Consider the following 56,115-nt stretch of genomic DNA (forward strand, 5'->3'; position numbering starts at 1 on the left):
ACTCCTGTGATTCTGTGACCATGGACTCCTGGACTCCTGGACTCCTGTGATTCTGGGACCATGGACTCCTGGACTCCTGGACTCCTGGACTCCTGGACTCCTGGACTCCTGGACTCCTGGACTCCTGTGATTCTGTGACCATGCACTCCTGTAATCCTGCACTCCTGCACTCCTGCACTCCTGTAATCCTGTAATCCTGTCACCATGCACCCATGCACCCATGCACCCATGCACTCCTGTGGGAGTGGACTTGTCCACGAAGGCTGATCATCAAACACCGAATGATTCATTGAAATTACATGCTGTAAAGCATTACTCAGCTGCTCCACGTGCCACACACTAAAGTTCACCGGTGAAGTGATTTTAGGAGCAAGGGAATGCACGTGTACTCTGCGTCAAAACGTTTACGTACAGGCCGATATTCCGCAATAGGCCAGATATATATGGTGACTTCAGTTACACGAGGACGCGAACCGGTATTCGCCGATGTTCGTCTCGGACGCTTGCTGGTTCGAGAGCTGAGACGATGCGAAGAGCAGGAACTGGTCAAGTCGCTTGCCTGGGTCGTAATGCCTGACCACTTTCACTGGCTTTTTGAGCTCAAAAAGAATGATCTGCCCATGTTGATTCAACAACTTAAAGCACGCAGTTCAATAGCCATCGGAAAAATCAGAGCACATCCCGACACCTTATGGCAGTCCGGGTATCACGACCAGGCTGTGCGCAACGAACAGGACATGGTCGGTCTGGCTCGCTATATCGTCGCAAACCCGCTACGCGCAGGACTGGTCAAGAAGATAGGAGACTATCCACTGTGGGATGCGGTATGGGTTTGAACCACACATCCACGCAGTGAAATTTCTTTACGCCGTTTCAATGGCGCAACAGTTTGCGCAGTGGCACGCCGTCTTTCATGACCGGGGATTTGATGACGATGTAGCTGAAGTACTTGGAGATGCCGATGTTCTTGTCCAGCAGCTCTTCGATCACTTCCTGATAGTGCTGAATGCTGCGGGTCATGAAGCGCACCAGGTAGTCGTAGCCGCCGCTGATCAGGTGGCACTCCAGGACTTCGTCAACGTGGCGGATGTTGGCTTCGAATTTGGCGAAGTCTTCACGCTTGTGGTCGCTGAGGGAGATTTCCGTGAATACGGTTACCGATTCGGTGATTTTTGCCAGATTAAGGTGCGCCTTGTAACTGGAAATGTAACCTGCCGACTCAAGACGTTTGACGCGCTGCAGGCAAGGGCTTGCGGAAAGCCCGACGGCGTCGGCCAGGCTGACGTTGGTCATGCGCCCGTCTTTCTGGAGTTCTACCAGGATATTGATATCAATCCGATCCAGTTTGACCAAGCCTTCCATTACCTACCTCTTGTATTGCCATTCACGGTGCCTACCTTCTAGCAAAATCAGCGCCGTAAAGACAGCTGATGCTGAGCGACCAGATCGGCCATGCTGTTGATGCACAGGTCGGCGGTGCATGGCTGACGGTGTTGCTCACGGCTGCGGCGGACCAGGCACAGCCCACCGGTGCCAAGCGCCGAGGCGGGCGGGCGAGACACAAGAAGCGTTTCACGCGGTTCCAGATCCATCCCGGCGAGCCAGTCCGGATTGTCCAGCGGGTGAGTGGTCAGGGACAGCAGGCTGTCAGGTTCAAGCCCCAGCCGTTCGCACAGGATGCCGCGATCCTGCAGGTCCCGGTCGGCGTACACCAGCAGCCGATAGAATTTGCGCAGGTAGAGCATCGCGCCGGGTGCATCCTCGAACAGCGTCCAGTTCGGTACGGAACGGGCAAAGGTCATGCCTTCTTCCCAACTGGCCTTGATGCCAAGGCGCTCGGCCAGTTGCCGGTGCGCGAAGCACAGCAGGCCGCTGAAACCCAGTTCGTCGAAGCGCGGATAGAGCGTGCGCACAACATCATCGAATTCGGTCAGGACCGAGTCTTTATCCGGTGTGTTCAGACCGTTTTCCAGCAACGGCTGCAACGCCGCCCAGACACCCGAATCACGGTCCACCAGAACCTCATCACAATCGATCAGCAGTGCGCGGTAATCAATAAGCCCCATGGCAGGCAACGTCTCCATTCAACAATGATCCCCAGCGCTGGTGGTCGCAGCGTCTCGCGACAACCGCGACCACGTCTACGCTCAGCTGGACTTCAATACTCGTGCCAAGGCGGCATCGAGAATGGTCAGTGCTTCATCGATCTGCTGCTCTGTGGTGACCAGCGGTGCGAGGAAACGCAACACGTTGCGGTACACACCACACTTGATCACCAACAGGCCGCCAATGCGTGCCTGATCAATGATCTTCTGATTGAGATCAGCGTCCGGGCTACGTGCGGCGTCGTTCTTGACCAGTTCCATGGCGAGCATGAAGCCGGTGCCGCGCACGTCGCCGATGCAGGTGTAACGGTCCTTGAGCTTGAGCAGACCGGCACGCAAATGTTGGCCCAGCTGCTCGCCACGCGCGAGCAGATTGTCCTGCTCGTATGTGTCGATCACCGCCAGTGCGGCGGCGCAGGACAGCGCATTACCACCATAAGTGCCACCCAGACCGCCCGGAAGCGGTGCATCCATGATCTCGGCACGACCGACCACGCCTGACAGCGGCATGCCGCCCGCGAGGCTCTTGGCAACCGTCACCAGATCAGGCTGGATACCCGAATGCTCGAAACCGAACCATTTGCCGGTACGCCCGAAACCGGACTGGATTTCGTCGACAATCAGCACGATGCCATGTTGCTCGGTCAGCGCACGCAAGGCCTTCATGAACTCCACCGGCGCAGTCAGGAAGCCGCCATCGCCCTGCATCGGCTCGATCAGAATCGCCGCCACACGCTCCGGTGCGACCTGGGTGGCCAACAGCTCGTGCAACGCCGCCAGCGCGACTTCGCTGGTCACGCCGCGATACTCGTTCGGGTACGGCGTGTGGAACACTTCGGGGGCCATCGGGCCGAAATTCTGTTTGTACGGCTGGCTCATGCCGGTCAGCGTAGTGCCAAGCAGCGTACGGCCATGAAAACCGCCGCGGAACGAGATAACTGCCGGGCGATTGGTGTGAGCGCGGGCGATTTTCACCGCGTTTTCGACCGCTTCGGCGCCAGATGTGAAAAGCACGGCCTTGTGATCGATGCCGCTCTGGCCCGCGATGAGATGGCTCAGGCGTTTGGCCAGATCCAGATAGGGCTGATAGGACGCCACCTGGAAGCAGGCGTGGGTGACCTTGGTCAGTTGCGCCTGAATCGCCGCGACCACGTTGGGGTGGTTGTGGCCGATGTTCAACACGCCGATACCGCCGACGAAATCCAGATAGCGCTTGCCATCGACGTCCCACAGTTCAGAACCCTGCGCGCGGTCGATGACCAGCGGGTGGGCCGTGACAATGCCTCGCGGCACGAACTGATCGCGCTGGCGGAGCAGATGAGGTGTTTCGTCGACTTTGCTGTTCATGGTTTTACCTGTCGTGGGCCTGGCAGCCGACGGGGTGGCTGCGATGCTGTTCAGGTTAAGCGTTCAGCGAAATGATCTACGCCGAACTTGCCCTCTCAGATGTCCAGATCAACTGTTTTTCGCCTCGCAAACGGCAGATTCCTTCATGCCTTGCGAGCACCACGCAATCTGCCGGGCAACGCTGCTTTTCAGTCATGCCGGTGCTCTGCAAAAGGCTGTTTCGACAGATCCTGCTTCCGACTTGCGGCATCATGGGGCTCCACTTTCACACTCAGGAAAAGCCCATGCCCGCCCTGCTCTACAAAGCTGACCCCGCACGCGCCGAACGCTGGCGTGTCCTGTTTGCCGAGCATGCGCCGGACATTGAATGGCGTGTGTGGCCGGATATCGGTGACCCGGCCGATATCCACTATTTGGGGGCCTGGCTGGCACCTGACGATCTACAGGAGCTGCTGCCCAACCTGAAGGTGCTGTTCGCCTTGTCTGCGGGCGTCGATCAACTGGACCTGAGCCGTATTCCCGAGTCCTTGCCGGTGGTTCGTCTGCTGGACCCCGGCATCAGTCACGGGATGTGTCAGTACGCGTCTTTGGCGGTACTGAGCCTGCACCGGGAAATGCTGCGTTATCGGCAGCAGCAGGTCGAGGGCGTCTGGAAAGCTCATCCGCTGGTACCGGCGCACAAGCGTCGCGTGGGTGTGATGGGGCTGGGCTTGCAGGCGCAGCATATTCTGTCGACCCTAAAACCATTCGGTTTCGAGCTGTCGGGCTGGGCGCGTAGCGAGCATCAGGTAGAAGGCGTGACGTGTTATGCGGGTGAAGGACAGCTGAGTGCGTTTCTTGGTCAGTGCGACATTCTGCTGTGTGTGTTGCCGCTGACCGGGCAAACCGAAGGCATCCTCAATCGCCAGCTTTTCGAGCGCCTGCCCCAAGGTGCCGCACTGATCAACATGGGCCGTGGCGGGCATCTGGTGGAAGCGGACCTGCTTGAAGCACTGGACAGCGGCCAATTGAGCGCTGCGGTGCTGGATGTACTGCAACAGGAACCGGCACCGGCTGATCATCCGTTCTGGCAACACCCGAAGATCATGCTGACACCGCATGTCGCGGCCATGACCCAACCGGAAAGCGCCTTTCCTGGCCTGCTCGATAACATTCGCCGCTTTGAGCGTGGTGAAGCGATGCAGGGGCAGGTGGATCGGGGCCAGGGTTACTGATGCGTTGGATTATCGTTCCCCACGCTCCGCGTGGGAATGCAGTTCTGGACGCTCCGCGTCCGATCTTGAGCGTGCTGTGCTCTGTGGATTTGTGACGCGGAGCGTCACGACCTGCATTCCCACGCTGGAGCGTGAGGAACGATAATCTCAACTATCGTGCCGACGCTCCGCGTCCGATCTTGAGCCAGCAGCGCGGCGCAGATCTGTGACGCGGAGCGTCCTCGCACTGCGCTGTTACAACCCCCCCACATGAAACGCCTTCACTTCCAGGTATTCATCCAGGCCGTAGCTGGAGCCCTCGCGGCCAAGGCCGGATTGTTTGACGCCACCGAACGGGGCGACTTCCATGGAGATGATGCCGGTATTGAGGCCGACCATGCCGAACTCCAGCGCCTCGCCGAAACGCCATGAGCGACGCAGGTCCTGGGTGAAGTAGTACGCGCCAAGGCCATAAGGCGTGGCGTTGGCGAGTGCCAGCGCTTCGGCTTCGTCGGTGAAGCGCATCAGTGGCGCAACAGGCCCGAAGGTTTCTTCGTTGGCCAGCAGCATGCCCGCATGGGTTTCGCCCAATACCGTTGGCTGGACGAATTGACTGGTGCCATCGGGACGGCCGCCATGCAGCAACTTCGCGCCCTGGCTCAGCGCATCATCAATGTGCCGGGTAACCTTGCTGACTGCCGCCGGGTTGATCAGCGGGCCAATGGTCACGCCCTCTTCCAGGCCGTTGCCGACCTTGAGTTTGCTCACTTCCTCTACCAGCCGTGCAGCAAAACGGTCGTAGATGCCGTCTTGCACCAGAATCCGGTTGGCGCACACGCAGGTCTGCCCGGCGTTGCGGAATTTGCTGAGCATGATGCCCGTCACCGCCTGTTCCAGGTCCGCGTCGTCAAACACGATGAAGGGCGCGTTGCCGCCCAGTTCGAGGCTCAGACGCTTGATGTGTTCGGCGCTCTGGCGCATCAGCAAGCGGCCGACCGGGGTCGAGCCGGTAAAGGAAATCTTGCGCACCACCGGGTTGCCGGTCAGTTCTTCGCCAATGCCTGTGGGCATGCCGGTAATGACGTTGAACACACCGGCAGGAATACCCACGCGTTCGGCCAATACCGCCAGCGCCAGCGCCGACAAAGGCGTGAGGTCCGATGGCTTGACGATGATCGGGCACCCGGCAGCCAAGGCTGGCGCGCACTTGCGGGTGATCATTGCGTTGGGAAAATTCCACGGGGTGATTGCGGCGCACACACCCACCGGCTGCTTGAGAGTCATCAAACGGCGGTCTGTGCTGGGCGCGGGAATGGTTTCACCGTAGGAGCGGCGCGCCTCTTCAGCGAACCATTTGACGAAGCTGGCACCATAGCGGATCTCGCCGCGTGATTCGTTCAGCGGCTTGCCCTGCTCAAGGGTCATGATCAGCGCCAGGTCTTCGACGTTGTCGAGCATCGCCTGATGCCAGCGCTCCAGCAGGGCCGCGCGCTCGGCAGCGGGACGTGCACGCCAGGCGGGCCAGGCACGATCCGCAGCTTCGATGGCGCGACGGGTTTCAGGGCCATTCAGGGCCGGAACCTGCGCGATCGTTTCGCCGGTCGCCGGGTCGCTGATGGTCAGCGTTGCACCATCGTCAGCGCTGATCCATTGCCCATCGACGTAGGCGCGGTCTACCAGCAAGCTGGAGTCTTTCAACTGATTCTTGAGCATGGTCGAGTCCTGTTTCGGGATACCTGCCAGTCTAGGCAGGCGCCGCAGTCCAGGATGCTGAAAGCAGGATAACGGCAGCGTCCGATGCTGAAATTTGCTCTCGGACGGCAGCCTCTACTGCTTCAACGAGCCCAGCAGGGTTCGCAGAAACCGCTCGCCCGCGTCCATCTGGCTCTCGTCGATAAACTCGTCCGGCTTGTGTGCCTGCTCGATAGAGCCTGGCCCGCACACCACCACCGGCACGTTGAGCCGCCCGGCGAACAGACCGCCTTCAGTGCCATAGGAGACCTTGATGTGCTGAGTGCCCGGTTCGGCAAATGCGTGCAGCATGCGCACTGCTTCCACACTCGGATGAGTCTCCAGCGCCGGGTACTCGTTCATCACTTCGATTTCGATAGCGGCCACGCCCGACAATTGTTTCGCCTCGCGTACCAGCACTTCGGCGCGCTCGCGCAGTTGCTCCAGCAGCACGTCGGGATTGTCGCCCGGCAGGTTGCGGTATTCGAATTCCATGGTGCACAGGTTGGGCACAATGTTCAGCGCCTTGCCGCCATCGATACGGCCGATGTGCACGGTGCTGTAAGGAATGTCGTAACCCTCGTCACGCGCGCCCTGCTGTTCGATCTGCTTCTGGCTCTTGCGCAGCTCGGCGATGAAATCGCTGGCCAGGTGAATCGCGTTGACCGCTCTTGGGGCCAGCGAGGAATGTGCCTCCTGGCCTCGACAGAAGGTGCGATAGGACGCCTTGCCCTTGTGGCCGACAGCGAACTGCATCAGGGTCGGCTCGCCAACCACGCACAGGAACGGGCGTACCGGTGCCAGATGCAACACATCCAGCAGCCGCCGCACGCCGACACAGCCGATCTCTTCATCGTGGGACAGCGCCAGTTGCAGCGGACGGATCAGGGTCATGTCCGCGGCATCGAGCATCGCGTCGATGGCCAGGGCAATGAAACCCTTCATGTCGCAGGTGCCACGGCCGTAGATGCGCCCGTCGCGCAGGGTCGCCTGAAATGGCGGCATCGTCCACGCCTGGCCAGCAGCAGGAACCACGTCGGTGTGCCCGGAAAGCAGCACACCCGGCACATCACGCGGGCCGGTGCTGGCGAACAGGTTGGCCTTCTTGCCGGTCTCGTCCTTGACGATCAACGACTCGATGCCCTTGCTGGCCAGCAGTTCACGGACGTATTCGATCAGTGCCATGTTCGGCTCCGACGACACGGTGTCGAAGGCGATCAGGCGTTTGAGAATTTCCAGGGCGCGGGGGCTCATGAGGCTTTACTCGCTTGTTCGGTAACGATTTCAAAACGGCGAATGTCGAACGGGCTGATCGAGGTGCTGGTGGTGCCGGTGCTGATCAGTTCAGCCATCACGTCGCCCACGCCCGGACCGAGCTGGAAGCCGTGACCGCAGAAGGCAAATGCATAGAACAGGCCATCGACCTTACCGCTGCGGCCCATCACTGGCAGCGAGTCCGGCGTGTAGCCTTCAATGCCGCTCCACACGCGGATGATGTTCAGGTTGCCGACACCGGGCAACAGCCGACGCATCTGCTGCACCTGATTGATGATGCTGCGCGGCTCGACGTAGGCGCGGCGGTTGACCATGTCCGGCTTGCTGCGAAAACCACCGCCGATGACGATGTTGCCACGTGCGATCTGCCGAAAGTAGATCACTTCGTGAGGGATTTTGGTGAACACGCCGATGACGGTCGGCAGCGCATAAGGCACCGGTTCGGTCACAGCCATCTGCGGGCCATTGGTTTCCAGCGGTACGGGCTCGCCAAACTGCGCGGAGAGTTTTTGCCCCCAGGCACCTGCGGTGATCAATAATTGATCGGCAGTGAAAATGCGCCCGTCAGTGGTAGTGACTTCAAATTCGTTACCGACCTTTTCCACATGGGCCACTTCGGTACGCTCTTCGATGCGCGCCCCGGCACGAATCGCTGCGCGCGCAAAAGCCGGTGCAGCCAGACGTGGGTTGGCGTGGCCATCGTGAGGCGCGTAGGAGCCGCCCTTTACGTCCGGCCCGAGAAACCCGAAACGCTCGTGCAGTGCCTTGCCGCTGTAGATTTTCAGGTCCAGCTCACGGGCCTCCGGGGCCGCTGCATAAGCTTCCAGCTCAGCGATTTCATCCTCGCGATAGCAGACGCGCATGTGCCCGCTGGGCAGAAACTCCAGGTCTTCGCCGATCAGCTCAGGCAACCGCTGCCACAGTGCTCTGGAGCGGTTGGCCAGTTCCAGCTGACCGAGGTGCCGGCCTTGGCGCCGCACGTTGCCGAAGTTGACGCCGCTGGCGTACTGGCCGATCACGTCGCGCTCCAGCAGCGTCACCGACTTGCCGCGCTGACGCATAAAGAACGCCGACGCCGAGCCCATGAAGCCGCCACCGACAATCAGCACATCCACTTTCGGTTGTTTCATGAGGCCACCTCGTCCACCAGCATCGACAGCGGTTTCACGGGTGCCTGCCCGCGCTGACGACCGACCTGCTCGACCGGCACACCGGCCTGGGCAGCGATTACTTCGGCACCGGCCTGCGAGCAATAACGGCCTTGGCAACGGCCCATGCCAACGCGACTGAAAGCCTTGGCGCGGTTGACTTCGCATGCGCCTTTTTCACGCACCACGCCGCGCAATTCACCGGCGCTGATCATCTCGCAGCGGCAGACAATCGCTTCATCGGGCAACGCAGCTGCCTGGGCAGCAGGCCAGGGAAACGCTTCGGTCAGCCCGACACGGAAGCGGTCCATGACCTGCAGATTCTTGCGCACCTCTTCGCGGCGCGAGTTATCCACAGGCCGGCCAAGATCGTCCAGCAACGCCATCGCCGCCAATCGCCCTGCCTGTTCGGCAGCATCGGCACCACGGATTTTTGCGCCGTCGCCCGCTGCATAAACGCCGTTCACCGAGGTGCGACCGTCTTCGTCGACCGCCAGCACCCATTGCCCGGACGCGTCGTCGAAACGCAGTTGGCATCCGGCCAGGTCAGCCAGTTGAGTTTCCGGGCGCAGGTGATAACCCAGCGCCAATGCATCGCAATCGACGGTCAGCGAGTTACCGTTGGCGAGCTTCACGCGCACGCCGGTCACACCGTCCTGCTCGCTGCCGATAATTTCTTCGGGCTGCACGCCCAAGTGCACCGGCACTTTAGCGCTGTACAACTGGGCCAGCAGTTTCATGCCGTTGAACAGCAAGCCAGGGCGCGCGAGCAATTTGGGCATCGCGCCGATGCGCTTGCTGAACGGCGAGGTGTCGAGCACAGCGGCCACATCGGCACCGGCTTTGACGTACTGGCTGGCGACCAGATAAAGCAACGGTCCGCTGCCCATGAACACCACGCGACTGCCGATGGACACCGATTGCGACTTGAGCGCGATCTGTGAGCCGCCCAGGCTGTAGGTGCCTGCCAGTTGCCAGCCCTTGATCGGCATAAGCCGGTCGGTGGCCCCGGCACACAGGATCAGTGCGTCGTATTCCACCACGGTATGCACGCCCTGGCTGGCACAGCACAGCTCGCCGTGCGTGAGGTTCCAGGCCAGTGTGTCGGGGCGATAGTCGATTTGCGCGCGCAGGCGATCAAAGCTTTCATGCAGGTCACGCGCCTTGGCTGCTTCGGTGCCATACAACGCTGAATAATCGCGCTTGAAGCCTTCTGGCTGACGGCGATAGATCTGCCCGCCGTCGCGCCGGTTTTCGTCGATCAGAATCGGTTTGATGCCCGCCGCCAGCAAGGTTTCGGCGCAACGGGTGCCCGCTGGGCCAGCGCCAATGATGACGACTCTCGGGCTGGCAGGGTTCTGAACGTCTAACCGTGAAGAAGTGGCCATTTCGCCTCCGGTTGGGTGGTGACGATATCGAGTCCGTCGCGGACTTCGTTGGAGCAGGCGCGCAGGCGCTCGCCGTTGCGGGTCCAGACCCAGCAATCCTGACAGGCGCCCATCAGGCAAAACCCGGCACGACGTCCGGAGTCGAACTCGGACTGGCGCAGCGTGGCTTTGCGGGTCAGCAACGCCACCATCAAGGTGTCGCCCTGCAATGCTTCTATGGGCGCGCCATCGACCATCAGGCTCACAACCGGGCGATCACGTTCGCCCAGTCTCACAAAACGGCCACTCATGCGTAGGCTCCCACGGTCACAGGATTAAGGTTTTCTTGTACGGCCTGCAGCTCGTCGCTGTCGCGATGGCAGAGGATTTCGCTGCCGCCTGCGATCATGCGACGGCTCGGGGCAGTCTTGTTGCACAGGCCTTCGACACGGGCCGGGCAACGGTTGAGAAAGGTGCACAGCTCGGGGTTGTTGGCCGGGGCGCTGATGGGTGGCAGCTTGCCGCTGGTCACACCACAGGTTTCCAGCCAGCCCTGACGCAGTTCTGGCACTGAGTGCACCAGCAGGTCGGTGTACGGATGGAATGGCACACGGCTGAACGCTTCGCGGCTGCCCTCTTCGACCTTGTGGCCGCTGTACATCACCACAATGTCGTCGCACAACGCGCGGACGGTGGAAATGTCATGGCTGATGAACAGGTAGGAAACACCCAGCTTGCGGCGCAGTTCGCCGAGCAGTTCAAGGATGCACGCGCCCACCACGGTATCCAGCGCCGAGGTCACTTCATCACAGAGGATCAGGTCCGGCTTGGCCGCCAACGCGCGGGCCAGGTTGACGCGTTGTTTCTGCCCGCCCGACAGTTCGTTGGGGCGCCGCTCTGCCAGTTCACGGGGCAGGCGCACCAGGTCCATCAGTTCGTCGATGCGATCGCGCAGGGCTTTGCCCTTCAGGCCGAAATACATCTTCAGCGGGCGCGCCAGAATTGCGCTGATGCTGTGCATCGGGTTGAGCGCGGTGTCGGCGTTCTGGAACACCATCTGGATGCGCCGAAATTGCTCTTCGGTGCGTCCCGCCAAGGTGCCGGACAAGTCGGCACCGTCGAATGTCAGGCTGCCGTGCGCCGGGTCCAGAAGACCGGCGACCACACGGGCCAGGGTCGACTTGCCCGAGCCGGACTCACCGATCACGCCAATGGCCTGGCCACGGCGAATGGTCAGGTCGATGTCTTCCAGCACGCGAATCATCGGCATGCCTTGCAGGTTCTTTTTGCCATAGCCCGCCGTCAGGCCCTTGATGGTCAACAGCGTGCTGTCCTTGACCACTTCGCTGGCCGGTTTCAGTACTTTGTCGGGCCGCGCCGCTGCCAGCAGGCTGCGGGTGTAGGCGTCTTCCGGGCCTTTGAGCAGCGCTGCAGTGCTGCTCTGCTCGATAATCCGCCCGCCATTGAGCACTACGATCTGATCAGCCATCTGCGCCACGACGGCAAGGTCGTGGGAGACATAGACCGCCGTCGCACCGCGCTCGCGCACCACCCGCTTGAAGGCGCGCAGCACGTCGATCTGCGTGGTGACGTCCAGCGCCGTGGTCGGCTCGTCGAGGATCACCAGCAAAGGGTCGCTGATCAGCGCCATGGCTGCCATCACGCGCTGCAACTGACCGCCCGAAACCTGATGCGGGTAACGCTGGCCGATGCTTTCCGGGTTGGGCAAGGCCAGGTCGCGGAACAGTTCTACGGCCTTGGCTTGCAGGTCTGCACGACTGCCCAGACCATGAATCAGCGCGCCTTCGATAACCTGATCAATAAGTTTTTTTGCCGGGTTGAAAGCCGCCGCGGCACTTTGCGCAATGTAGGAAACACGGTTGCCGCGCAGGCCCTGCAACTGGCTTTCGGGCAGGCTGAGCATGTCGTGCTCGCCCACCTGAACCACACCGCCGGCCAGTTTGCAGCCGCGTCTGGCATACCCCAACAGGGCCAGCGCAATAGTCGTCTTGCCCGAGCCGGACTCGCCAATCAACGCCAGCACTTCGCCTTTTTCCAGCGCGAAGCTGACGCCTTTGACGATCTCCAGCTCGCCCTGATCGCCATCGGCAACCACGCGCAGGTCTTGCACACGAATCAACTGGCTCATTTTCAATGCCCTCCCGAGCGGCGACCGCGCCGTGAGGCGAGCCGGTCGATGAACAGGTTGACACCGATGGTCAGCGTGCCGATGGCCAGCGCAGGTATCACGATGGCCGGCGCGCCTTGACTCAGTCCGCCGATGTTCTCGCGTACCAGCGAGCCAAGGTCGGCATCGGGCGGCTGCACACCAAGCCCCAGAAAGCTCATGCCGCTGAGCAGTAACACGATGAAGCCAAAACGCAGCCCCAGGTCGGTCATGACCGGGTTGAGCATGTTCGGCAGAATTTCCCGGCAGGCAATGTAGATACGACCCTCGCCGCGTGTGCGCGCCACTTGCACGTATTCCAGCGCTTCGATATTCACCGCCAGGCTGCGCGCGATACGAAACGCTCCCGGCGTGTAGCTCAATACCGCCGTACAGATCAGCAGCACCTCGGACGAGCCGAACGCCGAGACCATGATCAGCGCCAGCATTTTGCTGGGGATCGAGATGAACGCGTCCATCAGGCGACTGATGATTTCGTCCAGCCATTTTGGCGCGACCACTGACAACAGCGCGCAAAGCGTGCCGATGCCGCTGGCCAGCACCGCCGAAATCAGCGCCAGGCCCACCGTGAAGCGCGCGCCGATCAGCACCCGGCTGAGCATGTCGCGGCCCAGGTAATCAGTGCCGAACGGATAAAGCGCGCTCATGTTTTCAAACATGTTGTCGGAAACTACTTCGCCGACAGCATGCGGCGCAAGCCAAGGACCGAACAGCGCGACCATCAGCCAGATGAAGCAGACCGTTGCGCCCAGCAGGCCAAGCCATGAGGTGGGGCGGGACGCTTTTTTGCGCAGCACCGGTGCCGGCGCTTCAGGCGTCGATTTCGCAATGAATTGAGTCATTGGGTTCTCAGCCTCGGATTGGAAAGAATTGCACACAGGTCGGCCATCAGCACCAGACCCAGGTAAGCGGAGCAGAACAGCATGGTGCAGCCTTGAACCAACGCCATGTCACGGTTGGTTACAGCGTCGACCATCAGGCTGGCGATGCCGGGATAGTTGAAGATGGTTTCAACGATAACCACCCCACCCAGCAGGTAGGAAAGGCTCAGCGCCACCGCGTTGACGATGGGCCCGATAGCGTTGGGCAAGGCGTGGCGCAGCACGATACGCACCGGGCTGACGCCCTTGAGGCGGGCCATTTCCACATACGGGCTGTCCAGTTGGTCGATGACCGCAGCGCGGGTCATACGCGCCATTTGCGCCACGATCACGCAGCACAGCGTCATCACCGGCAACGCGTAAGTGCGCATGAATTGCCACGGCGAGCTGACGTCACCGCCATACGACAACGCCGATAGCCAGCCCAGGTTAACGGCGAAAATCAGCACCGCCAGGGTTGCCACCAGAAATTCGGGCACCGCCACCAGGGTCAGCGTGATGAAACTCAGCGCCCCATCAAGGCGGCTGCCGCGGTACATCGCTGCGCCAATGCCCAGTGCCAGCGCTAGCGGTACCGAGACCAGCGCGGTGGTTGCCGACAGCATCAGGGTTTTCGGAAAGCGCCCGGCAATCAGCTCGGACACCGGCATCGCGTTGGACACTGACTCACCGAAGTTGCCGCCGAGCAGGTTGGTCAACCAATGCAGATAACGCACCACACCTGGCTGATCCAGGCCCAGTTTTGTACGCAATGCGGCGACCTGTTCAGGCGTCGCGAATTGCCCAAGGGCCTGTTGTGCCGCGTCTCCAGGCAACACCGCCGTAATGGCGAAGACCACGATGGAAACGATCAACAACGTCACGATCGCCGCGCCGAAGCGCTGCACGATCAACCAGAGTGTGTTGCTATTCATCTGCATCCTCCTGCTCGGTTCAGCGTTGCATTTACGCGTCCAGCCAAACCTGCTCGCTGAACATGTAGCCCATGAAGCCGCCCAGCGGGTTGCTGGAATAGCCCTGAACGCGCTTGTCCACGCCGTCGATGTTGCTGATGAACACGGGGATGCCGATGCCGCAGTTCTGGCTTACCAGGGTCTGCATGTCGCCGTACATTTTGGCGCGCTTGGCGTCGTCGGTTTCCCCGCGGGCCAGCAGCAGCAACTGGTCGAACTGATCGTTTTTCCAGCCGGATTCGTTCCACGGTGCCGAGGACTGGAAGAACTGCGAGAAGATCACGTCGGCGTTCGGTCGCGGGTTGATGTTGCCGAAGCTCAGCGGGTGCTTCATCCAGTGGTTGGACCAGTAACCATCGCTCGGCAGGCGGTTGACGTTGAGCGTCAGCCCGGCCTGTTTGGCCGACTGTTGCAGCAGCACGGCGATGTCCACCGAACCGGTCGCAGCAGGCGATGCCGCTACGGCCATGGTGATTTTTTCCATGCCGGCTTTCTTGAGCAGGAATTTGGCCTTTTCCGGGTCATAGGCGCGTTGCGGCAGGTCAGCGTTGAAGTAGCGCGAGCCGGGCGCAATCGGGTGGTCGTTACCGACGCGGGCATAGCCACGGAACACAGCCGATTTGACCTGTTCACGGTCCAGCAGGTACTTCATGGCCTCGGTGAATTCCGGGCTCTTGCCGGGCATCTGGTCCTGGCGAATGATCAGGTCGGTGTAGTTGCCGGACGGCGCATCCACAACGCGGTGCTTGGCGCTGGCCGCGATGCGTGTGGTCGAACGCGGGTTGACCTCGTTGATCATGTGCACGTCGCCGGACAGCAGCGCGTTGACCCGCGACGGCTCGTCGGCAATGGCAATGAATTCGATCTCGTCCAGGTACGGCAGGCCTGGCTTCCAGTAGTTAGGGTTGCGCGCACTGACCGAGCGCACGCCAGGGTTGAATTCCTTGACGGTGAACGGGCCGGTACCGATGCCCTTGCTGAAATCAGTGGTGCCTTCGGGCACGATCAGCAGGTGCGAAACCGCGAGGATCGATGGCAATTCGGCGTTTGGCGAGCTGAGGGTGATCTGTACTTCCAGCGGGCCGGTGGCCTTGATCTCGGAAAACTGCGCCATCAGCGGCAGGACTTTAGAACCGGTGGCCGGGTCCTTGTGGCGCGACAGGGAGAACACCACGTCGCCAGCGGTCAATGCCTTGCCGTTGTGGAAGGTCACGCCCTGGCGCAGGGTTACGGTCCAGACCGTGGCGTTGTCGCTTTCGATCTTTTCGGCCAGCTCCATGTGCGGAACCAGATGGCTGTCGAAACGGGTCAGACCGTTGTAGAACATGAAATGGCGAACGTAGTCGGTAGACAGCGCGCCTTTGGCCGGATCAAGTGTGTCAGCGGTGGAGCTGGACATGCCCGCTACACGAATGCGCCCGCCTGGCTTGCCTTTGACAGGCGCATCGGCGTCATCGGCAAAAACCTTGCCCGCTGCACCGAACAGGCTGGTGGAGCCCGCCGCAACCACACCTGCAACACCCAGCATACGCAGCGCATCGCGCCGCGACAGACCACGATTGAGACCTTCGAAAACACGCAGGCTGTCTTGGCCTGTGATCAGCTGGGAGTCGGTTTTTTTGTCAGCCATATCAGTTCTACCTGTCGAAAAGGGGAAATTCCGAGTTGCTCACGGTTGGCCGGAGCGTCCTTCAAGCACACACGACGGTTAAACAAAAACTCAGTGGCGGCTGTCCTGATAGCGGTAATACGCGCCTACCAGCGGCAGAAACCACGGCTTGCCGAAGTGGCCGGGAATGGCTGGCCAGTTCAGGTCTTTCCAGGGATTGGCCAACGCCTTGCCTTCCATGACCTCAGCCATCACCCGCCCCATGTGCACCGACATCTGCACACCATGGCCGCTGTAGCCCATCGAGTAGAAGACGCCGTTGTGTTCGCCTGCACGCGGCAGACGGTCGGACGTCATGTCCACCAGTCCGCCCCAGCAGTAGTCGACCTTGACGTGCGCCAGTTGCGGAAACATCTGCACCATCGCCGCTTGCAGCACCTTGCCGCTCTTGGCATCGGAACTGCTATTGGACATGGCGAAGCGTGCCCGCCCGCCGAACAGCAGGCGGTTGTCCGGGGTCAGACGGAAATAGTTGCCGATCAAACGGCTGGTCACGTAAGCGCGCTGGTTGGGAAACAGCTGGTCAATCAGCGCCTGCGGCAACACTTCGGTAACGATGACGAAACTGCCGACCGGCACGATGCGTCGGCGATACCAGCCCAACCCGCCGTGCTGGCAGGCACCGGTCGCCAGTAACACCTGCCCGGCCTGAATGGAGCCTTTCGAGGTGTTGACTACGAAGCCGCCACGGTTGGCTTTCCAGTCCTTCACCGTGGCACCCTGATACACCTTTGCGCCGTGGCGCACAGCCGCATCGGCCAGGCCCAGGCCGAAACGGCCAACGTGCATCTGCACACCGTTGCGCTGCAAAAGGCCGCCGTGGAATTCGTTTGAATCGATTTCGCCGCGCACGTCCTCTGCGGACAGCAACTCTACGTCGGCATCCACCTCACGACGAATCAGCTCGCAGGTACGCGCCAGTCCTTCGTAATGTCCTGGCTTGGCCGCCAGCTTGAGCTTGCCGTTAAGCTTGATGTCGCAGGCGATGTTTTCCTGCTCGATCACCGTGACCACGCTCTGCACCGCACTTTCATAAGCCTTGTAATACTCGCGGGCCTGATCGGCCCCCAGGGTCGCGCTCAACGATGCGTAGTCCTGAGCCACACCGGTATTGCACTGTCCGCCGTTGCGGCCCGACGCTTCGCCGATCACCCGGCCAGCTTCCAGAACCACTACGCTGGCACCTTTCAAGGCCAATGCACGCGCCGCCGCAAGACCGGTGAAACCGCCACCGACCACCACAACGTCAGCCTGCCCCTCCACTGCGCCGTCCTGCGCGCCGGTAAAGTCTGGAGCCGTATCGAGCCAGTAAGACTCACTGCGCATTCTGTTCCCCTTGTCACTCATAGAAGAGCACCTTGAAAAAATGCCGGTGTTGCGCGAGTTGTCCGGTTTAGAGGCCGACCAGCCCGGCCAGCCCGCCAATGTCCGGGATCTGGTGGTATTCGTAGAAGCTGTTGGCTGGCTGTTCATGACCGCGAGCCACGAATGCCTTGTTCTTGATTTTCATGTCGTGTGCGGAAAACAGGTCGTAACGGAAGCTTGAAGACACATGCAAGATGTCTTCCGGGCCGCAACCCAGGTTGTCGAGCATGAACTCGAACGCAGCCAGACGTGGCTTGTAGACCTTGGCCTGGTCAGCGGTGAACACCTTGTGGAACGGCGCGCCGAGCTTTTCGACGTTGGACATGATCTGGCTGTCGCTGGCGTTGGAGAAAATCACCAACGGGATCTTGTCGGCGATTTTCGACAGACCGGCGGGCACATCGGCGTGTGGGCCCCAGGTCGGCACGGCGTCGTAATACAGCTGGCCTTCTTCGCGGTATTCAACGTTCCAGCGCTTGCAGGTGCGAGCCAGTGCAACCTTGAGAATTTCGTCGTACGGCATCCAGTCACCCATGACCTGATCCAGACGATACGCCGAAAAATCCTTGACGAACTGATCCATCTGTTCGGCCGGTACGCGGTCGGCGAAGAGCTCGCGCGTCATGGTGCCCATGTGGAAATTGGTCAACGTGCCGTAGCAGTCGAACGTAATGAATTTTGGTCGAAGAAAGCTCATTGTGTGCGGTCCTGAAAGTTCGTTGAGGTCATGGCATGACGAGCAATCCGGCCTCATTTCCAAGGGCGGTGATGCACGCTGCAGCACAACCTCATTACAACACCGTGAAATCAGCATATGGCGTTAAAAGTGATGGCTGCTTGATAGAAACCACCGTTTTGAGGTGCGCGCTCAGCAGACTTTGCGGGGCGCTCCAGCCTTGGGCAGCCCCCGGTTTTTGGCGCTTTTTTGACCCTTTTCAGGGCGCTCGGGCTCAAACACGCGGGTTTGCACCGCAGAAACTGCGCCGCGCCAGTGATCTGCGAGCAGCAAATTCCGGCGGCTATATAAAGAGCCTGAAACCGAAGAAAAACCACAAGCATTTGCTGCCGGGTGCCCACCCGATTTAAGCAGTAACTGTGGTCTGGCGAACGGCGGTTTGTGGAATCTGCCGAATGCTTGCAGACCTCTTGTCAGCGCCCGCAGCAGGTGGGATACAGCAAGCCTGCCGCAGCCTTTTTATTTACCGGTGCATCCTTCTGGACGGAGACACGTCATGCTCGCTCAGCAACGCCTCGACTTTGAATTTCGCCCCATGACCGCAGCCGATGTCGGTAACGCTCATGAGTTATCCATTGCCCTGAAGTGGCCGCATCGACTGGAAGACTGGACCATGCTGCAACGGGTCGCCCAAGGCTTTGTTGCAGTGCACAACGGCCGCTTGATCGGCAGTGCCTTCGCCTGCCATCAGGGCGAGTTTTCCACGATTGGTCTGGTGATTGTCAGCGACGACTATCAAGGCAAGGGCATTGGCCGCAAATTGATGGAGCTTGCTGTCGGCTGCGTGCCGCCACGCACCGCCATCCTCAATGCAACACTTGCCGGCGCCCCGCTGTACGAAAAAATGGGCTTCGTCAGTTTTGGTGAGGTCCAGCAGCGTCAGGGGCAGGCACAACTGCCTGACACAACCGCATTGAAAGCACAGGAAAGCAGTCGTGCGCTGAGCGAGGCTGATCATGCTCGCGTGCTGGAACTGGCCAATGCCGGTTCGGGTATGGACCGTTCGGTAACGCTGGGCGATGTGCTGAATAACCTTGAGCACGCAGTCGGCATCGAACGCGATGGCCAGTTGCAGGCTTTTGCCCTGCTGCGTCCGTTCGGCCGTGGCCTGTGCATCGGCCCTGTCGTCGCCCAGACGGTGGAACAGGCCAGGCACATGATCGAGCAACTGCTGGCCAAAGTGCCTTACGCCTTTGTACGCATCGACATCCCGACCGACTGCGGCCTGGCCGACTGGCTGGACGAAGCCGGCCTCAAGCGTGTCGATAGCGTGACCTGCATGAGCATGGGCGCAGTTCCGCAAGCCAGCCAGGGCGTGCGCCAGTTTGCGCTGATTACCCAGGCGATCGGCTGATCGCCCGGAAAAACATCATCGTGCCAATGCTCTGCGCTCAGCGTTACACAAAAGTGCGGATGAGCTCTAAAAGCGGGGCTGAAACCGCAGTGGCAGGCTGGGCAGAAACCTACAGTGGGAGCGAACTTGTTCGCGAAGACGGTAATTCAGGCGATATATTTTCGAAGAATATACCGGCCCTTTCGCGAACGAGCGAAGCGTCGCCCGGTCCGCTCCCACAAGAGTTGGGTATAACGCCAAGCGCACCGCGTTGGAACGATCATCGATGAATCATAAATTCTCATCCAGGAGCCCAACCCAATGCCCCACCCCACAGTCCTGCTATTGGCCCGCGCTGACCTCAGCCCGGTAGATACCGAATTCACCACCGGCCCCATTGATGCGCATGACCCGTTCGACAGTGGCCGCCGCACGGCATTTGTCGATGAACAGGGTATTGCGGCTGGCATCGTTGAATTGGGTACGGCGCTCTCGATAGAGGCCTACCCCTACACCGAAATGCTGGTGATGCATCGCGGCAGCGTCACGCTGACCTCTGGCACCGGCAGCATCACCATCAGCACCGGCGAAAGTGCCGTGATCGGTCGTGGCACGCAAGTACGTATCGAAGCGCAACCGGACAGCCTCTGGGCGTTCTGCGTATCCACTCAGGCCAATGGCCCCGACAAACCCGGTATTACCGCTCTGGACCGCCTCGCCATGCTCACACCGTCCTCACCGCCAGACCCGGCGATCATGATCAGCGCGCTGCCGCAGTGCCGCAGCAACAACCTGTTTGAAGACACCGCAAGCACTTTGCGCATCGGCGTCTGGGACTCCACACCCTACGAGCGCATCTCGCGCCCGCACAAAATCCATGAGCTGATGAACCTGATCGAAGGCAGCGTAGTGTTGAGCCTGGAAAACGGCCCTAGCCTGACCGTGAACACAGGCGACACCGTATTCGTCGCCCAGGGCGCGCCTTGCAAATGGACCAGCACGGGGTATGTGCGCAAGTTTTATGCAGTGACGTGAAGAAAGCTATCGCGCCCTTCAGTCTTGCAGGGCGCAATATACTTACATGTTTAGCTCTCGCCAGCGCAGTTAATCCAATGCAGCGCTAAAAGACAAGAATTAAAAATTTCTTTCGCCAATGCACGAAGAATCAGAAGTTTCCTACTTGCCTTCCGTGTCGCTTGTGTTAAAAAAACAATAACTAATTTCAGAAAGTTAAAACTTGCTCCTGACGAGCACATCAAGGCAGTCATGCGCTTTATGCATCGCTTAACCTTTATCTATCATGTTGACTGGAGATACTTTATCTGACCGACGCATTCACTGTGCGCACGACTTACTAGCCCTCCGCGACACTCTATAAGCTGAACGATCCGTATGGGCACGAACGACCGCTGCCCCGTTTCGTCTCGCGTTTACCTTATTCAAAATCAATATGAAATTACTCATTTAACTCAAGGATTATTCCCTATGAAAACCAACAAGACCTTATTGGCTTCCCTTGCTTTTGCAACACTGTACACCAGCGTTACGGCGCAAGCGGGACCCCCGGTTACTGTGACGTTCAAGAATCTTGGAACGGAGGTGGCGGAGTATAAGCCGGTCACTCGCAACGAAATGTCGACTCGGCTTAATGCCAGAACGGCTATTGCTCCGAAAGTCCAAATTGGAGATTCAAATGTTTACTCGGTGCAAAGCACTCTCTCGCCGGATACCAGCTACGCCAGTGTTCGCTACGTCATGGGTTCCAAGGTTTGCGTATTCTCGACCACCTTCATAAAGCTTCCCGGTGCAGGCGGGGCCAAGGTGCCGAAATGGAACCGGACTGCAAACTCTGAAGGCGGCGCAGTCTGCGCGGCGACGTCTCGCGCCACCAATCTCTCCACCTACGCGTGGGCTGCTGAATTCACCATGAAATAAGCCCCCGGAGCGTGCGTGTCGCATTTTGATACGCACGCTTTTCAGCGGAAAACTAAAGCGGTGTCTGGCTGGGCCGATATAAAGAGTGAATATAAAGCCATGGATTGGCCTCTGCCGCGAGGACGCAGCATGATTGATACAACATCCCTCACACACCTCACCCATAAAACCGCACTAACGACTGTCGAGAAAAGCACCTCCGCCACGACTTTAAACTCCAGCCTGAAAGAACTTGACTCTGCATCTGCTATTGACGGTGCCACCTTCTCGACATTGTCCAGTCAATTAAGTAGTAGTGCCGCACGAGCTCAGGCTCGCGACAGCAGTCTTGACTTCAAAAGCCTGAGGTCTCTGGCAAACAGTATTAGTGACAAAATTGCAGGCAACAGCTATCACGCCAATAGGAAACTGCACGACGCAGAGATTCCGGATACGGACGACCCTGCGCGGCTCGAAAGAGCGAGGCAGGCGACTTCGTTCAAGAATGGATCAGGCACCAACCCGTTCGCAGGCTTATCTCAGGATCAATTGAGGTTGGTTATGTATGACGAAAGTGGCGACTTCACCATTAATGAGAGAAGCGCGGCTTCGTCCGAAAACCATGTTCAACAGGAAAACTGGAACAGGGCGATGTGTAAACGCTATACCGACGAATACAACGAAACCGGCAAAAGTACTCAAACGCTGGTCATGCTTCTCGCCCACTACGACCAGCTGCCACCCATAGAAAAAGCACAATACCCCGCCAATTACGCCGCGCTCATCACATCGGACGACAGCTCGGCCATGGACATTTTCAACGCGCTGAAAAGCCAGTCAGATATTCAGGAGGCTTGAGCGCCTACGACGGAGCACGCGGTTTCGCGTGCCCGGTATTGCTGTCGGCGTCCTGCCGAATTGCCGCTCGCCGACAAAACGGCCATTTCATTAGTCGTGGCTCAGGGCCAACGTATAAAACTTGCTGTCCACCGCAATCAGCGGAAAGCTCGCTGGCAGGTCCTTTTTCTCGATCTCCCGAAAGCCGTGCTTCTCGTAGAAGCGATGCGCGGCATGAAACTTGTCGGTCGTGCCCAGGAACACCTCAGTAACGCCCCTGCTGCTGGACTCCTTGATCAAGCAGTCCAGCAGCCTGGCTGCAATCGAGAACTCTTTGCCGCGAAACGGCGCGGCAACGAACATCTTGCGCAGCGCTGCCTGCCCAGAGCCGATGTCCTTGAGCGCGATGCTGCCGACGACCTGATCACCTTGCACCGCGACCCAGAAATCACCTGTGCCGGTCTGGTAAAACGTGGGAATCGCCTTCAGATCAGGCTGATCCTCGGCGGTGATGGGGATACCGAATTCTTCACGCTGGATGGGCAGGATCAATGCCGACACACCTTGCTCATCGTTCGGCACAAAACGACGTACCTGAATTCCGGTCGCTGTCACAAACCACCTCCTTGCCATCGTCACAAATAGAAATGAGTATTCCAGACAAGCAAACGCCCCGACAAGTCGAGGCATTTCCATGAGCATTTACGGGGTCCGTATGTGGGGACGGACACGGAGATGTTTAATTACAACATGGCTCCGGCGACCTCGCAGTTACGACGGTTGCCGTTGAATCAGGCATTCAGTCTTGCCCCTCCAACCCCGGCCGTGGACAACTCCCGACCGCCGCGATTGAGCTGATCACTGGCCTAATGCGCTGTGGCCGAAGCGATAGCCATATGAGCAGATTTTTCGACGCATGAACGGCATAGGCTAGGCCATCCATCATGTGGTCAAACGTCGCGGACGTGCGGGCTCACAATGTTAATCGAGTCACATGGAGAGAGAATCGATACTCCGGTGCGCAGCGAAATTGACGGTTTGGGTACACAGGCTAAACAATGCAGATCTGCATTACGTTGCTCCGGCAGTTCTGCCGCTGCGCGAGAGGTGCTGAGCGGATTTGGGATTTTATTGTTTTACCAAGGAACGGGTTTATGGCTGACGTAAAGAAAATACCTTACTACACGATGAAACGGTCTATTTTTCGTGGCAAAGTATGGAAAGAAAATGATGGCCTAGAGGGGGCTGTCCCCATCAATACTCCGCAAAAAATCTCCTATAATCGTTGCGCGCCTGGTCAAGCAGTCTTAAAGCCCACAGAGCGCAGTAAAGAGCAACGTATGGCGCAACAAACAGAAGCGGGAGGTAAGAGATCGCTTACTGAAGTTAAAAATAATAAACCATCCTCCGGGGAAACTAAACCCTCAAAGCCCTATACGCGAGAGCGCGATGCGGAAGATAAGGAAAAGCTTCCAGAGTTTGATCTTCAGGATATTCCTTTGGCCATGGACAAAATAGGTTGGCCGACAGCTGCCAAGATCGCCAAACGGTGGTTCGCTAGCCCTAAGCATATCTACAATGACCAACCCAATTCAGTTCAACCCATTAATGACACAACAGTGACATTAAAATGGGCTTTTAAGTATGGAAGCGTAGCAGAAAAATTTAAAGAATTAATTGAAGAAAAAATTCATTCTGAAAAAGCAATTGCAGGTGCTAAACAAAAAATCCTCAAGCATGTAAAAAATAAATTCGATGATTCTAGTTCGGCAGCAAATCTTTCCTTTGATACGTCTCCTTGGATAGGGGATATCAGGCAGTTTCATATTGACTGGCAAATTCAGTTTCAGGCAATATCAACAAGTAACACTCTTGACGGCATGAGTTTAACTGATCTCACTGCCACGCTAGGAAATTTTAATATCTATGCTGCTATTGGCAGGGTTGAAGTTGCTGTGGAAAAATTTTACAGATATGACGATACAGCCAGAACCAAAACTTTTTGCGCTGAAGCTACGGCGACCATTACTAGTGTATATACCTACCTGAAAGATAACTATTCCTTTAACGACAAAAATGATGGCAATAGTCAATATCTAGGGCACTGGAACAAAAATGACATGATTCTTTCCTACTCTGCCGTTGTCAGTGATCTTGTTGACGGTAAGAAAATTCATACTAATATGGGTAATACTCCTATAACTGAAACTAAAATCAATTGGGACGATTTGCCTGGCGGCCAGATTGACAAGCCAGTAGATAAAAGAACAGGTATTGTCAGAAAATTTATGGAAAAAGATGTTTGCTGGCCTGTGTACAATAGCTCTTATAGTGAGTGGAGAGAAAAGCATGGTCGGGGTGGCGATTTTATGATTTACAGCAGACCTGAAATACATAAACTAAAAAAGCCTATTATCATAAAGCTGGATACATTATGCAAACCCTCAGAGCCCATGTAAGAAAAATGTACCTCAGGTCTTTTTTCTTCTTTGTTTTTATATTTATTGCTTTGGTTATTTACTCCACTGCATTTAACGTGCTAGACAATACTGACTGCCAGAGCTACAACCACACTAAAGAATTAAACGGAGGCACAAAAAACTTCGACAATGAGAAATTTATAATAAATATTTGCGGAGCCGGACTCAACAACAGTCTTTTTAATGGCGATGGCATGGAGAGGGTCCGGCTGACTATCTTCGACGATCAAGGCGAGCTGTTAGCCAGGAGATACTATAGGATCTTTTGGGACGGCCAGCCCGGACATGAGCCGCTTAAGTTTTCTGAAAGCAGTATTACCTATCAAGACGACAAGGAGCAGAAAGATCACGCAATCACTATGCCTCCTACACGCTTGGAGTGGATTCGGGCAAGGCTTCCCCTATAATTTTGGTCCTCATACGAATGGGCTTATTACGGATATTAGAGAAGCCCTGATGCAGTGGAAGCGCTCATTGATAAGGATTTAGCCAGAGACTGTACGAGCCCTCTGATTGACTCTGAAGTAAAGGGCGTAAAGTTTTATTTATTGAAGTGCCTTGATCTCTACCCCGGTAAAGAACTCAATGCTCTGGTAAAGAAGTTTGTAATAAAGCCGGGCCCTACCTACAGGCAAGATAATAAATGACTGACGCCAACGCTGATATTTACACGGAGGTTGTGCGGACGCTATTCAATCGTCGAGTCGCAATCTGAACGGTTCTATATCAAGTACTCAATTCCAGGACCAAAAAAAACCGCCTGATGAAGGCGGTTTTTTTAGAGGACGCTAATTACAACTTCGGACCCGCAGCCTTGATGGCGTCGCTCACGTCGAACTTCTTGAAGTTCTCCACGAACAGGCCAGCCAGGGCCTTGGCGGCTTCGTCGTAGGCAGCTTTGTCAGCCCAGGTGTTGCGTGGGTTGAGCAGGCCGGTGTCGACGCCGGGTACCGATTTCGGTACGTCGAGGTTGATGGTGTCCAGGTGCTCGGTTTCTGCACCGATCAGTGCGCCGCTCTGGATGGCTGCGATCACGCCACGGGTGGTCGGGATGTTGAAGCGCTTGCCGACGCCGTAGCCACCGCCGGTCCAGCCGGTGTTGACCAGGTAGACCTTGGATTTGAAGCCGCGGATGCGCTTGATCAGCAATTCAGCGTATTCGCCAGCCGGACGCGGGAAGAACGGGGCGCCGAAGCAGGTGGAGAAGGTGGACTTGATGCCCGAACCCGAACCCATTTCGGTCGAACCGACCAGTGCGGTGTAACCCGACAGGAAGTGGTAGGCAGCCTGTTCTTCACTGAGGATCGACACCGGTGGCAGGACGCCGGTCAGGTCGCAGGTCAGGAAGATCACGGCGTTTGGCTCGCCGCCGAGGTTTTTCGGTGCGCGTTTTTCGATCAGTTCACGCGGGTAGGCCGCACGGCTGTTCTGGGTCAGGCTGCTGTCGGCGTAGTCGGCTTTTTTGGTGACCGGATCGAGTACGACGTTTTCCAGTACGGCGCCGTGCTGAATGGCTTTCCAGATGACCGGCTCGTTCTTCTCGGACAGGTCGATGCACTTGGCATAGCAACCGCCTTCGATGTTGAACACCACGCCTTCGCCCCAGCCGTGCTCGTCGTCACCGATCAGGTAACGGCTTTCATCGGCGGACAGGGTGGTCTTGCCGGTGCCGGACAGGCCGAAGAACAGGGTTACATCGCCCTCTTCGCCCATGTTGGCTGCGCAGTGCATCGGCAGAACGTCGGAAGCCGGGAGCAGGAAGTTCTGCACCGAGAACATGGCTTTCTTCATTTCGCCGGCATAACGCATGCCTGCGATCAGCACCTTGCGGGCTGCGAAGTTGATGATCACGGTGCCGTCGGAGTTGGTGCCGTCACGCTCAGGGTCGCAAACGAACCATGGCGCGTTCTGGATTTCCCACTCGTCCTTGCCAGCCGGGTTGTACTGTTCAGGGTTGATGAACAGGCAACGGCCGAACAGGTTGTGCCACGCAGTTTCGGTGGTCATCTTGACGGGCAGGTAGTGCGCAGGATCGGAGCCTACATGAACGTGGGAAACGAAGCGCTCGCGCTCGGCCAGGTATGCACCGACACGGTTCCACAAGGCGTCGAATTTCTCGGCCGGAAACTTGCGGTTGATCGGGCCCCAGGCGATGGCGTCCTGGGTGCTCGGCTCTTCAACAATGAAACGATCGACCGGCGAACGGCCAGTACGATGGCCTGTCTCCACAACCAGTGCGCCAGTGTCGGAAAGTACGCCTTCGTTACGGGCAAGGGCTTCCTTGACCAGTTCGTCGGTGCTCAGATCGGTGTGCACAGCGTTGTTGATTTGCGTCATGAGGTTCCCCGTCGGCCTGTAGCCGAGTGCTCCAAACGGTTTTGTAGTAAAAAAACAACCACTACTACAGCGTAAAAGTGGGCCGGATTATGCCAGAAATGCCCAGAAATGGTAGGACCCTCCTGTCAGAACAGCATTACAAGGGCCCATACCGTATTCTGAGGGGCTTTACGCGTTGATCAATGGCGCGTGTCAGATGGCGAATCGACACCGCCGCCAGCAAACAGCTGTGCAACGTCAGTGGCATCGAACAGGTAGCGCTCGTTGCAGAACTGACAGTCGATCTCGATGCTGCCGTTGTGCTCGATGACCAGTTGCTGCGCGTCCTCCAGGCCAAGACTGACCAGTGCGTTGGCCGAGCGCTCGCGCGAGCAACTGCAGCGGAAACAGATTGGCTGAGCGTCGAACAGGCGCACCGGGTCTTCGTGATACAGGCGATGCAAAATGGTCTGGTTGTCCAGGCCGAGCATTTCTTCGGCAGTCAGGGTGCTGGCGAGGGTAATGACATGTTCCCAGCTGGCATCGCGCTCTTCCGGGTCGGTGATCTGTGCGGCAGGCAGTTGCTGCAGCAGCAGGCCGCGGGCGCGATGACCGTCAGCCTTGAGCCAGAAACGGGTGCCCAACTGCTCGGACATCACGAAGTAGTTAGAGAGGCTTTCCGACAGGTCGACGCCATCCAGCGCCACAACGCCCTGATAGCGCTTGCCCTTGTGCGGGTCGACAGTCAATGCCAGCGAACCATCAGGCATCAGGTCCTGCAGGCCCGCGTCTGGCGTGATGAGCGTTTCGTCATAGCGGGCGATACCGCGCAGCTCACGTTCGCTGGAGCATTCGACCATCAGCAGCGGTACAGCGCCGCTGGAGCGCGCCTGCAAAATCAGCAGTCCGTCGAACTTGAGGGTGCCGACCAGCAGAGCGGCGGCAGCCATCAGTTCTCCCAGCAACTGCGCGACCGGCTCCGGGTACGGGTGCTTGGCGAGTACTTCGGCATAACTGCGTTCAAGGGCTACCAGCTCTCCACGAACGTCGCTTTCGTCGAAGATGAAGCGCTGGGTGAAATCGGTGTCCGGTAAATCATGCATAGGGAAGGTATCTGAAGTAATGACAGTGGATGGCACGCGGCTGAGCAAGCACCGTCCGGCACTCGAAAGCGCCGTGGCCATGCGGATTGACCGGCATTTTAGGAGCTATCCGGTGCGCTTCCAAGCGGGTTGGCCGTTCGGGCTGATCGCCGGAGCCGCCATGCGCTGTTTTCAGTCGTTGTTGTGGCTGGCACGGAAACCAAAAAGCTCCCGGCGTTGCTTCTTGGTGGGCTTTCCGTCGGTAGTTACACCCAGGTTGCCAGCCTTGCGCTGAGCGGCCGCGCGTTCTCTTTTGGCGATGCTGTCCGGTGTCTCGCTATACAGCGTCTGCGCCTCAGGCGCACCCCGGCGAACGGTGGACAACGCTTCGACCACTATCGTGCGCTCATCGAAGCCCATGCGAATCTGAAACTCGTCGCCTGGACGAGGCTCCTTGCCGGGCTTGCAACGTTCGCCGCGACAGTGCACCTTGCCGCTTTCGATAGCTGCTTTGGCCAATGCGCGTGTTTTGAAAAAACGTGCGGCCCACAGCCATTTATCCAGACGGACCTTGTCATCTTCTTCCGGCTTTTGCGCCATTTGAATTCCTCATCAGTGCAGCAGTCTGAACGTTATCGGGCTCATCAGGAAACGCGACTGCGTCGCTCGCCTGATGTGTACATACCCACACGAACATGAAGTAACCGATCCTTGCTTGTCAAAAACAGCTATTCCCCTTTTCATTGCCCGACCCCTACATGGAGCGCGACGTGACAGATTTTCCAACTTCGTTGACCGCCCCCAGAAAAGGGTGCGCGGGATGCACGGGCAGTCCGGAACTGGATTTCTCGTTTGACTACGCGTATCAACCGATCGTGAACCTTCACGACCAGTCGATTTTCGCTCACGAGGCGCTGGTTCGTGGCCCCAATGGCGAAGGTGCGATGTCCGTTCTGAGTCAGGTCAACGACCAGAACCGCTACCGCTTCGATCAGGCCTGTCGGACCACCGCCATCGCCGGTGCCGCGAAACTGGGCATGAACGAGCGTTTATCGATCAACTTTTTGCCCAACGCCGTGTATCGTCCCGAGCTGTGTATCCGCAGCACGCTGGAGGCCGCCAGGCAGCATGACTTTCCTGTCGAGCGTTTGATTTTCGAAACAATCGAAAGCGAGCATGTGGATAACAACGGGCACTTGAGCAATATTCTGCGCGAGTATCGCGAGTTCGGCTTCATGACCGCCATCGATGATTTCGGTGCCGGGTATTCCGGACTGACGCTGCTCGCGGACTTTCAGCCAGACCTGATAAAGCTCGACATGAACCTGATTCGCGACATTCATCGTGATCGCGCGCGTCAGGCTATTGTTCGGGGTGTTGTCACAATGTGTTCGGACTTGGGGATTAAGCTCATTGCCGAAGGTATAGAGCAGGTTGAGGAGCGGGACTTTCTCGCCGATTGCGGCATTTTCCTGATGCAGGGCTATCTGTTCGCCAAACCTGCATTCAAAGCCCTGGCGCAGATAGCACCTGACGTCTGGCAGAAGTCTTGAGACATACGGAATTGCATTGAAAACATTCGACCATCTGACAGTCATCGGCCTGCGCGAGTGGGTAGCGCTTCCCGACCTGGGGGTGGCGGGCCTGCGGGCAAAAATCGATACCGGTGCGAGCACGTCAAGCCTGCATGCCACCGAAATCGAACCTTTTGAGCGCGATGGCCAGAAATGGGTGCGCTTCAACGCGCATCTGGGCACTGTGGTTCAGTTGCGGCATCGCCGCTGCGAGGCGCAACTGGTCGCCATGAAAACCATTAAAAGCTCCAACGGCCACGCGCAGGTGCGTTACGTCATTCGCACCACGCTGGCCCTGGGTGATCGTATCTGGCCAGTGGAATTCACACTGGCTTGCCGCAAGTCGATGCGTTATCGACTGCTGCTGGGTTCCAAAGCGCTGATCGACGGCCAACTGGTGGTCAATCCGGGCATAACTTACGTACAAGACAAGCCGGTGTTCCCGGCCTCTACTTCCTCAGGTGTTGCATGAAGATCGCTGTGCTTTCGCGTAATCCGCGTCTGTATTCCACCCGTCGTCTGGTCGAAGCTGGCATCGAGCGTGGCCATGAGATGGTGGTGATCGACACCCTGCGCGCCTATATGAACATCGCCAGCCACAAGCCGCAGATCCACTACCGCGGCAAACCTCTGGAGGGCTTCGATGCGGTGATTCCGCGCATCGGTGCCTCGGTGACTTTCTATGGCTGTGCGGTGTTGCGTCAGTTTGAAATGATGGGCGTATTTCCGCTCAATGAGTCGGTCGCCATTGCCCGCTCGCGCGACAAGTTGCGCTCGCTGCAACTGCTGTCACGTCGGGGCATCGGCTTGCCGGTGACAGGCTTTGCCCACTCGCCTGACGATATTCCCGACCTGATCCAGATGGTCAACGGCGCGCCGCTGGTCATCAAGGTACTTGAAGGTACTCAAGGGATTGGCGTGGTGCTGTGCGAAACCGCTACGGCAGCCGAATCGGTGATTGAAGCCTTCATGGGTCTCAAGCAGGACATCATGGTGCAGGAGTACATCAAGGAAGCGGGCGGTGCCGATATTCGCTGCTTCGTTGTCGGTGACAAGGTCATCGCCTCGATGAAGCGTCAGGCCAAACCGGGCGAGTTTCGCTCCAACCTGCACCGTGGCGGCAGTGCCAGCCTGATCAAGATCACCCCGGAAGAACGCATGACTGCATTGCGTGCAGCCAAGGTCATGGGCTTGAGTGTGGCGGGTGTGGATATTCTGCGCTCCAATCACGGCCCGCTGGTGATGGAGGTCAACTCGTCACCTGGCCTGGAAGGCATTGAAGTCACCACCAGCAAGGATGTGGCCGGGATGATTATCGAGTATCTGGAGAAAAACAGCGGCCCGCACATGACCCGCACCAAAGGAAAAGGCTGACAGGGCGGCGACTCGACTCAATCGCTCAGGCCATGAGCTTGTCTGCGGATAAGCTGGCCTGGGCACTTCACTACCGTACATCTGTTAAATGCGCCGAGTAATCGATTCAGCAGCGCTATCTTCTTTCTGCAAACCCGCTTCTCTCCATCAGGCCGAAGACGACGTTTTAGCCACCTTCGCGCCGAATCGCCCTCTCGCCTCGCGACATAAATCAACACATTTCTGCTTATTTGTATGCCGATTGAGCATGAGGTAGTCGTTTACGGCATTAGACGTATGCGCGTGCCATGGGAATAGTTGCGACTTTTTTCGCCTGCTACAGAGCCGGGATGCTCGTCTGCGGTGACCTTCTCGGGACATTTCCAAAGGGATCCCCTGCCCTGAAACTGCTTTGAAAAGCACGCTCGGCGCATCGGTCTTGGACTTGCCCAAGCCACTTTGAACAAGGGTAATAATATGAAGAAGGCAAAGCTGAGTCTGGCTTGGCAGATTCTTATCGGACTGGTACTGGGTATCGCGGTGGGTGCGCTGCTCAACCATTTCAGCGCCGAGAAGGCCTGGTGGATCACCAATCTCCTGCAGCCTGCGGGCGATATCTTCATTCGTCTGATCAAGATGATCGTTATCCCTATCGTTGTCGCATCGCTGATTGTAGGCATCGCGGGTGTGGGCGACGCCAAGAAACTGGGGCGCATCGGTCTGAAGACCATCCTCTATTTCGAAGTCGTGACCACCATCGCCATTCTGGTGGGCCTGGTGCTGGCCAATGTGTTCCATCCGGGCACGGGTATCGACATGAGCACGCTGGGTACGGTGGATATCTCCAAATACCAGCAGACAACGGCCGAAGTTCAGCATGATCACGCGTTTATCGCGACCATTCTCAACCTGATCCCGTCCAACATCTTTGCTGCCATGGCGCGTGGCGAGATGCTGCCGATCATCTTCTTTTCGGTGCTGTTCGGTCTCGGGCTTTCCAGCCTGCAGGCAGAGGTCCGTGAGCCTCTGGTGAAGCTGTTTCAGGGCGTCTCGGAAACCATGTTCAAGGTCACGCACATGATCATGAACTACGCGCCGATCGGCGTGTTCGCGCTGATTGCGGTGACCGTCGCCAACTTCGGTTTCGCCTCCCTGTTGCCGCTCGCCAAGCTGGTGATTCTGGTATACGTGGCCATCGCCTTCTTTGCCTTCGTGGTGCTGGGGCTGATCGCTCGGGCGTTCGGCTTCTCGGTGATCAGGCTGATGCGCATCTTCAAGGACGAGCTGATTCTGTCCTACTCCACCGCCAGCTCCGAAACCGTACTGCCACGCGTGATCCAGAAAATGGAAGCCTACGGCGCGCCGAAGGCGATCTGCAGCTTCGTGGTGCCGACGGGCTACTCGTTCAACCTCGACGGCTCGACGCTCTATCAGAGCATCGCAGCGATCTTCATCGCTCAGTTGTACGGCATTGACCTGTCGATTGGCGCGCAGCTGATGCTGGTTCTGACCCTGATGGTCACGTCCAAAGGTATCGCGGGTGTGCCGGGTGTTTCCTTCGTGGTACTGCTGGCAACGTTGGGCAGCGCCGGTATCCCGCTGGAAGGCCTGGCGTTTATTGCCGGTGTCGACCGGATCATGGACATGGCGCGTACGGCCCTGAATGTGATCGGCAACGCGCTGGCCGTGCTGGTCATCTCGCGCTGGGAAGGCATGTACGACGATGAAAAGGGCGAGCGCTACTGGAACTCCCTGCCGCACTGGCGCAGCAAGGAACCTGTACCGATGGGCCAGCCGACGGCTGACTGATCTTTGCCAATGTGCTGACAAACCCCGGACCTCCGGGGTTTGTTGTTTTCAGGTCGCCGGTTAGACTGCCTGCCTTACCAGAGGAATGAACATGAACGACGCACTCGACAATGACGAAGAAGAATTTGCCGCCTCGACCCTGATCGAAGCCATCGAGAACCAGATCGAATCCGGTAATCCGCCAGCGGCCAAGGCTGTTTTCAACATGCTTACCCTGGTTAAGTACGAGCGTGAAGACATTCTCGAAATGATGGCGCACGTCCTGGCCATCGAAATCGACGCCTTGCTGGAGCAGGACCGTCCGTTCGATACGCAATGGTACGAAGCAGCGCTGCGGGCCCTGCCCGATCTGCCCCCGGAAAAGTAACCTTGCGGTCAGATCGTGCCAGCAAGATATATGCTGCAAACACTCCAGACGCTGACTACACTGCAAATGCCCCGCTGCCGCATGATCCTCCGGGGCTGCCACGCCAAACCGGCTTCAACGGTCATCCAGAACCGACGAGCGCAGATTGGACACGTCGATTCCAGAGCGCACCCGCCAGCCGGCGAGGTCGTACTACTACAAAAAGTCTGGAGTACCTATGTCGTATACCCCTGAGTTGGTTGCCGAACTGGAAATCCTTGCACTGTTCAATCTGGGAAACACCCAGGAAGGCCTGAAAGTCCACCATGTAGCGGCACCCACTGCCGTTGCAGCAGCAAAAAGACTCTTCGATAAAGGACTGACGACCCAGGTCGATGGCGGTTATCTGACCAGCCTCGGGCTTGAGGCCGCTCAACATGCCCAATCACTGTTGACCATCCTCAACGTTTCCAAACAAGCTGCCTGACAGGCGCAGGGCCTGCGCACAAAAAAGCGTGGCAGGCCCTTCACTTATCTGAACGCCGGTCGATACAGGATTCTGGCGTCAGAATAACAACCCGACTGAATCCTTTTCTCTCGGCTGCAAACCTTCTCCGCCATCTTTGCTCAGTAATTCCACGCCTGCACAGGCCAGATGCCTTGAGTTGCGATGACGCGTAATCCTGAAATTCGCCCCGACCTGGATGAGGGCATCGACCGCAAGGTTCTCAGCCAGTTGCGCAACCGTTTCCTGTCGCTCAATGACGGGCGATATGCGCGTGCCCTCAAAGGCATGTCGACCCGCCAGCAAAGCGTTCTGACCCTGCTGCCGCTGTTCTTTCACGTCAACCACCCTCTGCTGCCCGGTTACGTTTCCGGTGGCACGCCTGCTGGCGTCTCGCAGTACGAACCGGACACGCTGGCGCTGGCCGAAGCGCAACGCCTGACACGCTCCTTCTCTTACAAGGTCCGGCGTGGTAACGCTCCTCAGCCGATTCACGGCCTGTTCCTGATGGGCAGCCTCGGTACGCTGGCCCAGGCTGAACAAAGCGACATGGACGTATGGGTCTGTCACGACAGCGAACTGGAGCCGGAGGCCATCGCCGAACTGCGCAGGAAATGCCAGGCCCTTGAAGCCTGGGCCGCCACTATGGGGGCAGAGGCGCACTTTTTCCTGATCGACCCGCAACGTTTCAAGCGTGGGGACCGCGACTCGCAGCTCAGCTCTGACGACTGCGGCACTACCCAGCATTACCTGTTGCTCGATGAGTTTTATCGCACGGCGATCTGGCTCGCAGGGCGCACCCCGATGTGGTGGCTGGTGCCAGTCTATGAAGAGCAGAACTATGAGGATTACACCCATACCCTGCTGAGCAAACGCTTCATTCGCGCCAGCGAAGTGCTCGACCTCGGGCCGATGTCGCACATTCCTGCGGCGGAATTTATTGGTGCCGGCTTGTGGCAGTTGTTCAAGGGTATCGAGTCGCCCTACAAGTCTGTTCTCAAGCTGCTGCTGATCGAGGTTTACTCCAGTGAACATCCCCGCGTGCAGTGCCTGAGCCTGCGTTTCAAGCAAGCGGTGTTTGCCAACCAACTGGACCTGGATGAGCTGGACCCGTACGTGGTTGTGTACCGGCGTATCGAAGAGCATCTGCAGGCACGCAACGAGCAAGAGCGCCTCGAACTGGTGCGGCGCAGCCTGTACCTGAAGGTCAACAAAAAGCTCACCGGCTCGAGCCGTCAGCGCAACACCGGTTGGCAACGCCTGCTGCTGGAGCGCCTGACCTCTGAGTGGGGCTGGGATGAACGACAACTGGCGCTGCTCGACAGCCGCAGCCAGTGGAAAGTGCGCCAGGTGGCCAGCGAGCGTCGTGCACTGGTTAACGAGCTCAATTACAGCTATCGCTTTCAGACCCGGTTCGCCAGCACGCAAAGCACCGCCGACGCGCTCAATGCTCGTGACCTGACCATACTCGGTCGGCGCCTGTATGCCGCTTTCGAGCGCAAGGCGGGCAAGGTCGAGTTCATCAATCCGGGCATCGCTCCGGACCTTGCAGAAGATACGCTGACGCTGGTGCATTCCCCTGATAAACGCGAGCCAGGCAAGCATCAGTGGGCCCTGTACAACGGCAACCTGGGTATTCACGAGTGGCCGAACTTTTCGCCGATCAAACGCAGCCGGGAATTGCTCGAGCTGCTGACCTGGTGCCACCGCAACAACGTGATCGACACCACGACCCGCGTGGCGCTGCATCCGGGCACCAGTGACTTGAGCGAGTTCGAGTTGTTCAACCTGCTCGGTGCCTTGCAGCAGAGTATTGAACTGCCGCTGCCCGAGGTCAGCGACGATGAGCTGCTCATGCCCAGTACACCCAGCGAGATACTGTTGCTGGTCAATGTCGGTGTCGACCCGCTCAGGCATCACCGCGACCTTAATATTCTGATGACCACCGAGCGCACCGACTCGCTCAGTTATGCGGGTGTCCGGGAGAATCTGGTGCTGACGCTGGACCAGATCACCCTCAATACCTGGAACGAAACGCTGGTCAGCCGCTATGACGGCCCGCATGCCCTGCTCGACTGCATGAGCGAACTGCTCGGCAGCCTGCCGCAGAGCGGTAAGCAGCCGCAGATTCGCGTGCACTGCTTCTGTCATAACCGGGCACCTGCCATCGCTCAGCGGGTTGAAGAACTGATCAGCACGGCCCGGTTATTACTCGCCAGGCGGTTGAACCATCGTTATCTGATTCAAGTGCAGCAGCAGTATCACGTGCTGGAGATCAAACCCGGGCAGGTCGGTCATGTAGTGGTCAACAGCCTGCCAGGCCTGTTCAATTACCTGGGTGAAGAGCTGCCGTTGTACAGCCCTTTGCATCTGGACCCTCACGCACTCGATGGCCACGATCTGGCCCTGATCCTGCCACTTGGTCAGCCTGAATGCATTCAGGTGTTCTACCGAATCAACGAGCCGGATGCCGACGTGTACGTGCTGGACGAACACAATTCGCTCTGGCACCAGCGCCTGCCGTATCACGACGAACAAAGCCTGCTGACGCCACTGCAGCGTTTTCTTCACTCGCTGGTTTATCGCCGAGGCGCGTCATTGCCGCTGGACGATCCGTCCGAGCCGGTTTCGCTGGAAACCCTTTATTACCAAGTGCTGCCTTCTGGCCCTGGGCTTGCCCGGCGTGTCGAACATCGGTTGGCACCGACTGCGGCGGACAAGGCGTTTTATGACGTGCAGGCAATCATCGAAGAAACCTCGCCCGGACAGCTGAGCGCCACGCTGTACTGCGATAACTGCGAGTTTTCCGAGCTGGAATATGGCGATCAGCTGTATGCCGCCGTTGCCCGGCAAATTCTCGGCAAACGCCTGGAACCCCAGCGCTATCGCTGTTACATCACCGACCTGGACCTGTCCGGGCTGCTGGATGACCGGCATGGACAAAGCATCCTCTTCCTGCATCACAAGGCCGAGCTGGAAAAGCTGTTGAACGAGGCGATGGACCAGGCCTGACGTACGCTTGTCCTGCCCCGCGCGCCTAACGTTCCAACGCCGAGCACTGGCACGATAGGTGTTCTGCGCGCCGCCTCTCGTTCCGCACGCTCCAGCGTGGAAATGCCGTTCTGGACGCTCTGCGTCCGCTCTTGAATGCGGAGGCGCTTTACGGATGCAGCGCCTTCGATTACTCGTACTCGCCCGCTGCTTCCGGCTGATACTCCACCGCCAGCAAGGTCAGCTTGAGGGTCTTGCCGCCCGGTGCTGGCCAGTCGATGTGCTGGCCGACCTGCAAACCCAGCAACGCCGAGCCCATTGGCGCGAGGACCGAGACGGTGCCGTCTGCGCCTGCATCCTGGGGATAAACCAGCTTGAGGTGATAGTCCTTGCCGCTGACTTCTTCACGGCAATGCACACGCGAATTCATGGTCACAACGCCCGCAGGCACTTCATCGTGGCCCACTACCTGATCGGCGCGGTCCAGTTCGGCCTGCAACGCCTGGATGCCCGGCGTGTCTTCGTCCTGGCTGGCGATAAAACTCTCAAGACGCTGTACGTCGAGGCGGGTGAGGATGATCGAAGGTGCTGTGGTCATGGTCTGGGCAGACTCCTTTATTCTCCATGAATAAAACAAAACCCCGCCGGGGTGGGCGGGGTTCTACGGGCCTCTCAATCTGGAGAAGCAGAGTCCGACACTAACACAGCGCAGTAAATACACAACCCGACGCGGCATCAGCCTGCGGTCTGGCCCGCAGTGGCTCGACGCTGGTCCGCTTCATGGCGAATCTGTCGACGACGATGGTCATCGGCCGAGCGCCATTCGCGGATGTCTTCGACATGACGGAAGCACCCGAGGCAAACCTTCTGCTCATCGAGCCGGCACAGGCTGATACAGGGCGACGGTACAGCCGGGCTGACGTTGCTGAAAAGCGGTTTGGGCGGTCGAACGGGGGACTGGCTCACGATCAGATCTCGTCGAAATCCAGTTCGACACCGGCTTGCTCAAGGGTGATGCGCGCAAGCATTTCGCTGAGCAGCTCATCACTGGTGTCGCATGCCCAACGGCTGTTCTCTTCGTCATAATCGAAATGGAAACCGCCGGAGCGGGCTGCCAGCCACAGCTGACGAAGCGGCTCCTGACGACTGAAGATCAGTTGCGAGCCGTTTTCGAACTTGACGGTGAGGACGCCGGCCGAGTTTTCCAGGTCGACATCCAGGCCGCTCTCGTCGAAAACATCTTCCAGCACCTGCTGCGTCGCATCGACGAGGTCGTGAAAACGGGCTTCGGTCAAACTCATTGCGGGAACCTCGATAAGTGTCTGCAAATAGCGCAGAGGGGCAAGATACGGACGCAGCCAGGCAAATGCAAAGCTTACTCATCATTGACGATGCACGAGCACTTTAATCCCGATCAACCACCGCTCTGCTGCGGCTTTCACGTCAAAGGCACGCCAGACGGGAGGCCGCTCGCATAGGCAAGGTGCCGGGTGGTCGGTATACTCGGGCGCAATTAATGCTTTTACAAAGGATTTCGCCATGAAGCGCCTGATCTCTTCGCTTGCTGCGCTTGTCGCGGTCGCTTGTCTTGTTACAGCCTGCGGCCAGAAAGGCCCGCTGTATCTGCCGGATGACACCAAAACTCCGGATGAACAAGCCAAATCGCAATCGCACAAGCACCTTTAAGGGAATTCAATGGACGCCTTCAACTACCGCGACGGTGAGCTGTTCGCGGAAGGGGTAGCATTGTCTGCCATTGCCGAGCGCTTCGGCACGCCGACCTATGTCTACTCGCGCGCTCATATAGAGGCGCAATACCGTGCCTACGCCGATGCGCTGAGCGGCATGCCGCATATGGTCTGCTTCGCCGTAAAAGCCAACTCCAATCTGGGCGTGTTAAATGTCCTGGCGCGTCTTGGCGCCGGTTTCGACATTGTTTCGCGCGGCGAACTGGAGCGTGTGCTGGCCGCAGGCGGCAAAGCCGAGAAGATCGTGTTTTCCGGCGTCGGCAAGACCCGTGAAGACATGCGTCGCGCTCTTGAAGTTGGTGTGCACTGCTTCAATGTCGAATCCACCGACGAGCTTGAGCGCCTGCAGGAAGTGGCTGCCGAGCTTGACGTTCGTGCGCCGATATCGCTGCGGGTCAACCCGGATGTGGATGCAGGCACTCACCCTTACATCTCCACCGGCCTTAAAGAAAACAAATTCGGCATCGCCATTGCAGATGCCGAAGACGTTTACATTCGCGCCTCGCAACTGCCAAACCTGGAAGTGATCGGGGTCGACTGCCATATTGGCTCGCAACTGACCACGCTCGAGCCGTTCATTGATGCGCTGGATCGCCTGCTGGACCTGGTTGATCGCCTGGGCGATTGCGGCATTCACCTGCACCATATCGATCTGGGTGGCGGTCTTGGTGTGCGTTATCGCGACGAAGAGCCTCCGCTGGCGGCCGACTACATCAAAGCCGTGCGTGAGCGACTGGCTGGTCGTGATCTGGGGCTGTTGTTCGAGCCGGGGCGCTTCATCGTGGCCAACGCAGGCGCGCTGCTGACCCGCGTCGAATACCTCAAGCACACCGAGCACAAGGATTTCGCCATCGTCGATGCGGCGATGAACGATCTGATCCGCCCAGCGCTTTATCAGGCGTGGATGGACGTCACAGCAGTGCGTCCGCGTGACAGCGAACCTCGTGCGTACGACATCGTCGGGCCGATCTGCGAGACCGGCGACTTCCTCGCCAAAGGGCGCGAGCTGGCGCTGGCCGAAGGCGATCTGCTGGCGGTCCATTCAGCCGGTGCCTATGGCTTCGTCATGAGTTCGAACTACAACACCCGTGGCCGTGCTGCTGAGGTACTGGTCGACGGTTCCCAGGCTTTTGAAGTGCGTCGTCGCGAAACCGTGGCCGAGCTGTTCGCTGGCGAAAGCCTGCTGCCGGAGTAATCCCATGCTGCTGCGTTTTACCAAGATGCACGGGCTGGGTAACGACTTCATGGTCCTGGACCTTGTGAGTCAGCACGCGCACATCTTGCCCAAGCATGCCAAACAATGGGGCGACCGCCACACCGGTATCGGTTTCGATCAGCTTTTGCTGGTCGAGGCGCCGAACAATCCGGATGTGGACTTTCGCTACCGAATCTTCAACTCCGATGGTTCCGAAGTCGAACAGTGCGGCAACGGCGCGCGCTGCTTTGCCCGTTTCGTACTCGACAAGCGCCTGACGGCCAAGAAGCAGATACGCGTCGAGACCAAGAGCGGCATCATTGAGCTGGATATCCGCAGCGACGGGCAGATCAGCGTCGATATGGGGCCACCCAGGTTTGTCCCGGAAGAAATACCTTTCGAGGCCGCAGAGCAGGCCACCCGTTACAACGTCGAGGTAGACGGGCAGAATATCGAACTGGCTGCTGTGTCCATGGGCAACCCGCATGCAGTACTGCGTGTCGATGACATCAATAACGCGCCGGTCCACGAGCTGGGGCCAAAGATCGAGCATCACCCGCGCTTTCCGGCACGGGTCAATGTGGGCTTTCTCCACGTGGTGGACCGTCAGCGTGCGCAGTTGCGTGTCTGGGAGCGTGGTGCCGGGGAAACCCAGGCCTGTGGCACCGGCGCCTGTGCGGCGGCGGTTGCTGCCATCAGCCAGGGCTGGATGGATTCGCCGCTGCTGATCGACCTGCCCGGAGGTCGCCTGTCCATCGAATGGGCTGGCCCGGGACATTCTGTCATGATGACCGGCCCCGCCGTCAGGGTTTATGAAGGCCAAGTTCGTCTTTGAGTGAGTAACTGCCATGACCGATCAACCTCCCGCTTCAACAGGCACCCCCTGCGAATCGCCTGTCGATAGCGCAGCGCCAGACCTTGAAGCAGAGGCGGTCATCGCCTTCCTGCTTGAGCACCCGGACTTTTTCGCCGAGCACGACGAGCTGCTGGTGTCGATGCGCATCCCGCACCAGCGTGGCAATACCGTTTCGCTGGTCGAGCGTCAGCTAAAGCTGCTGCGCGAGCGCAACATCGAAATGCGTCATCGCCTGTCGCAGCTGATGGACGTCGCACGGGACAACGACCGCCTGTTCGAAAAGACCCGACGCCTGAACCTCGCCCTGATGGATGCCACCAGCCTGGACGAGCTTGTCATCGCTGTCGAAGACAGCCTGCGTCAGGATTTTCAGGTGCCCTTCGTCAGCCTGATCCTGTTCAGTGACAGCCCGATGCAAGTGGGGCGATGGGTCAGCAGCGCCGAAGCACAGAAAGCAATCGGCGGCCTGATTGGCGAGAAGATCATCTGCGGCGCGTTGCGTGAGCATGAACTGGCGTTCCTGTTTGGCGCAGAGCAAGGCAAGGAAGTGGGCTCTACCGCCATCGCCAGCCTCAATCACCTGGGCCTGCATGGCGTGCTGGCCATCGGCAGTCGTGATCCGCAGCATTACAAAAGCTCGGTCGGCACCCTGTTCCTCAGTTACATCGCCGACGTCCTGAGCCGCCTGCTGCCGCGTTTCGCTCACTCTTTACGCTCGGTTCGCTAGCCATGGAACAGCATCTGGACGCCTACTGCATGCACCTGCGCAGTGAGCGCCAGGTGTCGCCTCATACGCTTGAAGCCTACCGGCGCGATCTGGGCAAGGTTCTGGCATATTGCCAGAAGGCGCAACTGTCGAGCTGGAATGATTTGGATATCCAGCACCTGCGCAGCTTTACCGCCCGCCAGCACCAACAGGGCCAGTCTTCACGCAGTCTGGCGCGCATGCTGTCGGCGGTGCGCGGTTTCTACAAATACCTCAATCGCGAAGGCATCTGCCAGCACGACCCGGCAAACGGCCTGTCACCGCCCAAGGGCGACCGGCGTCTGCCCAAGACGCTGGACACCGACCGCACCGCGCAATTACTGGACGGTGGCGTTGAAGATGATTTTCTGGCTCATCGCGATCAAGCCATTCTGGAACTGCTTTACTCATCAGGATTGCGCCTGTCCGAACTGACGGGCCTGAACCTGGACCAACTGGACCTGCGCGACGGTCTGGTGCAGGTCCTGGGCAAAGGCAGCAAGACCCGCGTACTGCCGGTCGGTAGCAAGGCTCGCCAGGCGCTGGAAATATGGTTGCCGCTGCGTGCCCTGACCAATCCGCAGGACGACGCCGTGTTCGTCAGCCAGCAAGGCAAGCGCCTCGGCCCGCGCACGATTCAAGTGCGGCTCAAGGCGGCTGGTGAGAGGGAGTTAGGGCAGAACCTGCATCCGCACATGCTGCGTCACTCGTTCGCCAGCCACCTGCTGGAGTCGTCACAGGACTTGCGCGCCGTGCAGGAGCTGCTGGGTCATGCGGACATCAAGACCACGCAGATATATACGCACCTGGACTTCCAGCATTTGGCTACTGTTTATGACAGCGCCCATCCCCGAGCCAAACGTAAAGGAGCTGCAGATGATTAAGCTGGTGACGTTTGATCTTGACGACACGCTCTGGGACACCGCCCCTGCCATTGCCGGTGCCGAAGTCACACTGCGTGACTGGCTGGCCGAACACGCGCCAAAGCTGGGGGCGATTCCTGTCGAGCACCTGTGGGAAATTCGCTCGCGCCTTGTGGCTGAAGACCCGTCCTTCAAGCACCGCATCAGCGCCTTGCGACGCCGCGTGCTGTTCCATGCGCTCGAAGATGCCGGCTACGACCCGGACGAGGCGCAGGACCTTGCCGACCGCGGCTTTGAAGTCTTCCTGCATGGCCGCCATCAGGTGCAGATTTTCCCTGAGGTGCAACCCATGCTGGAAATTCTCGCCAAGACCTTCACGCTGGGCGTGATTACCAATGGCAATGCCGATGTGCGTCGTTTGGGGCTGGCAGATTACTTTGCCTTCGCGCTGTGCGCCGAGGACCTGGGTATCGGTAAGCCCGACCCCGCACCGTTTGTGGAAGCGTTACGGCGCGCAAAAGTCGATGCCAGCGCAGCCGTGCACGTAGGCGATCACCCGAAGGACGATATAGCAGGTGCCCAACAGGCGGGCATGCGCGCCATCTGGTACAACCCGCAAGGCAAGGCCTGGGACGCAGACCGGCTGCCGGATGCCGAGATCCACAACCTGTCGCAGCTGCCGGAAGTCCTGGCACGCTGGGCCTGAAAACGGTCTGATGTTCGCTCAATAGAAAAAGCCCGCAGCGACGGCGGGCTTTTTCTCATACAGCGTCTGCAGCCTTAAATCGGGCGGCTACCGTATTTGTTGTCAGGCTTCTTGGGCGGATCGGCGACCACGTTGGCCTCCACTTCCTGCACCTTGCCACCACGCGCCAGGAACTCTTCCATGGCACGCGCCAGAGCATCGCGCTCTTTGTTCTTGGCTTCTACGCTAGGCAGTTCATCGACCGAGACAGCGGCCTTGGCCTTGCCTTTTGCGGGTGCTGCCGGAACGTCGGAATCGTCTGGCTCGGCTGCGTCGTCTTCCGGGGAGGCTGCTGCAAGCTCCTCACCGTCTTCGCCTTCCAGGTCGTCTACCAGGTCGTCGTTAGTATCGTCGTCGTCGCTCATGTTCTACCTCATGACTTGCGAAAGCTGATTAGTTATAGCCCAACCGCCCGGAAATGCTAAGGCGATCGGAAAAATTCCATAACCGCTGACTCCAGCGGTTATATCCACTCACCCTGAAGGGTGGCGAGGACGTTACGAGACCCACCAGCGTCTCGATGTTCGCCCAGGTAAATACCTTGCCAGGTGCCCAGCGCCAGTCGCCCTGCCGTCACCGGCAGAACCAACTGGCAGCCCAGCAGACTGGCCTTGAAATGCGCTGGCAAGTCATCAGGGCCTTCGTCGTCATGTTCGTAGCCGTCCACGCCCTGGGGCACCAGACGGTTGAAAAAACGCTCAAAGTCACGACGTACCGCCGGATCGGCATTTTCGTTGATGGTCAACGAAGCCGAGGTATGTTGCAGCCATACATGCAGTAGCCCGACACGACAATCGCGCAACGGGGGCAAACCCGCGACTATTTCGTCAGTCACCAGATGGAACCCGCGGGGCCTGGCCCGCAAGGCAATTCTGGATTGATGCCACATACCGTTCTCCGCACCTTCGGCGCGCATTCTAACTCGACTGAGAAAAAAGCAAAGCGCGCAATAAACCGGCTTCCCTGCAAGTTGACGAAGACTGTCGATACATCGTTACCTGCGCTGCGTCACGGTGCCGAAATCATTGACGCGGGCAAAGTCAATGACAGCAAAAATCCGCGGTATATCCGCAAACGTCAGACAAAAAAAATGCCCGGAGACCGGGCATTCTTTTTTGCATCTGCGGCTGCTTACAAGTTGTAGCCACGCTCGTTGTGTTGCGCAAGGTCCAGACCGACAGACTCTTCCTCGTCGGTAACCCGCAGACCCATTACAGCATCCAGGACTTTAAGGATGATGAAGGTCACGATCGCGGTGTAGACGACGGTGAACGCGACGCCCTTGAACTGAATCCAGACCTGGGCACCGATGTCAGTCACAGTGCCGAAGCCGCCCAGTGCAGGTGCTGCGAACACGCCGGTCAGGATCGCGCCGACGATACCGCCGATACCGTGAACGCCGAACGCATCCAGGGAGTCGTCGTAGCCAAGCTTGCGCTTGAGGCTGGTAGCGCAGAAGAAGCAGATCACGCCTGCCGCCAGACCGATGATCAGAGCGCCCATCGGGCCGACTGTACCGGCAGCCGGGGTAATAGCGACCAGACCGGCAACCACGCCCGACGCGATGCCCAGAGCGCTTGGCTTGCCGTGGGTCAGCCACTCGGCGAACATCCAGCCCAGTGCGGCGGCAGCGGTAGCGATTTGAGTCACCAGCATCGCCATACCGGCAGTGCCGTTGGCCGCAGCGGCGGAACCGGCGTTGAAACCGAACCAGCCGACCCAGAGCATTGCTGCGCCGATCAGGGTGTAACCCAGATTGTGCGGAGCCATCGGCGTGGTCGGGAAGCCTTTACGCTTGCCCAGTACCAGGCAGGCCACCAGACCTGCTACACCGGCGTTGATGTGCACCACGGTGCCACCAGCGAAGTCGAGAACGCCCCAGTCCCACATCAGGCCACCGACGCCACCCCAGACCATGTGGGCGATTGGCGCGTAGACCAGAGTGAACCAGATACCCATGAACACCAGCATTGCGGAGAACTTCATGCGTTCTGCGAAAGCGCCGACAATCAGGGCAGGGGTAATGATCGCGAAGGTCATCTGGAAGGTGACGAACACCGCCTCAGGGAACAACGCAGCAGGACCGGTAATGCTTGCTGGCGTGATGCCTGCCAGGAACGCTTTACCCATACCGCCAAAGAAGGAATTGAAGTTGACGACGCCCGCTTCCATGCCGGTTGTATCGAACGCAATGCTGTAGCCGTACACGACCCACAGGATGCTGATCAGACCGGTGATGGCGAAACACTGCATCATCACGGACAGAATATTCTTCGAGCGAACCATACCGCCGTAGAACAGGGCGAGACCGGGGATGGTCATGAACAGGACCAGAGCGGTCGAGGTCAGCATCCATGCAGTGTCGCCAGAGTTCAGCACCGGCTCGGCCACTGGGTCAGCCGCCAGGGCAAGACCAGGTAATGCGAGGGACAACAGGGCACCGAGCCCTGCGAATTGACGCAGAGTCATATTGTTTTCTCCTGGGGCGTTGGGTTTGGCGGCTTAAATAGCGTCTGTATCGGTCTCGCCGGTACGGATGCGAATGGCCTGTTCCAGATTGACCACAAAAATCTTGCCGTCACCGATCTTGCCGGTGTTGGCGGCCTTGGTTATGGCTTCGATGACACGATCCAGATCCTTGTCATCAATGGCGACATCGATCTTCACTTTGGGAAGGAAGTCGACGACGTATTCAGCACCGCGATAAAGCTCAGTGTGACCCTTCTGACGCCCGAAGCCTTTGACTTCAGTGACGGTGATGCCCTGCACGCCGATTTCAGACAACGACTCGCGAACGTCATCCAGTTTGAACGGCTTGATGATGGCAGTGACTAGCTTCATGAAAACTTTCTCCCGAATTTGGTGGACTTGCCCCAGGAAAACAAACCCGACTCAAGTCTAAGCGCAGTGCCTGGCTTTGTAACGTGTCGGCCGCCTGATCAGGCCAGGCCAACTCCAGAAAACCGCTTCTGACGAAACACTTCCCCGCTCCGCCTGCCGCACTGCATTCGTCACAGCGACTGCATCAGTGCATGGGTCATAAGCCACTAAGCAGAAAGCTTGCCATCTCGTGAATATTCATTGAATACAGGCTCTTGGGCAGGTTTTGCCGGGTCAAACCGGCTTCGCGACCAAGGTAATGCACACTAATGGTGCTCATGTGCACGCCGCAGCGCTCCATAAGCGTGCGACTCGCCCCGTCAAATTGACTATAGACACTGCGTGTTACACTGCCGGCTTCTGATTCAGGAAAATCATCATGCTCGCGCCCAAAGCCTTTCTTGACGCCCTCAGCGGCCACGCTTCCCGTCTTTTCAACGGCGAAACGCCAGTACCCCGCAGCGAATTCGAAGCCCAGTTCAAGGCCCTGCTGCAAAGCGGCTTCAGCAAACTGGACCTGGTCAGCCGTGAAGAATTCGATAGCCAGATGGCCGTCCTTGCCCGCACCCGCGCCCGCCTGGAAGCGCTGGAGGCCAAGATGGCCGAGCTGGAAGAAAAGGCTGGCGGTGTTGAAAAGGACGAGTAATTCCTGGCCTGATATCTTCGCCGGTCGTCAGACCATTGCGATCAGGCGATCTCGCTTCTGATCGCTTGTACCACCATGCTCGACAATCGCTCGGTCAGAGGATTGGGATTCGCCTCGTGCCTGTGCAACGTCAGGGCTATCGAAGGCAGAGCGGGCAAACCCCGGTCTTCGATATTCAGAAGCTCAGTGCCCGATTGAAGACCAAGAGCCGTTCTGATGGTGTAGCCCAATCCAGCCTCGGTGGCCGCAGACAGACCATTGAGACTTGAGCTGGTAAAGGAAAGATGCCAAGGGATCCCGGCAAGGTTCAATGCGTCAGTGGCCTTTGAATGGAAGGGACAAGGCGCATCAAATGCAATCACAGGAAGTGGGTTGCCTGACTCGACACGCCAGTCCAGATACCGGTGTGACGATCCGATCCATTGCATGGGCAGCTCTACGATCGTTTCTTGATACCCATTCTTTTTTACACCCCCCCACGCCACCGCAAGATCGAGAGAACCATTTTCGATGCGGTTCAACAGATCTGCATTACGTGCAATACGTGCCTCGACTCGAACATCGGGGTGGGCTCTGGCGAATCGTCCAAGCACTGTCGGCAGGAAACTGCCCAGGTCTTCCTGAAGCCCGAGGCGTACCCAGCCTTTGAGTTTGAGCTCCGACACTGCCGTTATGGTCTCGTCGTTAAGGCTCAAGAGGCGCTTGGAATAGTTAAGTAACACCTCCCCGGTGTCCGTCAACGCCAGCTTGCGTCCGGCTTTCTTGAAGAGTGGAGAGCCTGCCTGAGCTTCCAGTTTTTTCAATTGGGCACTAATGGCTGACGTAGAGCGGGCAAGTTTCTGCGCGGCCTTGGCAAAACTGCCCAATTCGACCCCTGTTACAAAACTGCGCATGACATCCAAATCGAAATTCACCGGTCTCATAACAATCCTGCTTTTTGGGACGAACACGCAAAATAATTTGATATTCGAGACGATACTCTCATGAGAATCTTGCGACCCACAACCAATTAAATAGTGGGATTCTTATGACTGTCGATAACGGTCACCGTTGGAAAGTGCTTGGCGTCGGCGTGGCCGCCAATGCGAGCTTTTCAAGCGTCGTAGGGGGGCTGCCCGCGACGGCGGTCTATATGCGTGCCACCTACCAGTTGGATAACAGCGAGCTGGGGCTTGTACTCGGCGTTTTAGGATTGGGTATCGCCATCAGCGAGATCCCGTGGGGGCTGCTGACTGACCGCTGGGGAGACCGTCCCGTACTGCTGACTGGCCTGCTCAGTTCGGGGATTGCATTGCTGATATTGGCCATGCTGGCCTCTTACGCACCGACGGTCGTATTGCTGGCGTTGGGCCTGTTCGTAGTGGGCCTGCTTGGCAGCAGCGTCAACGGAGCCAGTGGGCGAGCGATCATGGCCTGGTTCAAAGAGGGTGAACGGGGGTTGGCCATGAGCATTCGCCAGACGGCCGTTCCGGGCGGTTACGCCTTGGGGGCCATCGTGCTGCCCTATCTCGCTTATACCTACGGGTTTGTAGAGGTCTTTACTGCATCAGCCTTGTTCTGCCTGATAGCGGCGTTGTTCGCCGGGTTCTGGCTCTTTGAACCCGACTTCTCCAGCAGCGCTGCAAAAAAACAGAGCATGGAGACAAGTGCGAGCCCGGTTATGACAGCCAGGTTATACGTCAGTACTGCGACCGCTACGGCATGCAGCCGGTGATTCCGCTGCGCAAGATGCATCGCAAGCCTCGACCCGGCCTGCCTCGGCTGTTTGACAGGCCTCAGTACAAAAAACGCAACGTTATTGAGCGGGTGTTCAGCTGGCTTAAGGAAAAACGTCGGATCTTTATGCGTTACGACAAACTGGCCAGCAGCTTTAAAGCCATGGTCACACTGGCCTGCATCGAAAAATGCTTGCGGGCTGACTTTTCAGACAAACCCTAGCAGCCTGGCCAAGTGTATCGTAAAGATATCCCGGCCAGCCTCGATGATAAAGCAACGGTCTGAAGCTGTTTTGTGTTGGGGCTGTCCTGTCCTGGGCCGGTACCGGCCTAGATGTAGCGGTTTGCAATCGAAAACGGCCGTGCTCGCAATCAGCGCACTTTTCGGCTCAGATTAACTGCGACTGACGCAGTCCTCTGGCTCACATTAGCTGCGAATGAAAATGAGCGAAGCAGATCGGCAAGTCAGCCGCGAGCATTTTTTCGTGCAGCTCAAGCGCAGGCGGATGAACACGTTAGTGAGCAGCGTTTTGACCTGATTGGCCTAGCGTCGAATTGCTCCAACAGATCATTTATGCGGAAGCAATGACAAATCAGGATGGCCATATGTCCACATCAGCGTGGAGCTTCTTGAGCGACATATCCGCCAGTTTTGAATCTTTCTTCGGAACCCACAAGCGCTGATGACCACATACTAGGCCATGTACGAAAAGTCCATGGGGTTCATGCAAGGCAAAAAAGGCGAGGAAGCGGATTCTACGGATTGTATGAGTATTCCGAGCTTGTTTTTAACGCAGCATCACGGATGCGCAGCCACTTTTCGTACAGGGCTTTAGGTGACGCAATGCCGTTGCTCATCTGAAATCAGTGAGAAGAGAAGGATCAATGGCAGTTACCAAAGCAGTCTTCACCAAGGGGTCGATGTTGCGGCATGTAGTATTCATGACCAGCACCAGTGCGACCAGCCTGCTGTCGATCTTTCTGATCGAAGTGCTGACCGTGGTTTACATCGCGATGCTGCGTGACGACAGTTTGCTGGCTGCGTTCGCTGTAGCCAAAACCCTGATGTTTTTCCTCATTTCGATGATCCTGGGCATCGCCGTGGCGGTCTCGACAACGGTTTCGAGAAGCCTGGGCAGCGGCGTGCCGGATCAAGCTAGACGCCTCGCCAGTAGTGGTGTGCTGCTTGGCAGCATGGCTACCGTTTGTGGTGCTGCGCTTGAGCTGGTAGTTCTCGACCAAGCCATCCGCATGTTGGGCGCAGAGGGCAACAGTTTTACAGCGGCGCGTGAGTATCTGTGGCTAACCCTTCCGGCTTCGGTGCTGGTCGCTGTCGAGCAGCTGTGCGTGCAGATACTGCGCAGTGCAGGCTTCGGCAAACAGGCGATGTGGACCCTGCTGACGGCGACGGCCGCCGTTGCCATCGCAGATCCGCTGCTTATTTTGGTGTTCGATCTGGGCCTGGTGGGGGCTGGCATCGCCTACCTGATATCGAGCCTGATATCGGCCTGTCTGGGGTTTTACTACGTTCACCGAGTCGCCCATCTGACCTGTCGGGTCAGCCTGAAGAACCTGTCAGGTGACATCAGAAATATCGGGCGAACCGCCTTGCCAGCGGTGATTGGCAACCTGGCGACTCCAGTGGGCATGGCATACGTAATGGCTGCGATGGCGCCGTTCGGGTCTCAGGCGCTGGCGACTATCGGGGTGATCGATAGGGTTATTCAGGTTGCTTTTTGTGTCGTGTTCGCCTTGCCCGGTGCGCTGATCCCTATACTGGGGCAAAACCTGGGCGCAATGAACACTGCTCGCGTGTCGCAAGCCATAAAGATAACGTACGGATTGTTGATCGCCTACGGCTCAGTGACCTCGCTGTTACTCATTCTGCTCGCTGAGCCATTAGCCAGCTTGTTTCATGTCGCCGGTGAAGGTCTGGTCGTGTTCTTCGCGTTCTGTCGATGGGGTGGCGTCCTCTGGACGCTGATTGGGCTGCAATTTATTGCCACCTCAGTCTTCCTCAGTATGGGGCGACCTGCGTACGTCACACTGTTCGGCTGGCTGCGCGCCAGCCTGGGAACCATGCCGTTCGTGTGGTACGGGGCACATAAATTTGGCAGCGTCGGGGTAATGCTCGGGCAGTTGATGGGTAACACCATAGTGGCCTTTTGTGCCTGCTGGCTCGCGCATCTGCTCATGAAAAAGATGTTGGACATCGAAATTCATTCAATAGGGAACCGATCCCTCCACCGGGGTAACTCATAGTCCACGTTTTGCCTCCCCTAGCCTGGCTGTCGGGGGGTGAGCAGGATGTGCAGAAAATCAAAAAAACAGACTATAGAGGACTCGCATGACTGCCTACGATGTAGAAAAGGAATGGAGAAGAATTTCCAATACTGCCGCTAAGACCCACCAGAACAATGATTTTGAAGGTTTCACCTACCAGGACTTCAGAACACATGTACCGATCATGGACAAGGAAGGCTTCACGGCGCAGACCGAACGCTGTCTGGAACGCAACGAGCGAAACTGCCTGATCGGCTTTACCAGTGGCACCAGCGGCAACCTCAAGCGCTGTTATTACTACTACGACTGCGAAGTCGATGAAGATAGCTCACGCTCCAACGTCTTCCGCAGCAACGGCTTTATTCAACCCGGTGATCGCTGCGCCAACCTGTTCACAATCAACCTGTTTTCTGCCCTGAACAATATCACCACCATGATGGCCGGCAACTGCGGTGCGCATGTAGTGTCGGTGGGCGACATTACCCTGCTGACCAAGAGTCACTTTGAGGCACTCAACTCGATCAAGCTCAACGTACTGCTTGGCGTACCATCGACCATCCTGCAGTTCATCGATGCCATGCAACAGCACGGCGTGCACATTGACATCGAAAAGGTCGTCTTCAATGGCGAAGGCCTGAAAACCTTCCAGAAGAAAATCATCAGGGAAGCCTTTGGCGAACAGGTTTCCATTGTCGGTGTGTATGGCAGTTCCGAGGGCGGCATTCTGGGTTTCACCAACAGCCCGTGCCACACGGAATATGAGTTTCTGTCCGACAAGTATTTCATCGAAAAAGAAGGCGACAGCATCCTCATCACCTCGCTGACCCGAGAGAACTTCACGCCGCTGCTGAGGTATCGCCTAGGAGACACCGCAACCCTTTCGATGAAAGGCGACAAGCTCTACCTGACAGATATCCAGCGGGAGGACATGAGCTTCAACTTCATGGGCAACCTCATCGGGCTGGGCATCATTCAGCAAGCCATTAAACAGACACTGGGCCGATCGCTGGAAATGCAGGTCCACCTGTCAGTGACCGAAGCGCGCAAGGAGCTGGTGACCGTTTTCGTTCAGGCCTCCGAAGTCGATGAAGACGAACGCGCCAGAATCGAAACAGCCATCGCTGATATCCCCGACATCAACGAGGCGTATCAGAAAGACCAAGGCAGCGTGTCGGTCCTGCGCAAGGATGCCAGAGACTACGCCGTCTCGGAGCGAGGCAAAATGCTCTACATCATCGACCGCCGAAACTGAATGGCTGATGTGAACGAGTGAGTAGCTGCACCGGCGGGGCCTTTGGCGGTGTCGGGGCAGTTTTTTAGAGGGTTCATGTATAGGAATTTCAATAATTCCTATACAGGGTAATCCTCCTAAAAAGCACCCTCTGTGTGATGCCAACGTGGCGTCGATGTCGGCAAAAAGCTTTTTTCACCCATCACCCACGCCGAAAAATGGATTGAAAGCGACTTTTCTGTACCTTTTCCAGATTTTGGACGCACCTCTCCCGTATCAGGCCGGCACGTACCTCAATTGCGCGATGCTGTGGGCATTTTTGACCAGGCTGTTACCGCTGATGCAGAATTGACCCATGTGACGACTTGGCGTTGCCCCATAAGTATTCAGCCCAAAGTCAGACCTGCTAACGCTTTACGGAGTAGAAGCTTGGGTCAGCGAAATTTCGACACATGGGTCAATTCTGCATCAGCGGCAACAAGCAATGGAACTGAAAACCAACGTAAGGCATGGTTAGAGTTTGCTAATCCCCTCAGATTGCGGGGATTAGCGAACTTTGATTTTCTGAACGAGTTTATGGCACCGCTTTTCAGGGTGATATCACCTGTCGTGGCGCTCGCTGAAGCGGTATCATAAAACGTGGTTTTATCGTATTGGCTAGGCTGCATTAGGGGGGACGGACAGGCTGGGCTTAAGTGCACTTTCTGTTACGTTGTTCCCCAAGCCCCCGACAATACAATATTAGACGTCAGCCCAGCGAAGCTTCAGGTAGTCGACCACCTGCTGAGTCTGTGAGGCCCGCAGAAACATATGTCGAAATAACATGCACCCGGAAATCTCAGTCAGAGAATCATTCAGGTCAAGCTGACGGGTAATTTCAGGCACGCCCCCCTCGACAGTCCAGTCGGGCTCGGTTTCTGATGCCGTTCCCACTTTATACAGAGCCATACCAATATATAACGCTGTGCCAGTTCCGCTGACGGTATCCGCCCACCACTGTGTGATGACATCATAACGCGCAACCTCACGAGCAAACGGCCAGTATACCTGCGGGGCGATATAATCAATGATGCCGTCAATGACCCATTTCCGTGTGTCTGCATACGCAAAATCGTAATTAGACGCACCGGCCCGCGTATCAGACCCTAGCGGGTCGTCAGATTTATTCCGCCAGACGCCTGCCGGGCTGACGCCAAACAAGACATCCGCTTTTACGGCGGCTATTTTTTTATGGCATGTATCAACCAGCGAATAAGTGTTATTCCGCCGCCAGTCGGCCTTCGTGGTAAAGTTCGTATTGTATTTCTGATAGGTGGCATCATCCTGCAGCAGGGAATCCGCGGTTTCATAATAAAAATAATCATCGAACTGAATCGCATCAACATCGTATTTGGTGACAATTTCTTCAACAATACTACCAACCCACGCTTGAACTTCAGGTATGCCGGGATTGAGAACAAAGCGGTTCGCTGCGGCCCCAGTCCACTCAGGATGCGTATTAAACACGCTGGCTGGCGAGTCAGATGATGAGTTATTCAGTTCTTCCATTGTGCCATCGCTGGCGCTCATCGATATGCGGTACGGGTTCACCCATGCGTGCAGCTCAATATTACGAGCATGCGCCTGCTCAACAGCATAAGCCAGTGGGTCGAAGCCGGGATTTTTTCCGAGCGTACCCGTCAGGTACTTCGACCATGGAAGCAGATCTGATGCGTAGAATGCATCTGCGCAGGGAACAACCTGGAATATGACGGCATTCATTTTCATTGCCACAATCTCATCAAGAATGCCGGTCAATTCTTCTTTCTGTTTACTGACACGTGCAGCCTCATCAGTGATGGCCACAGATGAGACTGACGGCCAGTCAAGATTCGTAACTGTCGCGACCCAAGTCGCCTTGAGGTTTTTGTTCGCAGTTGCCATTGTGGTTTCTCCTTTGTACAGGGTTCTGAGTGAACGAAGAACGCCTGCTCTCACAGGCGTTCTTCAGGCATCGTATGGGAGCGGCGTGTCAGCTCAGTTGCACGTCTTTCATCGCAGGAATATAACCGTAGTCATATTCTTCCTGCACGAACGAGCGATCCCCCTTCAACAGGATTCTCACCGTCGGCGCTTCGGTCCCGCCGATACGATAATCCTCGCCTTCGGTGGGCACGCTGTCGATGAAAGAAGTTACCAGACCGTTCGGCATGACGCAGTGCGAATACGTCTGGAAAGGCTGCTCGGGCGGATTACCGAGCACAAGGCCGGAAGCGTTCATTGGCCGGTACGGACCAAACAAATGTTCGCCGACAAAGCCGTACACCCCGTCTGGCCCTGTAATACCATCGGCATACGTGAACTTGTGACTGATGGTGAACAAGTAATACTTGCCGTCTTGAAAAACATAGTGCGGGCGCTCTGTCTGATCGTTCACGCCGACGGCCGTCACCAATGGCGGAAGTATTTCCCACTCTTCGCCACTGAGATCTTTTGCAACCGCCAGACCGATACAACCCACCTGGAATCTGGCACCCCTCACGTCTTCATGACCCGGCGGCACAGGGCCAAGTTCGGCAGCCCCTACTGTGTGCGAGCCGCGTTCACCGGCGACATTGCCTTCAAACACCATGTACAACTTGCCGTCATTGGGATCAATGAACGGACTGGGATCGCGAAAGTTCCAGCTCGAGTTCTGCGCTTCGGTTTGATAATACGTTCCATCGGCCTCGAACAGTTTTTTGACCTGGGTAAAGTCTTTCAACTCCACGCCCTGATCGGACGTCACAATACGGCCACGTACTTTGGCGATCGCTGCGCCGGGTGTGACGCAGGTGTAATAAAGATCAATATCGCCTTTGTCATTCAACAGTATGGGTGTGCCCGCCCACTCTCGCGTCGTGGGCGATACCCCCTCGGCCATTACACGGCCACCAAAGATCCAGTCCTTGCCGGTACGCGAGTACCAGTAGCACATGCGTGCGCGGCCATGACGATCTTCCCAGTCACGCTTGATGTCATAACGGCCATTGGCGTCGAGATATTGCGGATCATCGGGGTGACGGTCAGCCGTCAGGGTCAGGATGACCGACCAGCCGTTGACCGAAACCACCGTGCCATCCAGCTCGCGCAGCGGCATGGTGTCCCAGATGAATACCGTATCACTCATGACCGGAAAGTCTGGACTGACCAGTGGCTGCGTGGTGGTCGGGTCATTTTCATTGACCTTCAGCGCGTCGGCGCGGGCCCAGACAGTGGGTGCGTAGTTGATGTTACCTACTAGAGGACTATTTTTGAGCTGGCTTACAGCAGAGCTGCTATTGGACATAATTGATACCTTTAAATAGCTTTGAGAGGCAGCAGCGACGCTGCTGTACCTCTGTCGCTCAAAGGCGATGACTCAAGGCTCACGGCCTTCACATGATTCAACGTCCCGCAGCGGGAGCACTTGACCTGGAGTTCGGTGTAGTCACCGATGCGAGCCAGCAGCTTCTTGCACTGCCCGCATCGGTAGTCTTTCAAAATTTGCATTGGTCTCCTTGTGCTTCGCCCAATAAAAAACCCCGCCTGGGCGGGGTTTGGGGGATCGCAATTTACTGGTTGGCGCTGTTTAAAAGCCCGTGTCCGGCGGCTGCCCTGAGGCGCAAATCGCATATCGTGGAACCTTTTTACCCCCCTCCGGAAAGGCTGGAAAGGGGCTGTTTCGGAGTAGGTCGAGTTTGGCCGGAGTTCAACACGAGTTCGACCGCAGTTGCGCAATTGACCCGGATAAACGGTACGAGACAGCGCTTTTATTGAGGGCGCTTCAGAAAAAGGAATTTCCTATGAAAGTGCTATGACTAATCGAAAATTTGGGTAGCTAGGAAAGACTGGAGGACACCCTGCCCCTTCATCCCAACCATGTGCATTTGCTCTACGGCCATGTGGTTGCACCTAAAGCGCTGGTGGCCAGTTCGCTGCGGATGAAGCCCGACCACCTGTTTCTGGCAGAGCTGACGGGCGATGAGGCGTGGCACTACATTGAAATGCAAAACACCGGTACCGGAGGCACCGTATGTACGGCGCACGCCAACGATGCCGAAGCAGGATTCGCTCGGGTGTGCGGCTTGATCAAGCAGTCACCGATCGGCATCGGCCTGGACTATAGCTACATCGAGCGCCTGGTACGGACCACATTCGACGTGGTGGTGTACATGGAAAACACCTACATCGAGGAAGTGCATTACGAACCCGAACACAAGCTGGCCTTGCTCAATGGCCAGCGTCAACGAGCTGCCTAGGAGAACGCCATGTGGTGGAAAGTCTCGTTATCGATAGTGGTCATGATGGTCGTGTGTTTTGTGATCGGGCTGTACGCAGGGGGGCGCTGTTTCTGCACCTGACTCAAGGTCACTTCGCGGGCTTGTCCTGGGACACACTGTGGGAGGCCCGCAAACTACCCTGGAACGACCGGCGGATGCTGTACGTGCCTTGGTCGTGGTGTGTGACGGCCGCCCTGACGTTCCTGCCAGTCGGCATCACGCTGATGGCCATTTTCATGCGCTTGAAGCCCAAGACCTCGCTGCACGGTGATGCCCGCTTTGCCAACAACCGCGAGCTGCGCCAGTTCGAGTATCAAGGCGAGTACAAGAACACCAGCAAGTAGGCATTGCACCCGCATCTCTCCTGATACTCCCGCATTTTCAAACCATTCCAATGCACCACCACGCAGACGGCTATCGGCCGCCTGGG

57 protein-coding genes and 3 pseudogenes are annotated in these 56,115 nt (G+C 57.7%); 30 read left to right on the forward strand and 30 right to left on the reverse strand.

Annotated features, from left to right (window positions below):
- Window positions 1-377: 377 nt before the first annotated feature.
- On the forward strand, window positions 378-836 hold the full coding sequence (locus RYA97_RS16280; RefSeq protein ID WP_002555946.1) for an REP-associated tyrosine transposase: 459 nt from the start codon (window positions 378-380) through the stop codon (window positions 834-836).
- A gap of 37 nt (window positions 837-873) precedes the next feature.
- On the opposite strand, the gene RYA97_RS16285 is transcribed toward RYA97_RS16280, so the two are convergent.
- From RYA97_RS16285 to gabT, 3 genes are all read right to left on the reverse strand, one after another.
- A complete protein-coding gene (locus RYA97_RS16285) occupies window positions 874-1,362 on the reverse strand; it encodes an Lrp/AsnC family transcriptional regulator (RefSeq protein ID WP_002555947.1) in 489 nt (162 codons plus the stop codon).
- Between the two features lie 47 nt (window positions 1,363-1,409).
- Window positions 1,410-2,066 carry a 2-haloalkanoic acid dehalogenase gene (locus tag RYA97_RS16290; RefSeq protein ID WP_316892723.1) on the reverse strand — a complete coding sequence of 219 codons (657 nt, stop codon included), beginning with the start codon at window positions 2,064-2,066 and terminating at the stop codon, window positions 1,410-1,412.
- A gap of 81 nt (window positions 2,067-2,147) precedes the next feature.
- On the reverse strand, window positions 2,148-3,452 hold the full coding sequence (gene gabT, locus RYA97_RS16295) for a 4-aminobutyrate--2-oxoglutarate transaminase (protein WP_316884826.1): 1,305 nt from the start codon (window positions 3,450-3,452) through the stop codon (window positions 2,148-2,150).
- Between the two features lie 284 nt (window positions 3,453-3,736).
- On the opposite strand from gabT, the gene RYA97_RS16300 reads away from it, so the two are divergent.
- Entirely contained in the window at window positions 3,737-4,666 is a 930-nt protein-coding gene (locus tag RYA97_RS16300) for a 2-hydroxyacid dehydrogenase (protein ID WP_005782374.1), read from the forward strand.
- Between the two features lie 234 nt (window positions 4,667-4,900).
- Here the strand turns inward: RYA97_RS16300 and RYA97_RS16305 are convergent, their stop codons facing one another.
- From RYA97_RS16305 to RYA97_RS16355, 11 genes are all read right to left on the reverse strand, one after another.
- Complete coding sequence (locus tag RYA97_RS16305; RefSeq protein ID WP_117140528.1) at window positions 4,901-6,358, reverse strand: NAD-dependent succinate-semialdehyde dehydrogenase; 1,458 nt, start codon at window positions 6,356-6,358, stop codon at window positions 4,901-4,903.
- Window positions 6,359-6,472: 114 nt separating this feature from the next.
- Complete coding sequence (gene argE, locus RYA97_RS16310; RefSeq protein WP_005782370.1) at window positions 6,473-7,630, reverse strand: acetylornithine deacetylase; 1,158 nt, start codon at window positions 7,628-7,630, stop codon at window positions 6,473-6,475.
- On the reverse strand, window positions 7,627-8,781 hold the full coding sequence (locus tag RYA97_RS16315) for an FAD-binding oxidoreductase (protein ID WP_316892697.1): 1,155 nt from the start codon (window positions 8,779-8,781) through the stop codon (window positions 7,627-7,629). Before RYA97_RS16315 ends, argE begins: the two co-directional genes overlap by 4 nt.
- On the reverse strand, window positions 8,778-10,187 hold the full coding sequence (locus RYA97_RS16320; RefSeq protein WP_004663167.1) for an NAD(P)/FAD-dependent oxidoreductase: 1,410 nt from the start codon (window positions 10,185-10,187) through the stop codon (window positions 8,778-8,780). Before RYA97_RS16320 ends, RYA97_RS16315 begins: the two co-directional genes overlap by 4 nt.
- On the reverse strand, window positions 10,166-10,477 hold the full coding sequence (locus tag RYA97_RS16325; protein WP_002555955.1) for a (2Fe-2S)-binding protein: 312 nt from the start codon (window positions 10,475-10,477) through the stop codon (window positions 10,166-10,168). Before RYA97_RS16325 ends, RYA97_RS16320 begins: the two co-directional genes overlap by 22 nt.
- Window positions 10,474-12,315 (reverse strand): ABC transporter ATP-binding protein, encoded by a 1,842-nt coding sequence (locus RYA97_RS16330; RefSeq protein ID WP_005745730.1) that lies wholly within the window; start codon window positions 12,313-12,315, stop codon window positions 10,474-10,476. The genes RYA97_RS16325 and RYA97_RS16330 overlap by 4 nt, the downstream gene beginning before the upstream one ends.
- 2 nt (window positions 12,316-12,317) lie before the next feature.
- Entirely contained in the window at window positions 12,318-13,196 is an 879-nt protein-coding gene (locus RYA97_RS16335; protein WP_005782361.1) for an ABC transporter permease, read from the reverse strand.
- Window positions 13,193-14,149 (reverse strand): ABC transporter permease, encoded by a 957-nt coding sequence (locus RYA97_RS16340; RefSeq protein ID WP_002555958.1) that lies wholly within the window; start codon window positions 14,147-14,149, stop codon window positions 13,193-13,195. Before RYA97_RS16340 ends, RYA97_RS16335 begins: the two co-directional genes overlap by 4 nt.
- 31 nt (window positions 14,150-14,180) lie before the next feature.
- Window positions 14,181-15,818, reverse strand: coding sequence for an ABC transporter substrate-binding protein (locus RYA97_RS16345; protein WP_010193869.1), 1,638 nt, complete (start codon window positions 15,816-15,818; stop codon window positions 14,181-14,183).
- Between the two features lie 90 nt (window positions 15,819-15,908).
- Window positions 15,909-17,183 (reverse strand): NAD(P)/FAD-dependent oxidoreductase, encoded by a 1,275-nt coding sequence (locus RYA97_RS16350; protein WP_117140527.1) that lies wholly within the window; start codon window positions 17,181-17,183, stop codon window positions 15,909-15,911.
- Window positions 17,184-17,250: 67 nt separating this feature from the next.
- A complete protein-coding gene (locus tag RYA97_RS16355; protein WP_002555961.1) occupies window positions 17,251-17,919 on the reverse strand; it encodes a haloacid dehalogenase type II in 669 nt (222 codons plus the stop codon).
- 35 nt (window positions 17,920-17,954) lie between these two features.
- On the opposite strand from RYA97_RS16355, the gene RYA97_RS16360 reads away from it, so the two are divergent.
- The 5 genes from RYA97_RS16360 (at window position 17,955) to RYA97_RS16380 (ending at window position 22,063) form a co-directional block, all read left to right on the forward strand.
- On the forward strand, window positions 17,955-18,308 hold the full coding sequence (locus tag RYA97_RS16360; RefSeq protein WP_161938530.1) for a hypothetical protein: 354 nt from the start codon (window positions 17,955-17,957) through the stop codon (window positions 18,306-18,308).
- 146 nt (window positions 18,309-18,454) lie between these two features.
- The gene (locus tag RYA97_RS16365; RefSeq protein ID WP_005759032.1) at window positions 18,455-19,312 is read left to right on the forward strand and encodes a GNAT family N-acetyltransferase; all 858 of its coding nucleotides are present in this window, start codon (window positions 18,455-18,457) and stop codon (window positions 19,310-19,312) included.
- A gap of 300 nt (window positions 19,313-19,612) precedes the next feature.
- Window positions 19,613-20,326 (forward strand): cupin domain-containing protein, encoded by a 714-nt coding sequence (locus RYA97_RS16370; RefSeq protein WP_054078086.1) that lies wholly within the window; start codon window positions 19,613-19,615, stop codon window positions 20,324-20,326.
- Window positions 20,327-20,776: 450 nt separating this feature from the next.
- The gene (locus RYA97_RS16375; protein WP_316892704.1) at window positions 20,777-21,226 is read left to right on the forward strand and encodes a hypothetical protein; all 450 of its coding nucleotides are present in this window, start codon (window positions 20,777-20,779) and stop codon (window positions 21,224-21,226) included.
- A gap of 129 nt (window positions 21,227-21,355) precedes the next feature.
- A complete protein-coding gene (locus RYA97_RS16380; RefSeq protein ID WP_316892725.1) occupies window positions 21,356-22,063 on the forward strand; it encodes a hypothetical protein in 708 nt (235 codons plus the stop codon).
- A gap of 90 nt (window positions 22,064-22,153) precedes the next feature.
- Here RYA97_RS16380 and RYA97_RS16385 read toward each other — a convergent pair whose 3' ends face one another.
- The gene (locus tag RYA97_RS16385) at window positions 22,154-22,657 is read right to left on the reverse strand and encodes a GNAT family N-acetyltransferase (protein ID WP_005782346.1); all 504 of its coding nucleotides are present in this window, start codon (window positions 22,655-22,657) and stop codon (window positions 22,154-22,156) included.
- A gap of 539 nt (window positions 22,658-23,196) precedes the next feature.
- On the opposite strand from RYA97_RS16385, the gene RYA97_RS16390 reads away from it, so the two are divergent.
- From RYA97_RS16390 to RYA97_RS16400, 3 genes are read left to right on the forward strand one after another with little or no spacing between them, the layout of a single operon-like run.
- On the forward strand, window positions 23,197-24,501 hold the full coding sequence (locus RYA97_RS16390; RefSeq protein ID WP_316892706.1) for a DUF6402 family protein: 1,305 nt from the start codon (window positions 23,197-23,199) through the stop codon (window positions 24,499-24,501).
- Between the two features lie 5 nt (window positions 24,502-24,506).
- Window positions 24,507-24,929 (forward strand): hypothetical protein, encoded by a 423-nt coding sequence (locus RYA97_RS16395; RefSeq protein ID WP_081023582.1) that lies wholly within the window; start codon window positions 24,507-24,509, stop codon window positions 24,927-24,929.
- Between the two features lie 54 nt (window positions 24,930-24,983).
- Window positions 24,984-25,169 (forward strand): T6SS amidase immunity protein Tai4 family protein, encoded by a 186-nt coding sequence (locus RYA97_RS16400; protein ID WP_316892709.1) that lies wholly within the window; start codon window positions 24,984-24,986, stop codon window positions 25,167-25,169.
- Between the two features lie 145 nt (window positions 25,170-25,314).
- On the opposite strand, the gene RYA97_RS16405 is transcribed toward RYA97_RS16400, so the two are convergent.
- The 3 genes from RYA97_RS16405 to RYA97_RS16415 form a co-directional block, all read right to left on the reverse strand.
- On the reverse strand, window positions 25,315-26,859 hold the full coding sequence (locus RYA97_RS16405; RefSeq protein ID WP_005743163.1) for a phosphoenolpyruvate carboxykinase: 1,545 nt from the start codon (window positions 26,857-26,859) through the stop codon (window positions 25,315-25,317).
- A 179-nt stretch (window positions 26,860-27,038) separates the two neighbouring features.
- Window positions 27,039-27,941, reverse strand: coding sequence for an Hsp33 family molecular chaperone HslO (gene hslO / locus RYA97_RS16410; RefSeq protein WP_316884785.1), 903 nt, complete (start codon window positions 27,939-27,941; stop codon window positions 27,039-27,041).
- A gap of 171 nt (window positions 27,942-28,112) precedes the next feature.
- The gene (locus RYA97_RS16415; protein WP_316884784.1) at window positions 28,113-28,520 is read right to left on the reverse strand and encodes an RNA-binding S4 domain-containing protein; all 408 of its coding nucleotides are present in this window, start codon (window positions 28,518-28,520) and stop codon (window positions 28,113-28,115) included.
- A 170-nt stretch (window positions 28,521-28,690) separates the two neighbouring features.
- Between RYA97_RS16415 and RYA97_RS16420 the strand changes: the two genes are divergently transcribed.
- The 7 genes from RYA97_RS16420 (at window position 28,691) to RYA97_RS16450 (ending at window position 36,519) form a co-directional block, all read left to right on the forward strand.
- Window positions 28,691-29,473, forward strand: a complete 783-nt coding sequence (locus tag RYA97_RS16420) for an EAL domain-containing protein (RefSeq protein WP_002555827.1) — start codon at window positions 28,691-28,693, stop codon at window positions 29,471-29,473.
- A 49-nt stretch (window positions 29,474-29,522) separates the two neighbouring features.
- Window positions 29,523-29,966, forward strand: a complete 444-nt coding sequence (locus RYA97_RS16425) for an ATP-dependent zinc protease (protein ID WP_170947379.1) — start codon at window positions 29,523-29,525, stop codon at window positions 29,964-29,966.
- Window positions 29,963-30,868 (forward strand): 30S ribosomal protein S6--L-glutamate ligase, encoded by a 906-nt coding sequence (gene rimK / locus RYA97_RS16430; RefSeq protein WP_003318100.1) that lies wholly within the window; start codon window positions 29,963-29,965, stop codon window positions 30,866-30,868. The genes RYA97_RS16425 and rimK overlap by 4 nt, the downstream gene beginning before the upstream one ends.
- 456 nt (window positions 30,869-31,324) lie before the next feature.
- Window positions 31,325-32,656: a glutamate/aspartate:proton symporter GltP gene (gene gltP, locus RYA97_RS16435; protein WP_002555824.1), complete on the forward strand. Its 1,332-nt coding sequence runs from the start codon at window positions 31,325-31,327 to the stop codon at window positions 32,654-32,656.
- 91 nt (window positions 32,657-32,747) lie between these two features.
- Complete coding sequence (locus RYA97_RS16440) at window positions 32,748-33,023, forward strand: hypothetical protein (RefSeq protein ID WP_005743165.1); 276 nt, start codon at window positions 32,748-32,750, stop codon at window positions 33,021-33,023.
- 217 nt (window positions 33,024-33,240) lie between these two features.
- On the forward strand, window positions 33,241-33,489 hold the full coding sequence (locus RYA97_RS16445; protein WP_002555822.1) for a TIGR02647 family protein: 249 nt from the start codon (window positions 33,241-33,243) through the stop codon (window positions 33,487-33,489).
- 183 nt (window positions 33,490-33,672) lie between these two features.
- Window positions 33,673-36,519 (forward strand): class I adenylate cyclase, encoded by a 2,847-nt coding sequence (locus RYA97_RS16450; protein ID WP_316892711.1) that lies wholly within the window; start codon window positions 33,673-33,675, stop codon window positions 36,517-36,519.
- Between the two features lie 169 nt (window positions 36,520-36,688).
- Here the strand turns inward: RYA97_RS16450 and rnk are convergent, their stop codons facing one another.
- The 3 genes from rnk to cyaY form a co-directional block, all read right to left on the reverse strand.
- Entirely contained in the window at window positions 36,689-37,096 is a 408-nt protein-coding gene (rnk, locus tag RYA97_RS16455) for a nucleoside diphosphate kinase regulator (RefSeq protein WP_005743168.1), read from the reverse strand.
- 137 nt (window positions 37,097-37,233) lie between these two features.
- Complete coding sequence (locus tag RYA97_RS16460; RefSeq protein WP_044295754.1) at window positions 37,234-37,464, reverse strand: DUF1289 domain-containing protein; 231 nt, start codon at window positions 37,462-37,464, stop codon at window positions 37,234-37,236.
- Window positions 37,465-37,466: 2 nt separating this feature from the next.
- Entirely contained in the window at window positions 37,467-37,799 is a 333-nt protein-coding gene (gene cyaY / locus RYA97_RS16465; protein ID WP_002555818.1) for an iron donor protein CyaY, read from the reverse strand.
- A gap of 238 nt (window positions 37,800-38,037) precedes the next feature.
- On the opposite strand from cyaY, the gene lptM reads away from it, so the two are divergent.
- The 6 genes from lptM to RYA97_RS16495 are packed head-to-tail and all read left to right on the forward strand — an operon-like array spanning window position 38,038 to window position 42,611.
- Window positions 38,038-38,184 (forward strand): LPS translocon maturation chaperone LptM, encoded by a 147-nt coding sequence (gene lptM, locus RYA97_RS16470; protein ID WP_002555817.1) that lies wholly within the window; start codon window positions 38,038-38,040, stop codon window positions 38,182-38,184.
- A 9-nt stretch (window positions 38,185-38,193) separates the two neighbouring features.
- On the forward strand, window positions 38,194-39,441 hold the full coding sequence (gene lysA, locus RYA97_RS16475) for a diaminopimelate decarboxylase (RefSeq protein ID WP_005743170.1): 1,248 nt from the start codon (window positions 38,194-38,196) through the stop codon (window positions 39,439-39,441).
- Window positions 39,442-39,445: 4 nt separating this feature from the next.
- Window positions 39,446-40,276: a diaminopimelate epimerase gene (gene dapF / locus RYA97_RS16480; RefSeq protein WP_004659606.1), complete on the forward strand. Its 831-nt coding sequence runs from the start codon at window positions 39,446-39,448 to the stop codon at window positions 40,274-40,276.
- A gap of 13 nt (window positions 40,277-40,289) precedes the next feature.
- Window positions 40,290-41,024, forward strand: coding sequence for a DUF484 family protein (locus tag RYA97_RS16485; RefSeq protein ID WP_002555814.1), 735 nt, complete (start codon window positions 40,290-40,292; stop codon window positions 41,022-41,024).
- 2 nt (window positions 41,025-41,026) lie between these two features.
- Window positions 41,027-41,926, forward strand: coding sequence for a tyrosine recombinase XerC (gene xerC / locus RYA97_RS16490; RefSeq protein ID WP_005782331.1), 900 nt, complete (start codon window positions 41,027-41,029; stop codon window positions 41,924-41,926).
- Window positions 41,919-42,611: an HAD family hydrolase gene (locus tag RYA97_RS16495; protein ID WP_004659608.1), complete on the forward strand. Its 693-nt coding sequence runs from the start codon at window positions 41,919-41,921 to the stop codon at window positions 42,609-42,611. Before xerC ends, RYA97_RS16495 begins: the two co-directional genes overlap by 8 nt.
- A gap of 74 nt (window positions 42,612-42,685) precedes the next feature.
- Here the strand turns inward: RYA97_RS16495 and sutA are convergent, their stop codons facing one another.
- The 5 genes from sutA to RYA97_RS16520 form a co-directional block, all read right to left on the reverse strand.
- Window positions 42,686-43,015: a transcriptional regulator SutA gene (sutA, locus tag RYA97_RS16500; protein ID WP_002555811.1), complete on the reverse strand. Its 330-nt coding sequence runs from the start codon at window positions 43,013-43,015 to the stop codon at window positions 42,686-42,688.
- Window positions 43,016-43,113: 98 nt separating this feature from the next.
- On the reverse strand, window positions 43,114-43,539 hold the full coding sequence (locus RYA97_RS16505; protein ID WP_002555810.1) for a secondary thiamine-phosphate synthase enzyme YjbQ: 426 nt from the start codon (window positions 43,537-43,539) through the stop codon (window positions 43,114-43,116).
- Window positions 43,540-43,781: 242 nt separating this feature from the next.
- Window positions 43,782-45,119: an ammonium transporter gene (locus RYA97_RS16510; protein WP_004663188.1), complete on the reverse strand. Its 1,338-nt coding sequence runs from the start codon at window positions 45,117-45,119 to the stop codon at window positions 43,782-43,784.
- Between the two features lie 33 nt (window positions 45,120-45,152).
- Window positions 45,153-45,491 (reverse strand): P-II family nitrogen regulator, encoded by a 339-nt coding sequence (gene glnK / locus RYA97_RS16515; protein ID WP_002555808.1) that lies wholly within the window; start codon window positions 45,489-45,491, stop codon window positions 45,153-45,155.
- A 196-nt stretch (window positions 45,492-45,687) separates the two neighbouring features.
- On the reverse strand, window positions 45,688-45,810 hold the full coding sequence (locus RYA97_RS16520; RefSeq protein WP_255872753.1) for a hypothetical protein: 123 nt from the start codon (window positions 45,808-45,810) through the stop codon (window positions 45,688-45,690).
- Between the two features lie 99 nt (window positions 45,811-45,909).
- Here RYA97_RS16520 and RYA97_RS16525 point away from each other — a divergent pair, with 99 nt between their 5' ends.
- Window positions 45,910-46,176, forward strand: a complete 267-nt coding sequence (locus RYA97_RS16525; RefSeq protein ID WP_044295750.1) for an accessory factor UbiK family protein — start codon at window positions 45,910-45,912, stop codon at window positions 46,174-46,176.
- A 41-nt stretch (window positions 46,177-46,217) separates the two neighbouring features.
- Here the strand turns inward: RYA97_RS16525 and RYA97_RS16530 are convergent, their stop codons facing one another.
- Entirely contained in the window at window positions 46,218-47,099 is an 882-nt protein-coding gene (locus RYA97_RS16530; RefSeq protein WP_005743179.1) for a LysR substrate-binding domain-containing protein, read from the reverse strand.
- Window positions 47,100-47,203: 104 nt separating this feature from the next.
- Between RYA97_RS16530 and RYA97_RS16535 the strand changes: the two genes are divergently transcribed.
- From RYA97_RS16535 to RYA97_RS16550, 4 genes and pseudogenes are all read left to right on the forward strand, one after another.
- Window positions 47,204-47,890, forward strand: coding sequence for an MFS transporter (locus tag RYA97_RS16535; RefSeq protein WP_117140722.1), 687 nt, complete (start codon window positions 47,204-47,206; stop codon window positions 47,888-47,890).
- Window positions 47,827-48,114 (forward strand): annotated as a pseudogene (locus tag RYA97_RS16540) (transposase); the annotation flags it as partial. The gene RYA97_RS16535 and the pseudogene RYA97_RS16540, both read left to right, overlap by 64 nt.
- A 662-nt stretch (window positions 48,115-48,776) precedes the next feature.
- The gene (locus RYA97_RS16545) at window positions 48,777-50,153 is read left to right on the forward strand and encodes an MATE family efflux transporter (protein WP_005782319.1); all 1,377 of its coding nucleotides are present in this window, start codon (window positions 48,777-48,779) and stop codon (window positions 50,151-50,153) included.
- Between the two features lie 85 nt (window positions 50,154-50,238).
- Window positions 50,239-51,426, forward strand: a complete 1,188-nt coding sequence (locus RYA97_RS16550) for an AMP-binding protein (protein WP_005782317.1) — start codon at window positions 50,239-50,241, stop codon at window positions 51,424-51,426.
- A 720-nt stretch (window positions 51,427-52,146) separates the two neighbouring features.
- Here the strand turns inward: RYA97_RS16550 and RYA97_RS16555 are convergent.
- From RYA97_RS16555 to RYA97_RS16565, 3 genes are all read right to left on the reverse strand, one after another.
- Window positions 52,147-53,328 (reverse strand): glycoside hydrolase family 10 protein, encoded by a 1,182-nt coding sequence (locus RYA97_RS16555; protein WP_054078656.1) that lies wholly within the window; start codon window positions 53,326-53,328, stop codon window positions 52,147-52,149.
- A gap of 88 nt (window positions 53,329-53,416) precedes the next feature.
- Complete coding sequence (locus RYA97_RS16560) at window positions 53,417-54,712, reverse strand: glycoside hydrolase family 68 protein (protein WP_005782315.1); 1,296 nt, start codon at window positions 54,710-54,712, stop codon at window positions 53,417-53,419.
- A gap of 11 nt (window positions 54,713-54,723) precedes the next feature.
- A complete protein-coding gene (locus RYA97_RS16565; protein ID WP_005782312.1) occupies window positions 54,724-54,915 on the reverse strand; it encodes a Com family DNA-binding transcriptional regulator in 192 nt (63 codons plus the stop codon).
- A 332-nt stretch (window positions 54,916-55,247) separates the two neighbouring features.
- Here RYA97_RS16565 and RYA97_RS16570 point away from each other — a divergent pair.
- Window positions 55,248-55,664: pseudogene (locus RYA97_RS16570) on the forward strand (ATPase, T2SS/T4P/T4SS family); the annotation flags it as partial.
- A gap of 9 nt (window positions 55,665-55,673) precedes the next feature.
- A pseudogene (locus tag RYA97_RS16575) lies at window positions 55,674-56,029 on the forward strand (hypothetical protein).
- Window positions 56,030-56,115: the final 86 nt, after the last annotated feature.

Source organism: Pseudomonas syringae group sp. 26L6 (assembly GCF_032587815.1).
In the GTDB taxonomy this organism is placed as follows: Bacteria; Pseudomonadota; Gammaproteobacteria; order Pseudomonadales; family Pseudomonadaceae; genus Aquipseudomonas; species Aquipseudomonas amygdali.

Coding starts and splice junctions, on each gene's coding strand:
- RYA97_RS16280 (WP_002555946.1), top strand. CDS start 378: ATGCACGTGTACTCTGCGTCAAAACGTTTACGTACAGGCCGATATTCC.
- RYA97_RS16285 (WP_002555947.1), bottom strand. CDS start 1,362: ATGGAAGGCTTGGTCAAACTGGATCGGATTGATATCAATATCCTGGTA.
- RYA97_RS16290 (WP_316892723.1), bottom strand. CDS start 2,066: ATGGGGCTTATTGATTACCGCGCACTGCTGATCGATTGTGATGAGGTT.
- gabT (WP_316884826.1), bottom strand. CDS start 3,452: ATGAACAGCAAAGTCGACGAAACACCTCATCTGCTCCGCCAGCGCGAT.
- RYA97_RS16300 (WP_005782374.1), top strand. CDS start 3,737: ATGCCCGCCCTGCTCTACAAAGCTGACCCCGCACGCGCCGAACGCTGG.
- RYA97_RS16305 (WP_117140528.1), bottom strand. CDS start 6,358: ATGCTCAAGAATCAGTTGAAAGACTCCAGCTTGCTGGTAGACCGCGCC.
- argE (WP_005782370.1), bottom strand. CDS start 7,630: ATGAGCCCCCGCGCCCTGGAAATTCTCAAACGCCTGATCGCCTTCGAC.
- RYA97_RS16315 (WP_316892697.1), bottom strand. CDS start 8,781: ATGAAACAACCGAAAGTGGATGTGCTGATTGTCGGTGGCGGCTTCATG.
- RYA97_RS16320 (WP_004663167.1), bottom strand. CDS start 10,187: ATGGCCACTTCTTCACGGTTAGACGTTCAGAACCCTGCCAGCCCGAGA.
- RYA97_RS16325 (WP_002555955.1), bottom strand. CDS start 10,477: ATGAGTGGCCGTTTTGTGAGACTGGGCGAACGTGATCGCCCGGTTGTG.
- RYA97_RS16330 (WP_005745730.1), bottom strand. CDS start 12,315: ATGAGCCAGTTGATTCGTGTGCAAGACCTGCGCGTGGTTGCCGATGGC.
- RYA97_RS16335 (WP_005782361.1), bottom strand. CDS start 13,196: ATGACTCAATTCATTGCGAAATCGACGCCTGAAGCGCCGGCACCGGTG.
- RYA97_RS16340 (WP_002555958.1), bottom strand. CDS start 14,149: ATGAATAGCAACACACTCTGGTTGATCGTGCAGCGCTTCGGCGCGGCG.
- RYA97_RS16345 (WP_010193869.1), bottom strand. CDS start 15,818: ATGGCTGACAAAAAAACCGACTCCCAGCTGATCACAGGCCAAGACAGC.
- RYA97_RS16350 (WP_117140527.1), bottom strand. CDS start 17,183: ATGCGCAGTGAGTCTTACTGGCTCGATACGGCTCCAGACTTTACCGGC.
- RYA97_RS16355 (WP_002555961.1), bottom strand. CDS start 17,919: ATGAGCTTTCTTCGACCAAAATTCATTACGTTCGACTGCTACGGCACG.
- RYA97_RS16360 (WP_161938530.1), top strand. CDS start 17,955: ATGACGAGCAATCCGGCCTCATTTCCAAGGGCGGTGATGCACGCTGCA.
- RYA97_RS16365 (WP_005759032.1), top strand. CDS start 18,455: ATGCTCGCTCAGCAACGCCTCGACTTTGAATTTCGCCCCATGACCGCA.
- RYA97_RS16370 (WP_054078086.1), top strand. CDS start 19,613: ATGCCCCACCCCACAGTCCTGCTATTGGCCCGCGCTGACCTCAGCCCG.
- RYA97_RS16375 (WP_316892704.1), top strand. CDS start 20,777: ATGAAAACCAACAAGACCTTATTGGCTTCCCTTGCTTTTGCAACACTG.
- RYA97_RS16380 (WP_316892725.1), top strand. CDS start 21,356: ATGATTGATACAACATCCCTCACACACCTCACCCATAAAACCGCACTA.
- RYA97_RS16390 (WP_316892706.1), top strand. CDS start 23,197: ATGGCTGACGTAAAGAAAATACCTTACTACACGATGAAACGGTCTATT.
- RYA97_RS16395 (WP_081023582.1), top strand. CDS start 24,507: ATGTACCTCAGGTCTTTTTTCTTCTTTGTTTTTATATTTATTGCTTTG.
- RYA97_RS16405 (WP_005743163.1), bottom strand. CDS start 26,859: ATGACGCAAATCAACAACGCTGTGCACACCGATCTGAGCACCGACGAA.
- hslO (WP_316884785.1), bottom strand. CDS start 27,941: ATGCATGATTTACCGGACACCGATTTCACCCAGCGCTTCATCTTCGAC.
- RYA97_RS16415 (WP_316884784.1), bottom strand. CDS start 28,520: ATGGCGCAAAAGCCGGAAGAAGATGACAAGGTCCGTCTGGATAAATGG.
- rimK (WP_003318100.1), top strand. CDS start 29,963: ATGAAGATCGCTGTGCTTTCGCGTAATCCGCGTCTGTATTCCACCCGT.
- gltP (WP_002555824.1), top strand. CDS start 31,325: ATGAAGAAGGCAAAGCTGAGTCTGGCTTGGCAGATTCTTATCGGACTG.
- RYA97_RS16440 (WP_005743165.1), top strand. CDS start 32,748: ATGAACGACGCACTCGACAATGACGAAGAAGAATTTGCCGCCTCGACC.
- RYA97_RS16445 (WP_002555822.1), top strand. CDS start 33,241: ATGTCGTATACCCCTGAGTTGGTTGCCGAACTGGAAATCCTTGCACTG.
- RYA97_RS16450 (WP_316892711.1), top strand. CDS start 33,673: ATGACGCGTAATCCTGAAATTCGCCCCGACCTGGATGAGGGCATCGAC.
- rnk (WP_005743168.1), bottom strand. CDS start 37,096: ATGACCACAGCACCTTCGATCATCCTCACCCGCCTCGACGTACAGCGT.
- cyaY (WP_002555818.1), bottom strand. CDS start 37,799: ATGAGTTTGACCGAAGCCCGTTTTCACGACCTCGTCGATGCGACGCAG.
- lptM (WP_002555817.1), top strand. CDS start 38,038: ATGAAGCGCCTGATCTCTTCGCTTGCTGCGCTTGTCGCGGTCGCTTGT.
- lysA (WP_005743170.1), top strand. CDS start 38,194: ATGGACGCCTTCAACTACCGCGACGGTGAGCTGTTCGCGGAAGGGGTA.
- dapF (WP_004659606.1), top strand. CDS start 39,446: ATGCTGCTGCGTTTTACCAAGATGCACGGGCTGGGTAACGACTTCATG.
- RYA97_RS16485 (WP_002555814.1), top strand. CDS start 40,290: ATGACCGATCAACCTCCCGCTTCAACAGGCACCCCCTGCGAATCGCCT.
- xerC (WP_005782331.1), top strand. CDS start 41,027: ATGGAACAGCATCTGGACGCCTACTGCATGCACCTGCGCAGTGAGCGC.
- RYA97_RS16495 (WP_004659608.1), top strand. CDS start 41,919: ATGATTAAGCTGGTGACGTTTGATCTTGACGACACGCTCTGGGACACC.
- sutA (WP_002555811.1), bottom strand. CDS start 43,015: ATGAGCGACGACGACGATACTAACGACGACCTGGTAGACGACCTGGAA.
- RYA97_RS16505 (WP_002555810.1), bottom strand. CDS start 43,539: ATGTGGCATCAATCCAGAATTGCCTTGCGGGCCAGGCCCCGCGGGTTC.
- RYA97_RS16510 (WP_004663188.1), bottom strand. CDS start 45,119: ATGACTCTGCGTCAATTCGCAGGGCTCGGTGCCCTGTTGTCCCTCGCA.
- glnK (WP_002555808.1), bottom strand. CDS start 45,491: ATGAAGCTAGTCACTGCCATCATCAAGCCGTTCAAACTGGATGACGTT.
- RYA97_RS16520 (WP_255872753.1), bottom strand. CDS start 45,810: ATGAGCACCATTAGTGTGCATTACCTTGGTCGCGAAGCCGGTTTGACC.
- RYA97_RS16525 (WP_044295750.1), top strand. CDS start 45,910: ATGCTCGCGCCCAAAGCCTTTCTTGACGCCCTCAGCGGCCACGCTTCC.
- RYA97_RS16530 (WP_005743179.1), bottom strand. CDS start 47,099: ATGAGACCGGTGAATTTCGATTTGGATGTCATGCGCAGTTTTGTAACA.
- RYA97_RS16535 (WP_117140722.1), top strand. CDS start 47,204: ATGACTGTCGATAACGGTCACCGTTGGAAAGTGCTTGGCGTCGGCGTG.
- RYA97_RS16545 (WP_005782319.1), top strand. CDS start 48,777: ATGGCAGTTACCAAAGCAGTCTTCACCAAGGGGTCGATGTTGCGGCAT.
- RYA97_RS16550 (WP_005782317.1), top strand. CDS start 50,239: ATGACTGCCTACGATGTAGAAAAGGAATGGAGAAGAATTTCCAATACT.
- RYA97_RS16555 (WP_054078656.1), bottom strand. CDS start 53,328: ATGGCAACTGCGAACAAAAACCTCAAGGCGACTTGGGTCGCGACAGTT.
- RYA97_RS16560 (WP_005782315.1), bottom strand. CDS start 54,712: ATGTCCAATAGCAGCTCTGCTGTAAGCCAGCTCAAAAATAGTCCTCTA.
- RYA97_RS16565 (WP_005782312.1), bottom strand. CDS start 54,915: ATGCAAATTTTGAAAGACTACCGATGCGGGCAGTGCAAGAAGCTGCTG.